Annotated in this window: 56 protein-coding genes and 1 pseudogene (1 of these 57 running past the window's edge); 34 read left to right on the top strand and 23 right to left on the bottom strand. The window is 65.4% G+C overall.

Annotation, left to right across the window (positions count from 1 at the left end):
• From HAPAU_RS01160 to HAPAU_RS01175, 4 genes are all read right to left on the bottom strand, one after another.
• Window positions 1-138, bottom strand: partial view of a universal stress protein gene (locus HAPAU_RS01160; protein WP_066378508.1) — the start only. 282 nt of this gene lie to the left of the window's left edge; the window shows 138 of its 420 coding nt (coding positions 1-138); its start codon is at window positions 136-138; the stop codon falls past the left edge of the window.
• 202 nt (window positions 139-340) lie between these two features.
• Window positions 341-736 carry a hypothetical protein gene (locus HAPAU_RS01165; protein WP_245634003.1) on the bottom strand — a complete coding sequence of 132 codons (396 nt, stop codon included), beginning with the start codon at window positions 734-736 and terminating at the stop codon, window positions 341-343.
• 62 nt (window positions 737-798) lie between these two features.
• Complete coding sequence (locus HAPAU_RS01170) at window positions 799-2613, bottom strand: ribosome biogenesis/translation initiation ATPase RLI (RefSeq protein ID WP_066378510.1); 1815 nt, start codon at window positions 2611-2613, stop codon at window positions 799-801.
• A 2-nt stretch (window positions 2614-2615) separates the two neighbouring features.
• A complete protein-coding gene (locus tag HAPAU_RS01175) occupies window positions 2616-2915 on the bottom strand; it encodes an EMC6-like membrane protein (RefSeq protein ID WP_066378513.1) in 300 nt (99 codons plus the stop codon).
• Window positions 2916-3022: 107 nt separating this feature from the next.
• Here HAPAU_RS01175 and HAPAU_RS01180 point away from each other — a divergent pair, with 107 nt between their 5' ends.
• Complete coding sequence (locus tag HAPAU_RS01180) at window positions 3023-3301, top strand: winged helix-turn-helix domain-containing protein (protein ID WP_066379368.1); 279 nt, start codon at window positions 3023-3025, stop codon at window positions 3299-3301.
• 44 nt (window positions 3302-3345) lie between these two features.
• Here the strand turns inward: HAPAU_RS01180 and HAPAU_RS01185 are convergent, their stop codons facing one another.
• Entirely contained in the window at window positions 3346-5187 is a 1842-nt protein-coding gene (locus tag HAPAU_RS01185; protein ID WP_066379370.1) for a PINc/VapC family ATPase, read from the bottom strand.
• An 88-nt stretch (window positions 5188-5275) separates the two neighbouring features.
• Here HAPAU_RS01185 and HAPAU_RS19610 point away from each other — a divergent pair, with 88 nt between their 5' ends.
• The gene (locus HAPAU_RS19610) at window positions 5276-5524 is read left to right on the top strand and encodes a hypothetical protein (protein ID WP_245634004.1); all 249 of its coding nucleotides are present in this window, start codon (window positions 5276-5278) and stop codon (window positions 5522-5524) included.
• On the opposite strand, the gene HAPAU_RS01190 is transcribed toward HAPAU_RS19610, so the two are convergent.
• Entirely contained in the window at window positions 5463-5756 is a 294-nt protein-coding gene (locus tag HAPAU_RS01190) for a hypothetical protein (RefSeq protein ID WP_066378516.1), read from the bottom strand. The two genes, HAPAU_RS19610 and HAPAU_RS01190, sit on opposite strands and share 62 nt — an antisense overlap.
• Window positions 5757-5826: 70 nt before the next feature.
• Here HAPAU_RS01190 and HAPAU_RS01195 point away from each other — a divergent pair, with 70 nt between their 5' ends.
• The 4 genes from HAPAU_RS01195 (at window position 5827) to HAPAU_RS01210 (ending at window position 10278) form a co-directional block, all read left to right on the top strand.
• Entirely contained in the window at window positions 5827-6954 is a 1128-nt protein-coding gene (locus tag HAPAU_RS01195) for a M20 family metallopeptidase (protein WP_066378519.1), read from the top strand.
• A 61-nt stretch (window positions 6955-7015) separates the two neighbouring features.
• Window positions 7016-8440 (top strand): hypothetical protein, encoded by a 1425-nt coding sequence (locus HAPAU_RS01200; protein WP_084383649.1) that lies wholly within the window; start codon window positions 7016-7018, stop codon window positions 8438-8440.
• Window positions 8441-8491: 51 nt separating this feature from the next.
• Window positions 8492-10003, top strand: coding sequence for a carboxypeptidase M32 (locus HAPAU_RS01205; RefSeq protein ID WP_066378524.1), 1512 nt, complete (start codon window positions 8492-8494; stop codon window positions 10001-10003).
• 65 nt (window positions 10004-10068) lie between these two features.
• Window positions 10069-10278, top strand: coding sequence for a hypothetical protein (locus tag HAPAU_RS01210; protein ID WP_066378526.1), 210 nt, complete (start codon window positions 10069-10071; stop codon window positions 10276-10278).
• 22 nt (window positions 10279-10300) lie between these two features.
• Here the strand turns inward: HAPAU_RS01210 and HAPAU_RS01215 are convergent, their stop codons facing one another.
• Together HAPAU_RS01215 and HAPAU_RS01220 are read right to left on the bottom strand one after the other, a co-directional pair.
• Window positions 10301-10717 (bottom strand): EamA family transporter, encoded by a 417-nt coding sequence (locus tag HAPAU_RS01215; protein WP_066378528.1) that lies wholly within the window; start codon window positions 10715-10717, stop codon window positions 10301-10303.
• 65 nt (window positions 10718-10782) lie between these two features.
• Window positions 10783-11433, bottom strand: coding sequence for an alpha/beta hydrolase (locus tag HAPAU_RS01220; protein ID WP_066378531.1), 651 nt, complete (start codon window positions 11431-11433; stop codon window positions 10783-10785).
• Window positions 11434-11512: 79 nt separating this feature from the next.
• Here HAPAU_RS01220 and HAPAU_RS21475 point away from each other — a divergent pair, with 79 nt between their 5' ends.
• From HAPAU_RS21475 to HAPAU_RS01230, 4 genes are all read left to right on the top strand, one after another.
• Window positions 11513-11689, top strand: coding sequence for an HVO_0416 family zinc finger protein (locus HAPAU_RS21475; RefSeq protein WP_169802601.1), 177 nt, complete (start codon window positions 11513-11515; stop codon window positions 11687-11689).
• Between the two features lie 56 nt (window positions 11690-11745).
• Window positions 11746-11904, top strand: coding sequence for a DUF7563 family protein (locus HAPAU_RS21480; RefSeq protein WP_169802602.1), 159 nt, complete (start codon window positions 11746-11748; stop codon window positions 11902-11904).
• Between the two features lie 128 nt (window positions 11905-12032).
• Window positions 12033-13871 carry a UvrD-helicase domain-containing protein gene (locus HAPAU_RS01225; protein ID WP_066378534.1) on the top strand — a complete coding sequence of 613 codons (1839 nt, stop codon included), beginning with the start codon at window positions 12033-12035 and terminating at the stop codon, window positions 13869-13871.
• The gene (locus tag HAPAU_RS01230; protein WP_066378536.1) at window positions 13872-15005 is read left to right on the top strand and encodes a M24 family metallopeptidase; all 1134 of its coding nucleotides are present in this window, start codon (window positions 13872-13874) and stop codon (window positions 15003-15005) included.
• Here the strand turns inward: HAPAU_RS01230 and HAPAU_RS01235 are convergent.
• Genes HAPAU_RS01235 through HAPAU_RS01245 form a run of 3 tightly spaced genes read right to left on the bottom strand, consistent with a single transcriptional unit; the run spans window position 14986 to window position 16019 of the window.
• A complete protein-coding gene (locus HAPAU_RS01235; protein WP_084383641.1) occupies window positions 14986-15429 on the bottom strand; it encodes a pyridoxamine 5'-phosphate oxidase family protein in 444 nt (147 codons plus the stop codon). The two genes, HAPAU_RS01230 and HAPAU_RS01235, sit on opposite strands and share 20 nt — an antisense overlap.
• Window positions 15430-15472: 43 nt before the next feature.
• Window positions 15473-15703: a DUF7533 family protein gene (locus HAPAU_RS01240; RefSeq protein WP_066378539.1), complete on the bottom strand. Its 231-nt coding sequence runs from the start codon at window positions 15701-15703 to the stop codon at window positions 15473-15475.
• A gap of 52 nt (window positions 15704-15755) precedes the next feature.
• Window positions 15756-16019 carry a DUF7533 family protein gene (locus tag HAPAU_RS01245; RefSeq protein ID WP_066378542.1) on the bottom strand — a complete coding sequence of 88 codons (264 nt, stop codon included), beginning with the start codon at window positions 16017-16019 and terminating at the stop codon, window positions 15756-15758.
• 104 nt (window positions 16020-16123) lie between these two features.
• Between HAPAU_RS01245 and HAPAU_RS01250 the strand changes: the two genes are divergently transcribed.
• Window positions 16124-16726, top strand: coding sequence for a riboflavin synthase (locus tag HAPAU_RS01250; RefSeq protein ID WP_066378544.1), 603 nt, complete (start codon window positions 16124-16126; stop codon window positions 16724-16726).
• Here HAPAU_RS01250 and HAPAU_RS01255 read toward each other — a convergent pair.
• Window positions 16695-17714 carry a PrsW family intramembrane metalloprotease gene (locus HAPAU_RS01255; RefSeq protein WP_066378545.1) on the bottom strand — a complete coding sequence of 340 codons (1020 nt, stop codon included), beginning with the start codon at window positions 17712-17714 and terminating at the stop codon, window positions 16695-16697. The two genes, HAPAU_RS01250 and HAPAU_RS01255, sit on opposite strands and share 32 nt — an antisense overlap.
• A 262-nt stretch (window positions 17715-17976) precedes the next feature.
• On the opposite strand from HAPAU_RS01255, the gene HAPAU_RS01260 reads away from it, so the two are divergent.
• Both HAPAU_RS01260 and HAPAU_RS01265 read left to right on the top strand, forming a co-directional pair.
• Complete coding sequence (locus HAPAU_RS01260) at window positions 17977-18351, top strand: DUF7532 family protein (RefSeq protein WP_066378547.1); 375 nt, start codon at window positions 17977-17979, stop codon at window positions 18349-18351.
• A complete protein-coding gene (locus HAPAU_RS01265) occupies window positions 18348-19700 on the top strand; it encodes a DUF402 domain-containing protein (protein ID WP_066378549.1) in 1353 nt (450 codons plus the stop codon). Before HAPAU_RS01260 ends, HAPAU_RS01265 begins: the two co-directional genes overlap by 4 nt.
• Here the strand turns inward: HAPAU_RS01265 and HAPAU_RS01270 are convergent.
• Together HAPAU_RS01270 and HAPAU_RS01275 are read right to left on the bottom strand one after the other, a co-directional pair.
• Window positions 19697-20089: a DUF5611 family protein gene (locus tag HAPAU_RS01270; protein ID WP_066378552.1), complete on the bottom strand. Its 393-nt coding sequence runs from the start codon at window positions 20087-20089 to the stop codon at window positions 19697-19699. The two genes, HAPAU_RS01265 and HAPAU_RS01270, sit on opposite strands and share 4 nt — an antisense overlap.
• Window positions 20090-20129: 40 nt before the next feature.
• Window positions 20130-20939, bottom strand: a complete 810-nt coding sequence (locus HAPAU_RS01275; protein ID WP_066378553.1) for a DUF7093 family protein — start codon at window positions 20937-20939, stop codon at window positions 20130-20132.
• A gap of 116 nt (window positions 20940-21055) precedes the next feature.
• Between HAPAU_RS01275 and HAPAU_RS01280 the strand changes: the two genes are divergently transcribed.
• On the top strand, window positions 21056-21349 hold the full coding sequence (locus tag HAPAU_RS01280) for a DUF6432 family protein (protein WP_066378555.1): 294 nt from the start codon (window positions 21056-21058) through the stop codon (window positions 21347-21349).
• 63 nt (window positions 21350-21412) lie between these two features.
• Window positions 21413-22489 (top strand): CAF17-like 4Fe-4S cluster assembly/insertion protein YgfZ, encoded by a 1077-nt coding sequence (gene ygfZ / locus HAPAU_RS01285; RefSeq protein WP_066378557.1) that lies wholly within the window; start codon window positions 21413-21415, stop codon window positions 22487-22489.
• Here ygfZ and HAPAU_RS01290 read toward each other — a convergent pair.
• From HAPAU_RS01290 to uvrA, 3 genes are all read right to left on the bottom strand, one after another.
• A complete protein-coding gene (locus HAPAU_RS01290; protein WP_066378559.1) occupies window positions 22486-23571 on the bottom strand; it encodes a geranylgeranyl reductase family protein in 1086 nt (361 codons plus the stop codon). The genes ygfZ and HAPAU_RS01290 overlap by 4 nt on opposite strands.
• A gap of 186 nt (window positions 23572-23757) precedes the next feature.
• The gene (locus HAPAU_RS01295) at window positions 23758-24753 is read right to left on the bottom strand and encodes a WD40/YVTN/BNR-like repeat-containing protein (RefSeq protein ID WP_066378562.1); all 996 of its coding nucleotides are present in this window, start codon (window positions 24751-24753) and stop codon (window positions 23758-23760) included.
• Between the two features lie 55 nt (window positions 24754-24808).
• Window positions 24809-27754, bottom strand: a complete 2946-nt coding sequence (gene uvrA / locus HAPAU_RS01300) for an excinuclease ABC subunit UvrA (protein WP_066378564.1) — start codon at window positions 27752-27754, stop codon at window positions 24809-24811.
• Between the two features lie 65 nt (window positions 27755-27819).
• On the opposite strand from uvrA, the gene HAPAU_RS01305 reads away from it, so the two are divergent.
• Both HAPAU_RS01305 and HAPAU_RS01310 read left to right on the top strand, forming a co-directional pair.
• Window positions 27820-28020, top strand: coding sequence for a hypothetical protein (locus tag HAPAU_RS01305; RefSeq protein ID WP_066378566.1), 201 nt, complete (start codon window positions 27820-27822; stop codon window positions 28018-28020).
• 59 nt (window positions 28021-28079) lie between these two features.
• A pseudogene (locus tag HAPAU_RS01310) lies at window positions 28080-29194 on the top strand (MFS transporter).
• Window positions 29195-29256: 62 nt separating this feature from the next.
• On the opposite strand, the gene HAPAU_RS01315 reads toward HAPAU_RS01310, so the two are convergent.
• Window positions 29257-30162, bottom strand: coding sequence for a serine/threonine-protein kinase RIO2 (locus HAPAU_RS01315; protein WP_066378569.1), 906 nt, complete (start codon window positions 30160-30162; stop codon window positions 29257-29259).
• 143 nt (window positions 30163-30305) lie between these two features.
• On the opposite strand from HAPAU_RS01315, the gene HAPAU_RS01320 reads away from it, so the two are divergent.
• The 5 genes from HAPAU_RS01320 (at window position 30306) to ubaA (ending at window position 34199) form a co-directional block, all read left to right on the top strand.
• Window positions 30306-31115, top strand: coding sequence for an aldo/keto reductase (locus HAPAU_RS01320; protein WP_066378570.1), 810 nt, complete (start codon window positions 30306-30308; stop codon window positions 31113-31115).
• Between the two features lie 40 nt (window positions 31116-31155).
• On the top strand, window positions 31156-31770 hold the full coding sequence (locus HAPAU_RS01325) for a class I SAM-dependent methyltransferase (protein ID WP_066378573.1): 615 nt from the start codon (window positions 31156-31158) through the stop codon (window positions 31768-31770).
• A gap of 51 nt (window positions 31771-31821) precedes the next feature.
• Window positions 31822-32577: a TrmB family transcriptional regulator gene (locus HAPAU_RS01330; protein ID WP_066378577.1), complete on the top strand. Its 756-nt coding sequence runs from the start codon at window positions 31822-31824 to the stop codon at window positions 32575-32577.
• Window positions 32578-32743: 166 nt separating this feature from the next.
• Complete coding sequence (locus HAPAU_RS01335) at window positions 32744-33316, top strand: 50S ribosomal protein L15e (protein WP_066379375.1); 573 nt, start codon at window positions 32744-32746, stop codon at window positions 33314-33316.
• Between the two features lie 49 nt (window positions 33317-33365).
• A complete protein-coding gene (gene ubaA, locus HAPAU_RS01340; RefSeq protein ID WP_066378579.1) occupies window positions 33366-34199 on the top strand; it encodes an SAMP-activating enzyme E1 in 834 nt (277 codons plus the stop codon).
• 1 nt (window position 34200) lies between these two features.
• Here the strand turns inward: ubaA and HAPAU_RS01345 are convergent, their stop codons facing one another.
• Complete coding sequence (locus HAPAU_RS01345; protein WP_066378580.1) at window positions 34201-34989, bottom strand: DUF4350 domain-containing protein; 789 nt, start codon at window positions 34987-34989, stop codon at window positions 34201-34203.
• A gap of 116 nt (window positions 34990-35105) precedes the next feature.
• On the opposite strand from HAPAU_RS01345, the gene HAPAU_RS01350 reads away from it, so the two are divergent.
• The 3 genes from HAPAU_RS01350 to HAPAU_RS01360 are packed head-to-tail and all read left to right on the top strand — an operon-like array spanning window position 35106 to window position 37204.
• Window positions 35106-35915, top strand: a complete 810-nt coding sequence (locus tag HAPAU_RS01350) for a lipoate--protein ligase family protein (protein WP_066378583.1) — start codon at window positions 35106-35108, stop codon at window positions 35913-35915.
• Window positions 35916-35940: 25 nt separating this feature from the next.
• The gene (locus HAPAU_RS01355) at window positions 35941-36363 is read left to right on the top strand and encodes a DUF371 domain-containing protein (protein ID WP_066378587.1); all 423 of its coding nucleotides are present in this window, start codon (window positions 35941-35943) and stop codon (window positions 36361-36363) included.
• Window positions 36364-36400: 37 nt separating this feature from the next.
• Window positions 36401-37204, top strand: coding sequence for an endonuclease III domain-containing protein (locus HAPAU_RS01360; protein WP_066378589.1), 804 nt, complete (start codon window positions 36401-36403; stop codon window positions 37202-37204).
• Here the strand turns inward: HAPAU_RS01360 and HAPAU_RS01365 are convergent.
• The 3 genes from HAPAU_RS01365 to HAPAU_RS01375 all read right to left on the bottom strand — a co-directional run bounded on the left by HAPAU_RS01365 (window position 37201) and on the right by HAPAU_RS01375 (window position 40564).
• The gene (locus tag HAPAU_RS01365) at window positions 37201-37947 is read right to left on the bottom strand and encodes an alpha/beta hydrolase (RefSeq protein ID WP_066378593.1); all 747 of its coding nucleotides are present in this window, start codon (window positions 37945-37947) and stop codon (window positions 37201-37203) included. The two genes, HAPAU_RS01360 and HAPAU_RS01365, sit on opposite strands and share 4 nt — an antisense overlap.
• A 62-nt stretch (window positions 37948-38009) precedes the next feature.
• A complete protein-coding gene (locus HAPAU_RS01370) occupies window positions 38010-38414 on the bottom strand; it encodes a disulfide bond formation protein B (protein ID WP_066378597.1) in 405 nt (134 codons plus the stop codon).
• 233 nt (window positions 38415-38647) lie between these two features.
• Window positions 38648-40564 (bottom strand): beta-CASP ribonuclease aCPSF1, encoded by a 1917-nt coding sequence (locus HAPAU_RS01375; RefSeq protein WP_066378603.1) that lies wholly within the window; start codon window positions 40562-40564, stop codon window positions 38648-38650.
• 230 nt (window positions 40565-40794) lie between these two features.
• Between HAPAU_RS01375 and HAPAU_RS01380 the strand changes: the two genes are divergently transcribed.
• The 3 genes from HAPAU_RS01380 to HAPAU_RS01390 all read left to right on the top strand — a co-directional run bounded on the left by HAPAU_RS01380 (window position 40795) and on the right by HAPAU_RS01390 (window position 42923).
• Window positions 40795-41286 (top strand): hypothetical protein, encoded by a 492-nt coding sequence (locus HAPAU_RS01380; protein ID WP_066378606.1) that lies wholly within the window; start codon window positions 40795-40797, stop codon window positions 41284-41286.
• A gap of 298 nt (window positions 41287-41584) precedes the next feature.
• On the top strand, window positions 41585-42622 hold the full coding sequence (locus HAPAU_RS01385) for a DUF7282 domain-containing protein (protein ID WP_066378612.1): 1038 nt from the start codon (window positions 41585-41587) through the stop codon (window positions 42620-42622).
• An 82-nt stretch (window positions 42623-42704) separates the two neighbouring features.
• A complete protein-coding gene (locus HAPAU_RS01390; RefSeq protein ID WP_066378615.1) occupies window positions 42705-42923 on the top strand; it encodes a hypothetical protein in 219 nt (72 codons plus the stop codon).
• Window positions 42924-42964: 41 nt separating this feature from the next.
• Here HAPAU_RS01390 and HAPAU_RS01395 read toward each other — a convergent pair whose 3' ends face one another.
• Window positions 42965-44815: an asparagine synthase-related protein gene (locus tag HAPAU_RS01395; RefSeq protein WP_157078403.1), complete on the bottom strand. Its 1851-nt coding sequence runs from the start codon at window positions 44813-44815 to the stop codon at window positions 42965-42967.
• A gap of 142 nt (window positions 44816-44957) precedes the next feature.
• Between HAPAU_RS01395 and proS the strand changes: the two genes are divergently transcribed.
• From proS to HAPAU_RS01420, 6 genes are all read left to right on the top strand, one after another.
• The gene (gene proS / locus HAPAU_RS01400; RefSeq protein WP_066379377.1) at window positions 44958-46409 is read left to right on the top strand and encodes a proline--tRNA ligase; all 1452 of its coding nucleotides are present in this window, start codon (window positions 44958-44960) and stop codon (window positions 46407-46409) included.
• A 319-nt stretch (window positions 46410-46728) separates the two neighbouring features.
• Entirely contained in the window at window positions 46729-51285 is a 4557-nt protein-coding gene (gene gltB / locus HAPAU_RS01405; protein ID WP_066378624.1) for a glutamate synthase large subunit, read from the top strand.
• 57 nt (window positions 51286-51342) lie between these two features.
• Complete coding sequence (locus tag HAPAU_RS21485) at window positions 51343-51486, top strand: hypothetical protein (protein WP_169802603.1); 144 nt, start codon at window positions 51343-51345, stop codon at window positions 51484-51486.
• Window positions 51476-53188, top strand: coding sequence for a sodium/proline symporter (locus tag HAPAU_RS01410; protein ID WP_066378627.1), 1713 nt, complete (start codon window positions 51476-51478; stop codon window positions 53186-53188). The genes HAPAU_RS21485 and HAPAU_RS01410 overlap by 11 nt, the downstream gene beginning before the upstream one ends.
• A complete protein-coding gene (locus HAPAU_RS01415; protein WP_066378629.1) occupies window positions 53172-53666 on the top strand; it encodes a hypothetical protein in 495 nt (164 codons plus the stop codon). Before HAPAU_RS01410 ends, HAPAU_RS01415 begins: the two co-directional genes overlap by 17 nt.
• Window positions 53667-53807: 141 nt before the next feature.
• The gene (locus HAPAU_RS01420) at window positions 53808-54806 is read left to right on the top strand and encodes a DMT family transporter (RefSeq protein ID WP_066378631.1); all 999 of its coding nucleotides are present in this window, start codon (window positions 53808-53810) and stop codon (window positions 54804-54806) included.
• The last annotated feature ends 55 nt before the right edge of the window (window positions 54807-54861 follow it).

Raw genomic sequence — 54861 nt, forward strand, 5'->3', positions numbered from 1 at the left:
CTCGCCCATGAACCAACTCGGAACGCCGACGACCGAAAGCACCGTTATCTCGGCGTCTGGATGGGCCTCGACGGCGAATTCGAGCGCGCGCTCGGCCATCCTCGAACCGTCCATCGCGACGAGAACACGGGCGAGCATACTCACAGTACGCTGTTATCAGCGATAAATCCGTGTTCGATTCGGACTCGCTCGTTCCGGGCTCTAGACAGTCGTAGTACTGTGGGATCAATAGCGTTTGACAACGAGAGAGACCACTACCGACTGGTTCGGTTCAGTCACCGGGAGAGGAGCTGCCCGACAGTCATGAGCGCGCTCGTGGTCCCAGTCAGTCCGATCAGGCTCAGAAGCCGAGAAGATCGAGATCGTTCCCGATGAACGGGATCAGGGCGAACGCGCCGAACCCGACGACCGCGAAGAGGATGGCCAGAAACGGATCGTAGCGCTCGTCGTGGAGTTCGTCAAGGGCCTCTGACAGCCGAACCCACTCGTTTTCCTCGGGCGTGTCACCGACCTCGGTGAGCCTGCGCTCGATCCCCTTGTCGGTGCGAACCGCATAGAAGAGCCGCCGGTAGCCGACCAGCATGGTGCCGAACATCGCGCCGACGAGGAGGTTCTCACGTCCGCCCAGTACGAGGACCGCAAGACCGACGGCGAGCGTCGGGGCGAGAAAGAGCGCGAGGAACTCGCGGAGGTCGACGAAGGGCGCTCGCGTCCCTTCACGGCCGGCGGGTAACACTGTCGTTCGGGAGCTACTACAGCCGATTCGTATAAAATTCCGGTGGCCAGTTCGCGATCCGCTCAGGGCGCGTAGTAGTACTCGCCCTGTTTTTTCTGCTGGCGGTCGAGCTGGCTGTCGGGCTTGTTGATCCGCGGGCGGCTCGTGCGCTCGTCGCGGCGGAAGGTCACATCGAGGTTCGCGAGGAACTCGTTCATCCCCTCGCGCATCCCCTGTGGCTGGCTCGCGTGGCCGTGGTGGGCGGGCTCGCCCTCGAAGACCAGTAGGCGGTCGGCGAGCAGGTCCATCATGTAGATGTCGTGGTCGATCACCATGACCGTCGCGTCCTGGGTCTCGGCGTACCGGCGGATCGCACGCGTCGCGAGCACCCGCTGTTCGACGTCCAGATGGGCGGAGGGCTCGTCGAGCAGGAACAGGTCGGCCTCCTTCGAGAGACAGGCCGCGATGGCGACGCGCTGGCGCTCCCCGCCCGAGAGGTCGTCGAGGTTCTGCTCCATGATCCGGGAGAGCTGGAGGGGCTTTGCGATCTCGGTGTTCCAGTGTGAGGAGCCGAACTCATCAGTAATGGACGAGAGGAAGACGTCGACGCGCATGGGCTGGTCGATCTCGATGTACTGGGGCTTGTAGGCGACCTCCAGATCGGTCTCGAACTCGCCCTCGTCGGGCGCGAGCTTTCCGGCGACGAGCTTCGCGAAGGTGGATTTCCCGATGCCGTTGGGCCCGACGATCCCGAGCACTTCCTCCTCGCGGATCGTACCGCTTTCGACCTCCAAGGAGAAGGCGTCGTCGCCGTAGGATTTGGTCATCTTCGGGTACTCGATCAGCGGGTCGGCGTGGCTCACGGTCCGGGGGGCGTGCTGTTCGAACCCGATGGCCTCCGGACGGATCCGCATGTTCTCGTTGTCGAGGTAGCCCGCGAGATACTCGTTGATACCATTGCGAACCGACTTGGGCGAGGTGATGACACCGTAGGCGCCGGGTTCACCGTAGGCGACGTGGAGGTTGTCACAGAGCAGGTCCAGGATCGCGAGGTCGTGTTCGACCACGAGCATGGAGCGATCGCCCTCTTCTGCGAGCTCTCGAATGATCCGGGCGACGGTGACGCGCTGGCCGATGTCGAGGTAGGGAGTGATCTCGTCGAGGAAGTAGAAATCGGCATCGCGGGCCAGACAGGCGGCGATCGCTACCCGTTGAAGCTCCCCGCCGGAGAGTTCATCGATCCCCTGATCCATGACGGGGGAAATCGAGAGCCGCTCGACCAGTCCGTCGAGCGCGCCGCGTTCGTCGGTGTGTTCGAGGAGTTCGCGGGTGTTGCCGTCGAACTGCTTGGGGATCTGGTCGACGTACTGGGGCTTTCGCGCGACGCTGACCTCGCCGTCGCGCACCTCGCGGATGTAGTCCTGCAGTTCGGTCCCCCGGTAGGCGTCGAGGACGGCGTCCCACCCCGGCTCCTCCTCGTGCCGGCCGAGGTTCGGAACGAGCTCGCCCGAGAGGATGTTCACTGCCGTGGATTTCCCGATCCCGTTCGGGCCGAGAATACCGGTGACTTGGCCCTCGATGGGGATCGGCAGGCCGTAGAGCGAAAAGGCGTTTTCTCCATACCTGTGGACGGGATCGTCCTGCAGTTCCTGGGGCAGGTTGATGATCTCGATGGCGTCGAACGGGCACTTCTCGACGCAGATCCCGCAGGTCTCGCCCAGACAGATCTCCTCGGAGATGCGGATCTGGTCGGGGCCGCCCTCCTCTGCGTCCTCGCCCCGTTGGGTGATACACTCCTTGCCCGTCCTGTTGGGCGGACAGTAGTTCGCACACTCGTAGCTACAGCGGTCGGGCTGGCACCGATCGAGGTCGACCACTGCGATACTGTCGTCGGCCATCGTTAGAACGTGACCTCGGTGGTGAGCAGGATGCCCCAGGTGACGAACCAGAGACAGAAGCTCATGAAGCCGATGAACAGTTTGTCCTTCGTCGAGAACTCCTCGACGATCCCCGTGACTTTCAGCACGGGGAACTGAACCAGAACGAGCGCCCCGAGCACCACGAGTGCGATGGGGTCGCCGGCGTCGCTCGCGAGCGCGGCGGAGGCGATCCCCGCGCCGATGCCCGCAAGCGAGCAGACCGCGGTGACCGTCACCGCCCGGATGTGGGCCGAGCGCTGCTCGACCGCTTCGGTTGCCATGCGTGAGAATCGGCCGCCGGGGCTCAAAAGCCGTTCGCTTATCCCTTCGAGACGGTGTGAGACGGATGCTCAACCTTTATACCCGTGGCGCGTTTCGATTCGTAGTGATGACTGACTCAGAGACGGAAACCGTCGAGGACCTTCCTCCGAGCGCGAAACTCGTCTTCAAGGTCCTCGAGTACAACGGCTCACTCACCCAGAAGCAGATCGTCAACGAGTCGATGCTCTCGGCACGCACGGTGCGCTACGCCCTCGAACGCCTCGAAAACATCGATATCGTAGATGAGGATATCTACTTCGCTGACGCCCGACAGAACCTCTATACGCTCGACAGCGAGGCGGTCGTCGCTGACGGCGGCCCCGACGAAGTCTGTTGTGCCGAATAACCAGCGCGACCGTCCAACCCATCTCGATTTCTCGTACTGACCGATCAGGCACCGACCACGGTGATCTGCTGGCTCCTGTCGATCGCTCGTTCCAACTCTTCGGCGATAGCACTTCCTCGCGAGACCTGAATGTCGCCGCCCCGTCCCACCGTCGCCGTAAAGAGGTACTCCTCGCCGGCTTTCACCTCGACGGTCTGGCCTGTCTGGGCACCGTCGACGGTAAGCCGGATATGGCGGGAGGTGATCTCCGGGGTGACGACCTGCCCGCGCTCGGTTCCCGTCGCCTCACCGGAGCCCCCGGGGTTGGGGTTCTCGTCGTGGGTCCGCACGTCGATGTCGATCCCGAGCCGGTTCTCGACGTCGGTGATCCGGCCGCCGCCCTTGCCGATCACGCTGGAGATGTCGTCCTCCTCGACGTAGACGACTGCCTTGTTCGAACCCTGGAGTTCGACGTCGACGTAGCCACGGGCGATCGACCGGATCTCGCGTTCGATCTCCTGGCGGGCGATCCGGTCGACACCGCCCTCGCTTTCCTCCGCATCCTCGAGCGGGACGGTGACGACCTGGCGGTTGAACGTGTAGATCTCGTAGGCCGGCTCGCCGGTCTCGAAGTCCTCGATGACGATCACCGGCCGGGCGAGGTCCTCCTCGGTCAGCCCTGCGGGCACCTTCACCTCCGTCGTGACGTCGTAGACCGTGTGGACCTCCCCGGCCTCGATATACACGACCGTGTCGACGACCTGCGGGATCATGCCCAACTCGACCCTACCAACTAATCGCTGGAGGGCGTCGATCGCGCGGGTCGCGTGGACGACGCCGATCATGCCGACACCGGCGAGACGCATGTCCGCGAAGACCTCGAAGTCGTCGGTCTTCCTGACCTCGTCGTAGATGGTGTAGTCGGGCCGGACCATAAGCAAGGAATCGGCGGTCTTGGCCATCGAGCCCGCGAGTTCGGTGTACTGGGTGATCTCGGGGCCGACCTGCAGGTCGCGGGGTTTCTCCATCGTCTTCACCGAGTAACCCGAGTCGTTGAGGAACTCGGCCACTGCCTGCGCGAAGGTCGACTTCCCCGCGCCGGGCGAGCCCGAGATCAGGATGCCGCGCTGGCGTTCGAGCATCCGATCGCGCAGCTCGTCGGCCGACTCGTAGTCGTCGAGGTCGGTCTTGACCAGGGGGCGAACGGCCGTGATCTCGATTCCGTCCGAGAAGGGCGGGCGGGCGATGGCGATCCGGTAGTCGCGGAACTGGACGATCTTCATGCCCGGTTCCGAGAGCTCGATGAACCCGTCGGAGGACTGTTTCGCACCGTTTACGATCTCGCGGGCGATCTCCTCGATCTCCTCCTCGGTCTGGACCTCCTCGCGGACGCGCTCAAAGCGCATCTCGCCGACGTCGCCGCGTTTGGCCATCGGCGGGACGCCGGCCTTGAGGTGGACGCTCATCGTCGTCTCGTCGAAGTACCCCTCGACGTCGAGGGTGCCGACCTCCTCGACTTCGGGCGAAATGTACTCGACGGCCAGTCCCTTCGCCTCGGCGACCTCGCTCTGGACGATGTCGCTCGTGACGAACGTGGCCTCGTGGTCGGCCGCGAGGTCGCGGATGAGTGCGTCGATCTCGCCCTCGGCGGCTTGTCCCTTCTCGATCGAATCGGGCCTGCGGCCGACGTACTCCAGTTTGATCTCGCCGGCGTCGGCGAGTTCGGCAAGCGTCTTGAGTTCCTCCAAACCACTCCACCCGCTGTCGATGCCCTCGTTGGCCTGGTGTTCGAGTTCGCCGACGACCGCCTCGGGGACCAATACGGTCGCACCGGCGAACTCGCCGTCGCGGACCCGCGTGGAGACGCGCCCGTCGATGACGACGCTCGTGTCCGGGAGAACCTTCATACCGTCCATAGTAGCCGGGACGTTGATAAGGGTATTTCATCGGGAGGTCGGCCGGAAGCGATACCGGTCCGGAAAATGAGACGTACGTATGTCGAAAGACCGACCCGACCACGTCGTGACGCACCAGCACCTCTGGGCCGGCGTCCTCCTCGGGATCACGCCGGTCGTCGCGGCGTTCGAGGTGGCGGACGGCGGGTCGGTGCTGTACGGGGCGTTCCTCGGGTTGCTCGTCGCGCTACCGATCACGACCGTCCTCCTCTCGCCGCGAAGGCGAATCAGGTGCTGGTCTCCCGAGGACGACGGAACGTATAGGAGAGCTCCCCGCTCTCTGCGGTGATCGTTCCCTCGTTATGGTCGAACGCGAGGAACTCGACCCGGCTGTCGAACTCGTGAAGCGGCATGCTCCCCGTGAGTCGGCCGCTCGCGGTGATCTCGATGATCGCACCCCCGAGGGTGCAGCTCACCAGATCGCTCTCTGCGTGGCAGTGGCCGTCGGCACAGAAGCGCTCGATCTCGGCGACGACGCCCTCCCAGTCGGCGATCTCGACTTCTCTGGGTTCCCCGTCCATACCCGTCGTAGGCGAGGTGACGCGATAGCGTTTCGTGGCCACTTATGCTCCCGGCGGGCGGCGGAGTCGCATGGACGACGTACCCGAACTGACCCGCGAGCTCGTCTCGATCCCGAGCCACGAGGACGAAACCGCCGCGGGCGATTTCATCGAACGATGGCTCCGCGAGGAGACCGACGGCGAGGTGACCCGCGACGAGGCGGGCAGTGTGTTCGCACGAACGGGCGATCCGACGGGGCCGACGCTCGCGCTCGTGGGCCATCACGACGTGGTGCCGCCCGCCGAGGAGCAGACGAAAAGCGGCGAATACATCGTCGAGGAGCGCGATGGGCGCCTCTACGGCCGCGGGACTGCCGACATGAAAGGGGCGGTGGCGGCGGCGATGTGCGCGTTTCGGGATAGCGAGGTGCCACGCACCTCGGACTCTTCGAGCGGCTCTCGGCCGCGAGATGCTGCTCCGGCGGGCGAACTCGTCTTCGTCAGCTTCGTCGGTGAGGAAAGCGGGGGAATCGGCGCGCGCCACGCCATCGAGAGCGGCTTTGCCCCCGAGTACGCGGTCGTCTGTGAGGGCTCGACGAACTACTCGAAGCAGGGGGTGACCGACGTGGTGGTCGCCCACAAGGGTCGGCGGGGCAGTACGATCACCGCCCGGGGGACGGCGAGTCACGCGAGCGAACCCGAAGCGGGCGAGAACGCCATCTATCGGGCCAGTGAGGCGGTCGACATCGTGCGAGGGATCGACGCCCCGACGGCGACGGTGCTCGGAAACCATCTCTCGGGGTCGGTCGCGGTCACCGAGATCGAGGGCGGATCCGCGATGAACGTGATCCCGGATCGCTGTACGGTGACGGTCGACGAGCGCACCGTCCCGGGCGAGCGCGCGCCCATAGAACGAGTGACGGAATTGGAAGGCGTCGAATGGGCAGTCGATCAGGACCTCCCGCCGATGGCCTGTTCGAACGACGGGTTCGCAGAGCGAATGCTCGCTGCGGCTCGCGAGGCCCAAGACGGAGTCTCGGAACTCGTCTCGAAACCCCACGCGACGGACGCGGGCTGGCTCGCGGAGGCGGGCACCGCCTGTGTGGTCTGTGGCGCGTCCGAACCGGGCGAGGCCCACACGAGGAACGAGAGCGTCTCGCTTGCGGTGCTGGATCGGTGCTATCGGCTGTACCGCGAGGCCGGGGAAGGTTTCATCTGATCGATACGTCTCGCGGCGGAGGGACAGGTCTTTGCGTCTCGACGCGCAACCGGGGGGTGACGTGAGCCGCTCTCAGTCCCCCGGACCGCCGAGACCGAAATCGAAGCAGGACGCCGAGACGGAGACCACCGACTGGAAGCGCCCGCAGCAGATCCTGTTGGTGGCCGGAATCGGCCTGTTCGTGATCGGGTTGATCGCGACGCTCGGGCTGCCGTCGCTCGGATTGGGCCCGTTCGGAACCGACAGCCCCGGCGGCGACTCGCCGCCCGGCCTCGCGGACAACGGATCCGACCAGACCGGCGACACCGATGCCAACGGCTCCAACGGCGGGGACGACACTACGGACGACGGAGCAAGCGAGAGCGGTGGTGACGGAGGCGACGGCGGTGACGGAAGCGGCAGTGACGAAAGCGATAGCGGCGATAGCAGCGATGGCGATGCCGCCGGTTCATCCGACGACGGTGGCGACACGGACACTGACGACTCGACGGACGGCGCCTCGGACGAGGGAAGCGCCGATTCGACGGATGACTCGAACGACGACGGCGGAAACGCCGATGAGGGCGACGGCTCGAACGCTGACGACGGGAGCGGAGACGACGGGAGCGGAGACGACGCGAACGCCGGCGACGGGGACGGAGGGAACGACGGCGGCCTCCCGGTCTTCGGCGGCGGTGACGATGGCGGCGATGACAACGCTGGGGACTCGAACGATGATACCGGTGCGGACGAGCAAAACGGCGGGGACGACGGCGATAACGAAAACAGCGAGGACGAACAGACCGACAGCTCCACGGACGAGAGCGCCGACGACGCACCCGCAGATGAGGACAACTCGTCGGATGACGCCGATGGAGACGACGGCGCACCCGACGAGGAGCAGAACACCAGCGAGGAGGAGGACAGCGGCGATGAAGCGCCAGCGGACGAATCAGAGCCGTCCTCAGGAACCGGGGACGACTCGAGCGAGGACACCCCAAGTGACGGCGGAAACGGATCCGGCGAGCCATCCTCGGCCGATTCGGGAAATGACGACGGCGGTGTGAGCGACAGCCAAGGCGGTGAGAGTGCCGACGACGGAACGAACCAGACCGAGGCTGGTTCGGGAAATGAAACCGGCGGTGCGAGCGACGGCCAAACCGATGCCGACGGGAACACCACCGAAGCGAGCGATCCCGTAGCGAGCGACACCGAGGAGGCCGGTTCGGGAAATGAGAGCGGCGGTTCGGGCGACGATACGAACCAAGCCAACGGTTCCGACGGCGGTGAGACGGGAAATGACGACGGCGGTGTGAGCGACAGCCAAAACGGCACCGACACTGCCACGGAGCCGGACGAATCCGTGACGGCCAACGAAACCGAACCACAGGACGACCCCGAGGCGAACGGGACCGAGGACGCGAACGGAACCGGGAACCAGTCCGAGGGCAGTTCGGCGGACGGGAACGGTACCGACGCGGGCGGTCTCCTCGGCATCGTCGGCTGAGCCACTCGCCGCGACCAGCGAATTCTTGACGAGGCGTTTCGAATCGTAGGTATGGCACAGTCAACCGCCGAGACCGACGCGAACACCTACGAACAGTTCCTCGAGAAAGTCAGGCGCATCGAGAACCTCGGCGCCGGCGCGGGCGTTCTGCAGTGGGACCAGGAGGTCAAAATGCCCGACGAGGGGATCGAAGCGCGCTCCCAGCAGCTTTCTACCCTGTCGGCGGTCATCCACGAGGAGTTCACCGACGAGGAGATGGGCGCGTACCTGAACGAACTCGAATCGACCGATCTCGACGACGAGCAGGCGGCGGTCGTCCGCGAGATCCGCCGCCAGTACGATCGAAAGACCCGCGTCCCCACCGAGTTGGTCGAGGAGATCTCGCGGACGACCTCCAAGGCCCTGCCCAAGTGGAAGGAGGCCAAAGCCGAGGACGACTTCTCGATCTTCGCGCCGATCCTCGAAGAACTGATCGAACTCAAAAAGGAGTACGCCGAACACATCGACCCCGACGCCGACCCCTACGAGGTCCTCTTTGCCGACTACGAGCCCTACATCGAGTTAGAGAAAGCCGAGGAGATGCTCGCGCGACTGCGCGAGGAACTCGTCCCACTGATCGATTCGGTCTCGGACTCCGACGCGGAACTGGCGACCGACGCCTTCGCCGGCGAGTTCGACCCCGACACCCAGGAAAAGCTGGCCCGTGACGCGCTCGATGTCTTGGGCTACGACTGGGATCGCGGGCGGCTCGACACCGCGCCCCACCCCTTCTCGACGGGCAACCAGTTCGACGCCCGCGTCACCACGCGATTCGACGAGACGGACCTGCTGGGCGGGCTTACGAGTACGATCCACGAGTTCGGTCACGCCACCTATACCTTAGGACTGCCCGACGAGCACTACGGCACCCCATTGGGCGACTCGCGCGACCTCACCGTCCACGAGTCCCAATCGAGACTCTGGGAGAATCATGTGGGTAGGTCCCGGGCGTTCTGGGAACTGTTCCACCCGCGAGTCGAGGAGCGCTTTCCCGATGTCGAGGCAAGCGGCGAGGACGCCTACGAGGCCGCAAACCAGGTCCACGACGACAACCTCATTCGCGTGGAGGCGGACGAACTGACCTACCACATGCACATCGTCCTCCGGTTCGAGATCGAGCGCGAACTCATCGAGGGCGACCTCTCGGTCGAGGAGATCCCCGAGACGTGGAACGAGAAGATGGAGGAGTTCCTCGGGATCAGGCCCGACACCGACGCCGAAGGCTGTCTACAGGACATTCACTGGAGCCACGGCTCCTTCGGCTACTTCCCGACCTACTCGCTGGGGAGCGTACTCGCCGCCCAGCTGTATGCGAACGCCGACGAGGAGATCGACGACCTCGACGGGAAGATCCGAGAGGGGGAGTTCGACCCGCTTCGCGAGTGGCTCGTCGAGAACGTCCACCGCCACGGCGCGCGCTACACCACGCCCGAGTTGATCGAGGAGGCCACCGACGAGGCCTTCACCGCCGATTACTTCCTCGAGTACGTCACCGAGAAGTACGGCGAGCTGTACGATCTCTGAGACGACGGCGGGTGAAGCACTCGCCTGCACAGGCGTTACCCGGCCGGGAGCCGTAAGGGACCGACATGGTGGACATCGGCAACCCGTTTGGCGTCGATCTGGCGACCACGATCTTCGGCGCGGGACTCTCGTTGGGACTCTCGGCGGCGGTCATGGAGTACGGCTACCGGATCCCGGAGTACAGTAATGCGGAACTGTTGGGCGGTGTGGGGGTCGGTCTCGTCGGAGTCGGCGCGTTCTTGGGTGTCGTTATGGTGCTTCGCGGGCTTCGCTGATCGGACGGACTCGACCACTGGGTTACTCGACGGCAATGAGATAGATCGCGAGCGCGGCGAAGGCGATTCCGAGGAGTTTGCGGGCGGTGAGAGGTTCCTCGAGGAGGACGATCCCCAGCAGCGAACTCGTCACGACGAACATCCCGAAGACGGGGACGACCACGCTAACGGGACCGACCGACAGCGCGTAGTAGTACGCGAGCAGTCCCACGGTCAGCGCGATCCCGGCGGCGTACATGTACTTCGCGTCGCCCGAGAGGAGGTACGGCACCACGCGTTCGCCCCGGTAGACGACGACGCCTGCCGCACCCAGCGTGAACGCCGAGGCCGCGACCAGCGTCACGACCGCGCTCGGGACGGTCCGGGTCGCGAGGTTCACGAGCGGCGGGAAAACGGTGTACGCGAGCAACGCGAGGACAGTCCAGCCGATGTAGTTCACACCGAAGCCGTCGGGAGCGCAGAACAGAAGCGTTGTGAAAGCAGCGGTGTCGACTGCAAGACACCTCAGAGCCGCTCGGCCACCCACGCCGAGACCGCGCGGATCTCCTCGGGATGCGTGCCGTGGCCCACGGGATAGGCCTCGAAGCGCACGTCCACGCCGGCCTCTTCGAGGAGTTCCGCGGCCCGCTCGGCGCGCTCGACGGGGATGATCTGATCGCTCTCGCCGGCACCGATGAAGACCGGCTTGCCGGTGGCGTTCTCGACGCGTTCCTCGTGTGACTCGGGAAGGTAGCCGTTGAGCGCGACGACCCAGTCGTAGCTTTCCGGGTGTTCACACAGCGCCGCGAGGCTCGTGATCGAGCCCTGACTGAACCCCAGCAGGCCGACCCGCTCGGGGTCGAGGTCGTACTCTCCGACCGCCCACTCGACGAACTCGTAGACGAGATCGAGGCTCCGGCGGAACTCCTCGGGGTGGGGCTGGCTCGCGTGGAGGCCGCCCGCCGAGAGGTCGAGTTCGTACCAGGTGTAGCCGCCCTGTAGCGGGTCGGGCGCGCGGACGCTCAGGACGTGCAGTTCGTCGGGAAGCCGTCCTGCGATCGGGAGCAGATCGCGCTCGTTCGTCCCGCGGCCGTGGATCAACACGACCGCGGGGGCGGGGCCGTCGGTCGAGGTCTCGGGTGCGTTACTGACGTGTTCGAGCGGGGAATCGGTCATACCCCCAGTATGCACCCCCGGTATAAACCGTCTGGCCGGCCCGAAACGTTATATGCTGTCGTGGTATAGCGTACCATGTATGGCTACCGCACCCAACGGCGACGACATGTTCGACCAGTTCCTGTCCGAGCGCGGACACGAGACGGAACCGGTAGGGTGGGACACCGACTATAACAAGAAGCAGTGTCCCGACTGCGGTGGCCTTCACGATCAGGCCGCGTCTGACTGTACGGTCTGTGGGTGGGCACCTCGGTAGTCGGGGGTTCGGCGAACGGAACGATTTATTGGGTACCACACCCGAGAACGAATCAAATGCCCGAGTGTCAGAACTGTGGTTCGTTCGTGACTGAGGCCTACGTCCGGGTGTTCACGCCGACGGACATCGACGCGCCGCGGGTCTGTCCGGAGTGTGAGGACATGATCCGCGACGGCGCGGAGATCCGGGAGGCGCGTTCCTCGCGGGGCGGGTGAGACGGTACGGCCGGGTCGTAACTGTTCGTACGTTGGCCACCAGAACGGTCGGTGACCGGCGTACGCCGACGTACGACCGACAGTAGAATCCACGGGGCTTATCACGGACAGGCCCGTGAGTTCGTGCAATGGCTGATACACAGGTCACCCGACTGTTCGGTGGGCCGGGCAGCGGGAAGACGACGGCGCTCCTCGACCGGGTCGAGGAGATCCTCGAAAGCGGCGAGGTCGCCGTCAACGACGTGCTGGTCGTCTCCTACACCCGGGCGGCCGCCGCGGAGATCCGCGACCGACTGGCCGAACGGCTCGGCATCTCGCCGCGCTCGCTGCAGGGTAACGTCTGTACGATGCACGCGAAGGCCTACGAACTGCTCGACCTCTCGCGTGGCGACGTCGTCGGCGAGAAACAAAAAAAGGAGTTCTGCGAGGATTACGGGCTGGAGTTCGAGGACGAGTACAGCGGTGCCGGACGACGGACCGCCCGCTCAACCACGCTCGGCAACAAGATCATCGCCACGAGCCAGTGGCTCCAGCGAACCAACAGGGAGGTGAGTGACTGGTACGACGTGCCCTTCCAGTGGAACGACGAGGAGGTCCGCCTGCCCCCGGAGATCGACGAGAACTCACTGTCGGGCAACAAGTACACCCCGACGTGGCCCTCCGACGACGATCGGATCGACATCCCCGAGGCGATCCGTGCGTGGCGCGCGTTCAAGGGTGAAAAGGGGCTGATCGGGTTCGCCGATATGTTGGAGCGGGTCGAACAGCGCTCGCTCGTCCCGAACGTCGAGTACCTCGTGATCGACGAGTTCCAGGACATCACCACGCTGCAGTACGCCGTCTACGAGGAGTGGAAACCCCACATGAAGGGCGTGTTGATCGCGGGCGACGACGACCAGGTCGTCTACGCCTGGCAGGGCGCGGACCCGAACCTCCTGCTCGACGCCGAGGTCGACGAGGACAACGTCCTCCCGAACTCCTACCGACTCCCCTCCCGAATCCTCGACGTGGTCAATCGGGAGGTACGCCACATCGAAAAACGCCAAGAGAAGGACCTCAACCCGCGGAAAGAGGGCGGGAAGGTCGAGGCCGTCGAGAGCCCCTCGATGCTGGATCTGGTGCGAAACGTCCGGGCAACAGTAGCAGAGACGCCCGACGAGACCGTGATGGTGCTGTTTCGGGCGCGCTATCAGATGTTCCAGTTCCTCGATGAGTTCATCTCGGAGGGGATGCCCTTCCGGGTGCTGACCGATCAGCGGATGTGGACCGACCGCCTCCAGCAGTTCATCTCCGCAGTCGAGAAGATCGACGCCGGCGAGGAGATCACCGGATTGGAGGCGCGCCGACTCGCGGACATGCTCGCGGATTCGGCCTTCAGCACCAACGACCGGGACGATCTCTTTTCCGAGATCGACGAGCGAAAGGAGGCCGCGGGCGCCGACAACGCCGCCGAGATCAGTATCGATCCCGCGACGATCCGCGAGTACGCCCCGTTCGTGCCCGATCCCGTCTCGGCGGCGGACATGTCGAGAAAGATCACGAGCTTCCAGCGAAAGAGCGTCAAGGCCTACTTCGCGACGGGCACCTACGAGGGCGCTGACCCCGAACGCGTGCGGATCGGAACGATCCACTCGGCGAAGGGACGGGAGGCCGATCACGTCTTCGTCGCGACCGATTTGACTGAAAAAGTCGTCGAGCAGATGGCCGCGACGATCGAACAGGAGCAGGTCCCCATTGAGGGGGAGTTCACCCGGACGACCAGTCCCGTACCGATGCTGACCGACAACGAACGCCGGGTCTTCTACGTCGGCATGAGCCGGGCTCGCGAACGGCTCGTCCTGTTGGAGAACCTCGTCAACGGCGCACCGACCCTGCCGCTCGACGTACTGCTCTGTAACGAGCCCCGCGAGGAACCCATCGAGGAGCTGATCGCGGAGGCCGACGCCCCCGAGGCCGAAGTCCACTAAATGGACTACGGGGCGCTCGACGCCGAACTCCGGGATCGAAACGCCGACGGCGTCGTCCACGTCGGCGACCGCTTCGACGACGACCTCAGATATCTCACCGGGTTTTCCGGCCCGGACCGCGAGTACGCGTTCGTCTACGACGGCGAGGGTGGCGAGGCGATATTGTGTGCCCCCCAACTGTTCGAGGAGCAGGCCCAACGGGAGTTCTCCGGAACCGTCGTGAGCGCTGCCGAGCAAGAGGCGACGACCGCGGGCGAACGCGCCGCCGATCTCGTCTCCGGGACCGTGCTGGTCCCCCAGTCGATCCCCCACGATACGGCCCTCTGGCTCGAACGCGCGGGCTGTGACCTCGAATCGACCGCCGTCGTCGAGCGCATGCGGTCACGGAAGACGGAGGCCGAGATCGAGCGAATTCGAACCGTCCAGGAGGCCGCCCAAACCGGAATGGCCCGCGCGGAGACGGTGCTCGCATCGACAGAGGTCGAGGGGGACCCCCTGATATGGGAGGAGAGGGTGCTCACGACCGAGCGCCTGCGCCGCGAAGCGAACGCTGCGATGGCTCTCGAGGGCGTGAACCCGGTAGGTAACACCGTCATCGGCGCGGGCGAGCGCTGTGCGGACCTGCATTTCACCGGCGACATCCCGATAAAACGCGGTGAGACCGTCCTGCTTGACCTCTCGCCGCGCGGCCCGGAGGGGTACTACGGCGACCTCTCCAGAACGTTTGTCGTCGATCTAGAGGGGGGGTGGGAGCGCCGGGCGTACGTGGCCGTCGAGCGCGCACAGGAGGCCGCTTTCGACGCCCTGTCGGAGGGTGCGGGAACGCTCGCGAGTACGGTTCACGAGGAGACCGCCGCCGAGATCAGTGCATATGGATTTCGGCCCGACGGGACGCCGGGATTCACCCACGGCACGGGCCACGGCGTCGGGATGAGCCTCCACGAAGCGCCGTCGCTCCGTTCGGACACCGAGTTGGAGGCGGGGATGGTGCTGACGGTCGAACCCGGCGTCTACGACCCCCAGGAGGGGGGCGTTCGGATTGAGGACCTCGTGGTCGTGCGCGAGGAAGGGTTCGAGAACCTCACGGAGTATCCCCGGTCGCTCGTTCCCGAGGTCAGGTCGTCCGGCCAGTAACGGTTTCGACGTCGAGCTCGTAGACCGTCGGCTCGACGGCCTCGATCGCCTCGTCGAACACTCTGAGCGGGGTGAACAGCGCGTTGATCGCCGCATCGTCGAGCTCCCGGTCGGCGGGGCCGATCGGTCCCCGGAGGACGACGCTCCAGGAGTCGTCCGGCGGCTCGGTGTCGTAGACGACGAGCGCCGCCCGCGCGGTCGACTCGAGGTAGGCGGCCTTCTCGCTGCCCTCGTGGATCGCCAGCCGGAAATAGACCCGATCGTCCTCGCGGTGAAAGGCCACTGGGATCGCGTAGGCGTCGTCGCCCGCGGCGAGCGCGAGCACGCCCGTCTCGGCGTCCGTCAACCGCCTCGCGACCGCCTCGTCGTCCATCCCCCGCGTGTAGGTGTACTCGATCTCACCCATCCCCGAGCGTTTTCCCATACTCCCACTACTCCGAGTCGCCGGATACGTGTTGTGCCCCTCGTCAGTCGCCGCGACGGAAGGGGAGCAGGCCGAGAACCCAGTCGCGGGGACTCCCGACCCGGCGGACGATGTACTCGGGCAGGAGGAGCATCGCGGCGGCGACGAGCAGGAATCCGACACCGAAGACCGTGCGGCCCGCGGTGAGGAACTCGAAGCCGATCAGCCCAAGCGGGATAGCGAAGATCAGCCCCGATCCCATCTGGATCATGCTCAGGATGCCGGGGAGTTTCATGCCCCGCGTTGATCGCCGGCGGCCAAAAATCCTGCCGACCGACCCATCGTGATCACTCCGAGCGGTCGGGTTCGTCTGTTTCCTCGGGCGTTTTAGCGACCTTTCCGACGGCGGCTCCGGCGAGGTCCGCGGGGAGGTCCATCGGCGTCGTGAGCTTCTGGGGAAGCCACACCATCGCCACCGCGACGACGATCAGCCCGCCGCCCAGTATCGTCTGGCCGTCGAGAAGCCGGTTCAGTCCGAACACGCCGACCGGAAGGGCGAACACGAGCGAGGCCGCCAGCCCGATCATATCCAGAATCCCCAGATGCGCCATCGAGCGGCCGTAAACGCCCGGCGGATATAACGTATCCGGCCGTCCAATCGATTCCGGCGAACCCCTGACGGAACCCTTTCGTGTCGATCCCCCCAAGCCGGGGTATGTTCACCGGGATAATCGAGGCGACGGGCGAGATCCGCTCGCGGACCGGAACCGACGACGGCCTGCGCCTGCGGGTCGCCTGTCCGTTCGCGGGCGAACTCGAGGGGGGCCAGAGCGTGAGCGTCAACGGGGCGTGTCTGACCGTCGAACAGAGCGATCGCGGAAGCTTCGAGGTCTTCCTCGCCGCAGAAACCGTCTCGCGGACCTACCTCGGGGAGCTCCGGGAGGACGATCGGGTCAACCTCGAACGCGCGATGCCCGCCGACGGGCGCTTCGACGGTCACGTCGTACAGGGCCACGTCGACGGCGTCGGCGAAGTCCGGGCGATCGAGGAGGTGGGCGAGGACTGGCGGTTCACGTTCTCTCTGCCCGAGGAACTCGAAACGTACGTCGTCGAGAAGGGGTCCGTTACAGTGGACGGCATCAGCCTCACCGTCGCGGGCCTCTCCGAGGAGGCGTTTTCGGTCGCGATCATCCCGACTACGTACGAGGAGACGACGCTTTCTGCGAAATCCGTGGGCGATCCCGTGCATCTGGAGGCGGACGTGATCGCGAAATACGTCGAGCGGGTCAGTGCTCCGTATCGGGATCGAACTCCGTGAGTTCGGGCGTCGGTTCGCGGTCACCGTCACGGATCCCGACGTCGGCGTACACCCGCCGGTAGGCCGAGAGTTTCCGGTAGAGGAAGTACGCGACGATACCGTCGTAGAGGACGATGAAGCCGATCAGGGCGATAGCAGGGGTGATCCACGTCGCGGCACTCACGAGCACTCCCGGAACGATCCCCGAGAGCGTGTTGTACAGCCCGTGGAAGAAGGCGGCGATCAACACCCCCTTGATGACGATCGGGCCGGCGTTCTCGCGGTTGAACTTCGCCAACCCGAGGTAGTAGCCCGCGATCGACGAATAGAGGACGTGGCCCGGCCCCGCGAGCGCGCGGGTCGCGGCGGTACCGCCGGCCGCGCCGACCACCTCGATCCCGCCGAGGCCGGCCTCTAGACCCCGCGTGATGTAGATGGCGTTCTCGATGGTCGCAAAGCCGAGTCCGGCGGCCGCGCCGTAGACCGCCCCGTCGATGACGGCGTTGAATCGCGGATCGCGGTAGGCAAAGAGGCGCACTGCGAGCAGTTTGACCGTCTCCTCGACCGGGCCGACCACGAGGAAGAAAAACAGCGGTAGGCCGATCAACGACGGCAGCGAGCCGAACGCCGGTTGGAGGAAGGAGTTGACGATGGCGGCGAACATCGCAAAGAGGACCGCAAGTAGGAAGGTGGCGACCAGCAGCGAGAGGGGTTCGCCCGTCGTCACGTCGCTGCGCCAGATGTAGGCGGCGATCGCGAAGGCGGGCACAACCGAGAGGATCACCAGGACGCCGACCACGGGGTCCGAAACCGCACCCAGCCCCCCGAGGACGAACTGTGCGATCAGGAAGGCCAGCGCGAGAAGGACGATGAATGCCTTCGTTCCCGCGACGCCGAACCGATAGAGCCACGCCGCGAACCTATCGACCGCCGACCGGCGCTCCCACGTCGAGATGTCGTAGAGATCGCGTGAACCACGTGTCTCGCGATCGATCGGATCCCGTTGCATACGTCCCCTACAGAAGCGTCCTCCCTAATCCTTGTGACCCTAGTACGTGACTAGACACAGTAGTCAGTATTAGGGGAGTGGTTACCTATCATGAATCGTGAGAACGTAGCACTGTGTTCAGCACCAGTCGCGGAATCCTGTACAGTGCCCCGCCGGGAGAGGAGAACCGGAACGAATCGACGCGGTCCGAGGCCAACGCGCCGACCCCCCCACCCGCCGACGACTAGTCAGACTAAAACAGCCCCGCATCCGAAAGCCGGGTATGCACTTCGATCAGCGCATCCAGCAGGCGCTTCGTGAGGCCGGTCTCGACCGGGAGACGATCGTCGAGGCCTCGGATCGAGTGGCCGAACTCGTCTCCGAGGACGCCGCCCGACTGGAGGCGTTCTTCGAGGCCCACGACACCGTCTACTCGGACATGGACCTCGCACACAGTCGCGAGGAGTTCCCCGAACACACCGTCGAGTACTGCGATCTGTTTACCCACGGTGCCGACATCCGCGGATACCTGCGATTCGACTCGTGGGGCGTCCCCGTCGAGGGCGGGCGGGTGCTCGATGAAGATCTCGTGGAACTCTCCTTGGGTCCGACGGTCGACTCCAGAGTGCGGTTCGCGGCCTCGCGCGACGCGTTATGAGGGTCGCGATCCGGGGAATCTACACGACCGCGCTGACCCGGCTGTTTTCGGAGGCGGGCCACGAGGTGGTTCAGGCGACCGGACCGATCGAGAAGCGCTTCGAGGGCGAGTTCGCCGACGGCCCCGCGGACCTCGCGTGCGAGACGGGCCGCGACAGACAGGGCGTCTCGCTCTCGGGCACGGACGAGGCTGTCAGGGTGGGTCGGGAACTGCTCGCAGTCGGACGCGACACGTTCGTCTGGAACGACCCCACGCCGCTGGGATCGGTCTTCGAAGGGCGCGTCGAGGGGACTCGCGGCGGCGGGGCGGTCGTCTCGCTCGAAGGGGGCGAGGGCTACCTGCCCTTCGACGAGACCGAAGAATACGTCGAGGAGGGCGATAGCCTCCGCGTGCAGGTCACAGAACCGACCCCGCCGTGGAGCGACGACGACCCGCGAGTGTCGACGACGATCCGCGCGCGGACGCCCGGCGGATTGGCGGCGCTCGAAGAGGACGGATCGGGGATCGACGCGCCCGACGCAGAGACGGCGAGACTGGTCGACCTGCTCTCGGTCGAACTCCCCGAGGGCTGGGGCGTCTCGCTCGGGCGGCGTGCGCGGGAGGCGAGCCTCGCGGATCTCGAAGCGGGGCTCTCGCGGGCGGCGGACCTCGCCGCGGCGTTCGAGGGACGCGACACCGCCGAACCCTACGCGACCGCGTGGTGCTGGTTCGGCCGCGAGAGCCGGTTTTCGCTCGATGAACTTCGAAGAGAAGTGACGACCACGATGGCGGGCCACCACCGGATCAAGGCGGGCTCGAACCGGGCGAGCGACGCCGTGGACTTCGCGGAGGCGCTCTGTGAACCCGAAGAGTTTCCCTTCGACGCCGTCGCGAGCCAGTTCGGGCCCCAAGCGGGCGATACGCTCGCGATAGAACACGGCAAGCCCGACGGGCGGGTGATCACGCTGGGACGCGGCGAGGTAATCGAGTACGACCCCGAGGGCTCGATCACCCTGCGTCGCGAGATGACCGCCGGCGGGAGCTACGACGCACTGGGAACCCCTCGCGAGTCGGGCGACGTCGCGATCACCACCCTGAAGGAGGGTCGGTGGTGGTATCCGACGACCTACCGGGACACGGACGGCGAGAGGAAGGGGACCTACATCAACGTCTGTACGCCCGTCGAACTGTTCCCGAAAAGCGCGAGATACGTCGACCTCCACGTCGACGTGATCAAACACCCCGACGGGCGTGTCGAGCGCGTCGACGACGACGAACTGGACGAGGCGGTCGATTCGGGCCTCGTGAGCGACGAGTTGGCCGAGAAGGCCCGCGAGGTCGCGGCGGCGATCGAGCGCGCGCTCGCTTAGGCGTCGGGGACGTCCGCGTCCTTGTCCTCGACGTCGCGTTTCATCGACTCGCGCCGAGATTTGGCGTCCCTGCCCGTGGCTTCGAGCAGGAAGTCGTTTTTCGCGCTCACGGCGTCGGCGGCGGCGTCGGCGTTGCCCTCGGCGATGACATCCTCTGCGGGCCGTTCCTCGAAGTGGACCGCGAGTTTGTCCTTCTTGCCGCTGTAGGCGACCGCCCCGGCGACGATCCGCTCGAAGACGGGGTTGTCGGGGTCGTCGACCACGTAGAGATCGCTGCCGTTGAACTCCTCGGTGTCGGTGATCGAGCCGAAGTACTCCTCGATGGTCCCCTCCATGTCGGGGATGCGCTCTTCGAGGTGTTCGCCGCGTCGCATCTTGTATTCGCGCATTGGAGCCTCGTTCGATAGCGGCGGATTTACGGGTTTCGTCTCAGCGCTCGCGTTCGGCCAGATAGCCCCGGTGACACTCCGGGCAGATGTCGCCCGCGCGCAACGAGTCGCGCTCTTCGAGCCCGGCCGTCCCGCAGTTCGGACAGTAAAGCGTCGTCTCGCCGCCCGAGTCGGCCAGTCGGTCCGGGGCGGGCCGCGGTCCCGCGCTGACGAACGTGGGCTCCGAGTCGCCGTCGTCCGTGTTCGATCCGTCGGACGACTCGATGATCTCCGCGCCCTGATCCGCCTGCGGGGTCAGCCTACCGCCGAAGTCGAGGTCCGTCCTCCCGTCGGGGGTCCTCGCGTCGAACCCCTCGTCCTCGCCGTCGGGTTCGGGCCACGCGTTCGGGGATTCCCCGCGTCCCTCGTGGTCCTCGACGTCGGGCCAGTCCCCCGAGTTGCGGTCCTCGACCGCCGGGTCGTCCTCGATGATCTCCGTGTCCTCGTCGCGTGGGTCGGCCTCGAAGCCCATCTCGGCCTCGGATCGGGGTTCGATTCCGGAACCGCGTCCCGGATCGGAACCGGCGTCGGGGCGCGGTCGGATACCGGGCCCTGTCGATCGGGAATCGGCGTCGGACCGCGTCTCGAACCCCGTCGTTTCCGATTCGGCCGGGTTCGTTTCGGACGACGACCGCGGTTGCGAGAGCTGGGTGACCTCCGTGTTCTCGCTGATCGTTCGCGTCTTCTCACAGCGCGTACAGCGTTCGAGTTCGACGACGCTGATGACGACCTCGTTGCCGCGTTCTTCGCGGTCGCGTTCGATCTCGCTTTCCCCGTACTCGTGGCCGAGGAGGGAACACCGGAGGCTCATGGCAGTACCTACCGGGTCAGGGCTAAAAGAGTACTGCTCCGATTGGGGTCGCGAGGGGGTCACGCCCGTGTCGGGCCGGGCCACAGTATAAATCCCTGCCCGACGGAGTGGACGGTATGGGGGCAAAGCGGGCGTACCGGAACCGGACGGACAGCGAGGTCGCCGTCCTCGACGCGCTGATCGAGCGACCCGAGGGCGGAATGACGGTCCTCGAACTGCGGACCCGTACCGACGTGACCATCGACGAACTCGAGACCGCACTCGGGAACCTGAAGCGCGCGGACCTGATCTCGGTCGAGAAGAACGGCGACAGGACCGTCATCCTGCCGGACGAGTCGGTCGTTCCCGACCCCGAGCGCAAGGAGGAGCCGTCGATCATCGAGCGGATTCGGGATCGGCTGCCGTTCTAAGCGCCACCCTTTAGCGGCGCGACGCCCGATCCGGGATATGAACGGGACAGCGAGGGGACGGCGATGACCGTCCTCGAAGCCTTCCACGCGAACCACGGCGCGACATTCGAGGAGCGCGGCGGACGGCGACTCGTGCGCCACTATGGCCGCCCCGAACGCACCCACCAGGCCGTCAGAAACGGCGTCGGAATCATCGAAATGGCTTACGGTGTCCTGACGATCACCGGCGACGACAGGGTGGAATACGTCGACAACGTCGTCTCGAACCGCGTGCCCGGGAGCGACGGCGAGGGCTGTTATGCGCTGTTGTGTGACCCGCAGGGCCGGATCGAACTCGATCTCTATATTTATAACGCCGGCGAGCGCCTCCTCCTGTTTACCCCGCCCGGACGGGCCCAAGCGCTGGCCGAGGAGTGGCGCGAGAAGGTGTTCATCCAGGACGTCGGGATCGAGGTCGCGAGCGACGACCTCGCGGTGTTCGGGGTTCACGGGCCGAAAGCCACCGAGAAGGTCGCGAGCGTCCTCAACAAGATCGGCGTCCCGGACGGCTCGCTGGTGTTCGACCGCGGGACGATCCACGACGTCGGCGTCACGGTGATCGCGGGCGACGACCTCACGGGCGAGGACGGCTACGAGATCGTCTGTGGCGTCGACGAGGCCGAGACAGTGCTCGATACGCTAGTCAACTACGGGATGGGTGCGGTCCCGTTCGGCACACGGACGTGGGAAACGCTGACGCTCGAGGCGGGCACCCCGCTCTTTGCGAGCGAGTTGGAGGGACGAATCCCGAACGTGCTGGGACTTCGCAACGCCGTCGACTTCGAGAAGGGCTGTTTCGTCGGTCAGGAGGTGATCAGCCGCGTCGAGAACAGGGGAGAGCCCAGCAAGCGCCTCGTGGGGCTGCGCTGTGAGACCGTTCCCGAGGCGGGTGCGACGGTTTCGGCCGACGGTGAGGAGGTCGGACAGGTGACTCGCGCGGCACAGAGCCCGTCGCTCGACGAACCGATCGCGCTCGCACTCGTGGAGTACGGACTGGAGAGCGAGGAACTGGCGGTCGGGAACGAGGCAGTGCCCGCAACCGTGAGCGAACTGCCGTTCATCGAGGGCAGCGGGCGCTCGGCACGGTGTCCGATCGACTAGGATCGCGAGAACAGTGCCTTGAACTGCGCGCGCGAAAAGAGGGAACTCGGGCGATCCATGTGGACCCCGATCTCGCCCGAGAGCGCGTTCAATCCCGCGGATTGGACGGGTTCGGGAAGCGAGTACGCCCGGCGGAGCCAGTGGCCCATCCGTATTTCGCGGGCGAGATCCGAGCGCCACGCCTTCTCGTAGTTCTTCAGCGTCTTCGGGTCGTCGGGGTCGATGGTGTCGGCGGCATGGTCGGCCGCGGTCATCCCGTAGAGGATGCCCCCGCCGGTGAATGGTTTTGTCTGGGCGGCGGCGTCCCCGATCAGGAAGCCCCGATCGCTGGTGATCCGTTCGGGGGGGCCGATCGGGATCATCCCCGAGCAGACGTTCGTGGTTTCGACCCCGTAGTCCGCAGTGAAGTCCTCGAACAGTCCTCGTACTTCGCGCCCGGGGGGAGCGGCGAGCCCGTACTCGACGCCGGCTTCCCCTCGGGGAATCCGCCACGCGAAGAACCGGGGGACAGTGAGGTGAACGTCGACGAAATCCCCGTGGTCGGGCTCGTCGGTGAATCCGAGTACGCCGTGGAGCAGTTCGTCGGGCTCCTCGATGCCGAGATCGCGACGGGTACGGGAGACGGGGCCGTCACAGCCCGCGACCATGTGCGCTCGGAACTGCGCGCTTCCATCCGGTGTGCTCGCCGCGACGACGACGTGGTCGTCCTCCTCGCGGACCTCGGTGACGGTGTGGTTCTCCCGGAGGTCCGCGCCGGCCCCACGGGCGGCTTCGCCGAGGTGGCGATCGAGTCCGACCCGGTCGATCACGTTCGAGATCGGGGCCTCCCGATAGAAGGGATGGGCCTCGCTTCCGGGGTCGCCGGGGTGGAATCGAGCGCCCGTGATCTCGTTCTGGAGGAGGTCCGCGCGTGCGCCGTCGGTCGTGTACTCCCAGACGTCGGTGCTGACGTGGCCCGAGCAGGCGAGGGGCTCTCCGATGGAGCCTTGCTCCAGCGCGAGCACGTCGAAGCCCTCCTCGGCGGCACGACGGGCGAAACGCGACCCGGCGGGACCGGCCCCGACCACGACGAAGTCGTACATCGGTCGTCTCTACCGGATCGGCGGCTAAATACCTTCGCGGTTTCCCGACCGGCGGGGTGGAAACGGGACCCACCCACGGACGTTCTCAAAGGATGGGACGATCAGCCACACTGATACGGCTCAGCGGACAACGATCAGTCGGGTTCGTTCGGATTCAGGTGCCTCTGGTCCGATCGACTCCCTTCTTTAGACGACCGCGAGTCCGCGTGGGGCCTGTCGCTCGAACGCCTCCGACCAGTCGACCGAGAGGCGTTCCCACGAACTGCCCGTGTCGGCCGACCGAAAGAGCCCGCGGTTGTTCGCGGCGTAGAACTCGCCCTCGTGGGTCGCGAGGGTCGCCCGCACGACACCCTCGCCCATCGGAAGTCCGCGGTCGTCGAGGCTCTCCCATACTCCCCCACGACGGCGGTAGACGTATGACTCGGCTGAGTCGACCGAATGGGCAGTACGCGCCCCGCTCGCGCTCGAAACGAGGACGGTATCGGGATCGCTCGGATCGGGCCGGACGCTCCAGCAGTAGCGATGCCCGAGCCCCTCTTGGGGGTGGGTCCACGACTCGCCGCTATCGGTACTCTCGGCGTAGCCGTCGCCCGCCGCGGAGTAGACCCGTCCAGGAGCGTCGGGATGGGTCGCAAGCGAGTGGTTGTCCCGACGCGACCCCTGGGGACGCTCACCCCACGTCTCGCCGGCGTCATCACTGAGCAGCAGCGCCCCGAGTTCGATCCCGACGTACACCCGTCGAGAGTCGTTCGGGTTGAGTTCGATCCACCGGACGTGATGGGTGTCGGGTCTGGGCGGGAAGTACCACTCCGGTTCGGAGGACTGGTCGACGATCCCCCCGACGCGCTTCCAGTTGTCACCGGCGTCCCGCGAGCGGTAGACGGCGCTCGGTTCGGTGCCGACCCAGACCTCGGCGGGGTCGTGGGGACTGACGGTTACGCTCATCACCCGATCCGAGTCGAAAATGTCGGCGCCGACCCGCTCGAAGGACTCGCCGCTGTCAGTGCTCCGTAGCAGGCCGTTTTCGAAGGTGCCGACGAACACCCTCTCGGGTGCCGCCGGCGAGGCGGCGAGACACTGGAGGTCGTACTCGCCAAGTCGGTACTCGACGGTCCACTCGCCGTCGCGCTTCTCGCGGGCGACGAGCAGGGTGTTTCGCATGGCCGCGTAGACGGTGGTCATACCCGATTTACGGGATGCAGGGAAAAGAAGGCGCGGGCGGCCGGGCTTCCACGAATCAGTCGTCGTCGGCGATCGCTGGCCGGCGCTCGTCGGCGCGCGGCCCCTCGATGTCGACCGCCGGAAGCAGGTCCCGGAGATACCGACCCGTATGCGAGGCCTCGATCTCGGCGATCTCCTCGGGCGTTCCCTCGGCGACGACCTCGCCGCCGTTCTCGCCGCCTTCCGGGCCCAAGTCGACGATATGGTCGGCGTTCTTCACGAGGTCGAGTTCGTGCTCGACGACGACCACCGAGTTGCCGCTGTCGACCAGTCGTTGAAGCACGCTGATGAGCTTTCGCTCGTCCTCGCTGTGCAGTCCCGTGGTCGGCTCGTCGAGCAGGTAGAGCGTGTCGCCGGTGTTTCGCTTCCCGAGTTCCTCGGCGAGTTTGATGCGCTGGGCCTCACCTCCCGACAGCGTCGTCGAGGGCTGGCCCAGTCGCATGTAATCGAGACCCACGTCGGAAAGGAGTTGGAGGCGGGTCTTGAGCCGCGTGTCGTGATCGAAAAACTCCAGGGCCTCCTCGACGCTCATGTCGAGGACGTCCGCGATCGTTTCCCCCTTGTACTCGACGTCGAGCGTCGCGTCGTTGTACCGCGAGCCCCCACAGGCCTCGCAGGGCACGTAGACGTCCGAGAGGAAGTTCATCTCGATTTTCACCGTGCCCTGCCCGCCACACTCCTCACAGCGCCCGCCCTTGACATTGAAGGAGAACCGTCCCTTCTCGTAGCCCCGCTGTTTCGCGAGGCTCGTTTCGGCGAACAGTTCGCGGACGTAATCGAAGACGCCGGTATAGGTCGCGGGGTTCGATCTGGGAGTACGCCCGATGGGCGACTGGTCGATCAGGCGGACCTTCTCGATGTTCTCGATACCCCGCACGTCGTCGTGCTCGCCGGGGTCCACACTCGTATTGTCGTTCATCCGGCGGGCCAGCGCCTTGTAGAGGACCTCGAACATCAGGGTGGACTTGCCCGACCCCGAGACGCCCGTGATCGCGGTAAAGGCCCCCACGGGGATCTCGACGTCTACGTCCTTCAGGTTGTGCTGGCGGGCTCCCTCGATCGTCAGCGTCGAGTCGAATCCGCGGCGCTCGTCGGGCACCGGGATCGCCTTGCGCCCCGAGAGGTAGTCGCCGGTGATGGAGTCCTCGGAGTTACAGATCTCGTCGAAATCGCCCTGGGCGACGACCTCGCCGCCGCGCTTGCCGGGACCGGGCCCCATGTCGACGATGGTGTCGGCCCGTCGCATCGTCGCCTCGTCGTGTTCGACGACGATCAGGGTGTTGCCCAGATCCCGCAACCCTTCGAGGGTGTCGAGCAGGCGGTCGTTGTCGCGCTGGTGCAGTCCGATAGACGGCTCGTCGAGCACGTAGAGCACGCCCACCAGTCCCGATCCCACTTGGGTTGCGAGCCGGATGCGCTGGCTCTCCCCGCCGGAGAGGGTCGCGGCCTCCCGGTCGAGGGTGAGATATTCGAGGCCGACTTCCTCCATGAACCCGAGCCGCGCGCGGATCTCCTTCAAGATCTCCTCGGCAATGGTGAGCTCGCGCTCGGAGAGGTTCGCCTCCATTCCCTCGAAGTGCGCGAGGGCGTCGCCAATGGACATCCGGTTGACCTCGGTGATCGCGGTGCCGTCGACGAGGACGTGGCGGGACTGCTCTTTCAGCCGGGTGCCCTCGCAGGCGGGACACTCGGTGACGGCCATGTACTTCTCGATGTGCTCGCGCGTCGAGTCGGAATCCGTCTCGACGTGCCGGCGCTGGAGGTTCGGGATCACACCCTCGAAGCGTTTTTCCTTTCTCCTGGTTCCGTTTCGCGTCGAGCGCTTGAACACCACTTGCGAGTTCGTCCCGTAAAGGAACTGTTCCTGAATGTCCTCATCGAGATCCTCGAACGGGGTCGACGGGCTCACGCCGAAGTGCTCGGCCACGGCGTCGATCCTCGTTCTGTAGTACGAGCGCTTGTAGCTCCAGGGCTCGAAGACGTGTTTCAAGGATTTCGAAGGGTCCCGAACCACGAGCGACTCGTCGACTTCCTTCGTTTTCCCGAGCCCTTCACACTCCGGACAGGCCCCGTAGGGACTGTTAAAGGAGAACGAGCGCGTTTCGATCTCGGAGAACCGGAAGTCGCTGTTCGGATTTCCGAGTTCCTCGGAGAACTCGATGGTGACCCGGTCGTCGCCCTCGCCACCGAGCGACCCCGTCGAGCGGGTGTTCGATCCCAGGTCCATCCCTTCGGGCGGGTCGGGGACGATGAGTTTGAGGACGCCGTCGGCCTCCTCGAGGGCGGTTTCGACGCTGTCGGCGATCCGCGAGCGTGCGTCGGGAACGATCTCGATCCGGTCGACGATCACGTCGATCGTGTGGTCGTAGTTCTTGTCCAGATCGGGCCGGTCGAGCGTGAGGTCGTATCCCTCTCCGTCGACCTCGACCCGCGAGTAGCCCTCGCTGACGAGTTCGTCGAAGAGGTCCTCGAAGGCGCCCTTCCGGTCGCGGGCGACCGGCGCGGCGATCATCGCCCGCGTGCCCTCCGGCAGCGAGAGGATCTGGTTCACCATGTCCTGGGCGCTCTGCTCGCCGACCTCTTCGCCCGTGATCGGGTCGTATTGGGTGCCGACCCGCGCGTACAGCAGGCGGAGGTAGTCGTGGAGTTCCGTGACGGTACCGACCGTCGAACGGGGGTTGTTGGCGGCGTTCTTCTGGTCGATCGAGATCGCGGGTGAGAGCCCCTCGACCGACTCGACCTGTGGCTTGTCCATCTGGCCGAGGAAGTTCCGGGCGTAGGCCGACAGCGATTCGATGTAGCGGCGCTGGCCCTCGGCGTAGATCGTCTCGAAGGCGAGCGAGGACTTGCCCGAACCCGACAGCCCGGTGACGACGGTGAACTCCTCACGTGGGATCGACACGTCGAGGTCCTTGAGATTATGTTCCTCTGCTCCCCGGACCTCAATAAAATCCCGACTCATTGGGAATTCCCTATGGGTGCGAGGGGGGTATACCCATCGGTTTCAACGGCAAGCACTGGGAACGGATGACACGGTATAGGCCAGTACACGGGCGTCGGAAACTGCTCTACCTCACCGAGGCGGGCGAGGCGCTCCGCCCCGAGATCGAGTCCTTGAAAGGGCGGATCGACCGGGAGCTCACGGCGGGGTTCTCCGAATCGGAAGTCGACGCGCTGTCCAAGTCGCTCGAACGGGTCTGTCGAAACCTGACACAGGGCGAGCGGTGATGGACCGTTCCGCGGATCGGGCACTCTGGGTGATCGTCGCCTCGGCGACGCTGACCGTGATGGCCGGCGCGATACTCGGCCCGATCACCAACGAGATCCGGATCGCGCTCGACGTCTCGCCGTCGCTCGCGGGCCTCATCATCACGACCCACGGCCTCTTCATCGTCCTCTGTAGCCCCTTCGTCGGCGCGCTGATCGACCGGATCGGCCCCCGCATCCCCTACATCGCCGGCCTCTTCCTCTACGCGCTCGCGGGCGGGGCGGGGCTGGTGATCGAGTCGTTCGTCCCGCTCCTGCTCTCGCGGTCGGGGTCGCGCTGATCTACACCTCGATCACGGTGTTGATCTACGGCCTCTATACCGACTCGCGAAAGGACCGCGTGATGGGGCTTCGGGGAAGCGCCAACAGCGTCGGCGCGGCGGTCTGGCCGCTTTTGGGCGGCGCGCTCGGGACGCTCGCGTGGCAGCTCCCGTTCGGGGTCTACCTGCTTGGACTTCCCCTGGGAATCCTCGCGGCGCTCACCGTTCCCGACGTGTCTCCGGCAGGTAGCGGGACGACATCGGGACCGGCCGACGAGCGGTCGGTCACCGGAATCCTCCGTTCGACGCCGCTGCTGGTCGCGGTCTACGGGCTGATGTTCCTCACGAACCTGCTGCTCTATGCGAACGTCGTCTACTACCCGCCGCTCTTGGAGGGGTTCGGGATCGAGACACCCGTCGTGATCAGCCTCTATCTATCGGTGCTCGGCCTCTCGGGTGGGGTGAGCGCCGCGCTGTACGATCGGATCCGAAAGCGCTTCGCGTACCAGGAACTCGCGGGGATCGCCTTCGGGCTCTGGACGGTCGCGTTCGTGCTCGCTACCGTTGCTTCCTCGGCGCTGCTGGCGGTCGTTCCAATGGTGCTGTACGGCCTCGGACAGGGGCTGGTCTTCCCGACGGTCCTGTTGTGGGTTGAGGAGCTCGTTCCCCAGAGCTATCAGGGCCGATTCAGTTCCTACGTCGCGATGGCGGGTTATATCGGCCAGTTCCTCTCACCGGTTCTCTTCGGCCCGATCGTCGCCGGCTTCGGAATACGAGGGGTCTTCGCGAGCGCCGCGGTGGCTGTGGGCGCTGGCCTGCTCGTGGTCGTCGGAGCGAGCCGTCGTCGCTCACGTCCCACGGAGAGGCGGGGCTGACCGGAGTCGTTGGGGGGAACGAGGAGGGATGATCACCGCGAATTCGTATCGTCGTATGAAGTTTATTCGAGTTCAGCGAGGTGCTCGAACGAGCCTTCACGAACGGCGGCGACGAGTTCACTCTCGTCGATTTCGGGGACTTTTCCCGGGTATTTCCGTTCGAAGTAGCCGAACAGGTTGCGGACGTCACGCCCGAGGAACTCCTCTGCGTTCTCGTGGTCGGCGGGGACCGCCTGTGGCCAGTCGAAGATCGTGATACCCTCCTCGCTCACGAAGACGTTGTACTGGCTCATGTCGGCGTGGACGTAGCCCAGTTCGTACGCCCGTGTGAGTTCCCGGAGGATCATCTTGAGGATCGGTCGGACCTGCTCGGGTTTGAGCCTCGTGCGCGAGAGTTCGACGCCGTCGATCTTCTCCATGACCAGCGCGTGGCGGTTCTGATCCTCGGGTCGTGGGACCGAGACGTCGGGATAGAGCGCTTCTAGAGCCTCGTATTCGCGTTCGGCGGCCTTTCGAGCGGTGTAGAACCACGAGAGGTGTTCCTTCTCGGCGGTGTAATCACGCTCGCGGCGGACCTCCCGGAAGTTCGTATAGCCCTCGCGGTGGAACTTCAGGGCCATCGGGCGATAGGACTGGACCTCGTAGACGTCGCTTTCCTTGCCGACGCCCAGTGGAACACCGAAGCCCTCGATGGTACCGCGCTCGGCGAACGTACGAAGCGCGAGGACGTCGTAGCCGTCCATCCGCAGTCGAACCCCCTCGTACTGGATGGTCTTCCGTTCGACGAGTTTGCGATCCAGACAGCGACTCAGGCGAAAATCGACCTCCTCGGGCGTGAGCCGTGAGAACTGTGGGAGTTTCTCGCGGTTCACCCACTCGCTGAAGCGCATCCCGTGTTCGACACCCGAGAGGAGATGAAAATCTTCGGGCGCGAGCTCCTGCATGACGCTCGCGACGTTTCGTGCCATTGCCACGGGTAGGAGCGACGTGCCTAAAAGTCCCGCGAGGCCATTCGATAAATTCTATGCGACGATATAAAATCGAATCGCCGTCAGTTCCACGGCTGGATCGCCGTCGGTAGCTTGATTGTGCCGCTGGAGGTGTGTGAGGTATGGCTGGAGACCTCCCACGAGTCGGGTTGGGAACCTATTCGGATACGAACCGCGAGCAGTGGGCCGAATGTGTCGAGACGGCCCTCGAGATGGGGTATCGCCACATCGACACGGCCCAGGTCTACGGAAACGAGGAGTACGTCGGCCAGGGGATCGAGCGGGCGAGCGTCGATCGCCAAGAGGTGTTCCTCGCGACCAAGACGGTCCACGTCGACGTGCCCGGCCCCGAGCGGTCGGCGATCATCGACTCCGTCGAGGAGAGCCTCGGAAAGATCCGGACCGACTACCTCGACCTGTTGTATGTCCACTGGCCCGCGGGCTGTTACGACCCCGAGACGACGCTCGGTGCGTTCGAGGAGCTTTACGAGGAGGGTCTGATCCGCAACATCGGGGTTTCGAACTTCGAACCCGAACAGCTCGACGAGGCGCACGAAATCCTCGACGCCCCGATCTTCGCCAATCAGGTCGAGTGCCACCCGTTCCTCCAACAGGAGGAACTGCGCGAGTACGCCGTCGAACACGACCACTGGCTGGTCGCGTACTGCCCGCTCGCACGCGGAGAGATCTTCGAAGACCCCGTCCTCGGGTCGATCGCCAAGGCCCACGGGACAAGCGAAGCGCAGGTGGCCCTCGCGTGGCTCCTCTCGAAGGAGAACGTCACGGCGGTCCCACGCTCGATGAGCGAATCACACATCCGCGAGAACTTCGCGGCCCGCGACCTCGATCTGGGCGACGAGGAGGTCGAGAGGATCGACGGAATCGAGCGCGAACACCGGCTCATCGACCGCGACTACGCGCCGTGGAACTGATCCCGGTATCGTGAAGCGACTTCGGATCGAATCCAGGAGTATGAACGACGCCCACCCGATCTTCGCGGCGCTGTACGACCCGCTGACGAGGGTGGCGGAACGACGGCTTCGACCGGAGCGCGAGTGGCTCACGGAGGGGCTCTCCAGGCGCGTTCTCGATCTCGGGGCCGGAACCGGCGCGACCTTTCCCTACCTCTGCGATCGGGGCCTCGACCTCCACGCCGTCGAACCGGACCCGCACATGCGAAACCGGGCGGAACGTTGGGCCGCTGAACTCGAGTGTTCGATTCGCATCCGGGAGGGGGCTGCCGAGTCGTTACCGTATCCCGATGCCTCGTTCGACACGGTCGTGGTCTCGCTCGTGCTCTGTTCGGTGTCGGACGTCGAGGCGAGCGTCGACGAGATCGCCCGCGTCCTGAAAACGGGCGGCGAGTGTCGGTTCCTCGAGCACGTCCGTGCGACAGGGCGACAGGCCCGCCTTCAGGAGGCGTTGACGCCCTGGTGGCGCCACGTCGCGGGTGGCTGTCGGCTCGACCGGGACACCCCCGCGTCGTTCGTCTCTCATTCCGACTTCAGGGTCGAGACGCTCCAGCGCGTGTCCAGTGGTTTCCCTCCGGTCGCGCCGATCCTCCGGGGTCGGGCCGTCCGTCGGTAATCGGAATACCCTTCTACGTCCGTCGTGTGCGTAGAGGAAACGGGCGATGTTATGACGACCGATGAAACGGCGGCAGTCGACGCGTTAGAGCGCCTCGGACTCTCGAACTACGAGGCGAAAGTATTCATTGCCTTACAGACGCTTGGCACGGGAACCGCACGCGACGTCTATCGCGTTTCGGAGATCCCGCGCTCGCAGGTGTATGGCGCGGCCGAAAACCTCGCCGAACGGGGATTAGTCGAAGTCCAACACTCGACGCCGATGCAGTACCGGCCCGTGAGCCTCGAGGAGGCGGAGCGACTCCTCGAAGAACGGTTCGAACAGGAGCGCACGCAGGCGTTCGACTACCTCACGGAGGTTCGAGACCACCACGAACCGGACGGCGAGGAGCGCGAGGACATCTGGTCGGTAAACGGGGCCGAGCACGTCGGCGACCGCATCGAGCATATGGTTCGGGACGCCGAACGGCGGGTCGTCTTCGGGGCCCGAGCCACCAATCTCGTGAGTACGTCGCTTCGGGAGGCCCTCACCGACGCCGCGAACGCGGGGATCGACGTGGTGATCGTCAGCGAGGACGCCGAGGTCAGAGCGCTGTTCGAGGACGACCCGTTGGCGGTCCACGCACCGCCCGAGAACCTGCGAAACGAGCGGGCCGCCAGAATGCTCGTGATCGACGACCGGGCGGTGTTGTTGAGCGTTCGCGGGGACGAGGACGACCGTGAGGCGGCGTTCTGGAGCGATTCGAGCGGGTTTGCCACCGTCCTGGTCGAGATCCTCACCGGGTGGATCGAGACGAGCGTCAGGTGATCCGAAGGGCTTAACCGTGATTCGAGGGTAGACCCTACCACTCGCTGGGAAACGGGCACCAGCAGGCACCTGTGGTCGCGGCCGGCATCGGCGCCGACGTTCCACAGGCAGGGATGTGGTCCGCTCGAATCGCGGACTGAACCACCCAACGCCCGTGGTGAACACGATGGCACGAAGCTTCTACTCACACATCCGAGACGCATGGAAGAACCCCAAGGAAGGGGCACTGGGCGAACTCCAGTGGCAGCGAAAACAGGAGTGGCGCGAACAGGGCGCCATCGAGCGCATCGAGCGCCCGACCCGCCTCGACCGCGCGCGCGACCTGGGCTATAAAGCCAAACAGGGCGTCGTCCTCGCACGCGTCAGCGTCCGCAAGGGCACCGCCCGAAAGCAGCGCCACAAGGCCGGACGACGCTCGAAGCGCCAGGGCGTCACCCGCGTCACGCGCGATAAGAACCTTCAACGGGTGGCCGAGGAACGGGCGACCCGGAAGTTCCGCAACCTGCGGGTCTTGAACTCCTACACAGTAGGCCAGGACGGCTCCCAGAAGTGGTTCGAAGTGATCCTCGTCGATCCCGAGCATCCCGCGATCGAGAACGACGACGATCTGGGTTGGATCTGTGGTGACAGCCACCAGAACCGCTCGCTGCGCGGACTGACGAGCGCCGGCAAACAGAACCGCGGGCTCGGCACGAAGGGCAAGGGTACCGAACACACCCGTCCGAGCCGCGACCGCTAAACCCCCGTTTCTGCCGCGCGCTTATTAGCCGCCACGCCCGACTAGCCGTATGGCCGATCTCTCGCTCGACCCCACGCAGTTGGATCGCTACTCGCGACACATCATCATGGACGAGATCGGGCCGGAGGGCCAAGCGAAGATGCTCGATTCTCGCGTGCTCGTGATCGGCGCGGGCGGGCTGGGCGCGCCGATCATCCAGTATCTCGCGGCGGCGGGAATCGGAACCCTCGGAATCGCCGACGACGACGTCGTCGAGCGCTCGAACCTCCAACGGCAGATCGTCCACGGCGACGCCGACGTCGGCGAGCCGAAGGTCGAATCGGCTCGAAGATACGTCGAGCGGCTCAACCCCGACATCTCGGTCGAAACCCACGAGATCCGGGTCGAGCCCGAGAACGTCGAGGACCTCATTTCCGAGTACGACGTGGTCGTCGACGGCTCGGACAACTTCCGGACACGCTATCTCGTCAACGACGCTTGTACGCTCTCGAATACGCCCTTCTCCCACGGTGCGATCTACAAGTTCGAGGGGCAGGCGATCACGTTTCCGGGGGGGAAGGGCGAGGATCGGGGGCCCTGTTATCGGTGTCTGTTCCCCGAGGCCCCGCCCGAGGACGCGGTCGCGGACTGTGCGACCACCGGGGTCTTGGGTGTGTTGCCCGGCACGGTCGGGTGCATTCAAGCCACCGAGGCGATGAAGCTCGTGCTCGGCTTCGGCGAGCCCTTAGCGGGACGGCTGCTCGTCTACGACGCCGCCGACATGACGTTCGACGAGGTCCCCGTCGAGCGCAACCCCGACTGTCCGATCTGCGGCGAGGACCCGATCGACTCCATCGAAAGAGTCGAGTACGCCGCGGAGGGCTGTCGGGTGAGCGCGGACTGACTCAGACTCCAAAGAGGTCGGGGTCGTAGGCGGTCGTGAGCACGTCGAACGAAGCGCCGGCGTTCGAGGCGTCGTCAGTGACTTCGTCAGCGTTGAACCGGAAGGCAATATCGAGGCGTTCGGCGATGGCGTTCAGGTTGTCGGTCTCATCGAGCCCGTGGAAGTTCGCCTGATCGTGAAGGAAGAGCGCACCCCCATCGTCGACGAACGCCGCGATCGCGTCGAGTTCTTCGGGATCGAACGTTCGTGGCGGTGTCGTGACCACGAGACCCGATACGTCGGCGAGACGTCCATCGTCGATCACATCGATCGAGTCGATCGTGTAGCCCTCGCGCTCGGCGCGGGATCGAAAGCGCCCGAACGCGTCGAGGGTCCAGTACTGGTCGTGGGAGGCGTCCCAGCCGACGTGCTCGCCATTGAGGAGCGCGTTCCACAGCGAGAGTAGCGCCCGAGCGTTCGAGCGAGCGGAGGTCGTGTGCCCGCCCTGCCGGCCGGGATCGGCGACGAGCATCGAACCGATCCCGGCAACGCGGTCGTCGACCGAGATCAGCGGGATCCGCCCGTCGTAGCTGACGGGGTCGCCCCGGCTGGCGTCGCGGTTGGAGGCGGTCGGTTCGGCCCACGCCGCGACGACCGACTCGTCGGCCAACGGAGTACCGTCGGCGGCGAGCTGGCTGGCCGGCGAGTACAGCCGAAGTGAGGGGCGATCATCGGGAAAGGCACCACTAGTGACCCCGGTCGAGAGCCCGAAAGCCACTCCGGCAGTCGCGAGGAACGTCCGTCTGTCCATATCGCCCAAAACCCCGAATCGGGTAAATACTTTCAGGTAATTCTAGACAAAAATTTATATTGGATTCGAGGTCGAGCGGTCGGAACCGCTTTGACTCAATCGGGGGAATCAGTGGTATGGAGCGCACGGAGGACGGCTGGCGACTCGTCCGCGAGGAGTCACACGAGGGGGCGACGAACATGGCGCTGGACGAGGTGGCGGCCGAGACGGCCGCCGCGGGTGGCCCGCGAACCCTACGGGTGTATCGCTGGGAACCAAGTACCCTCTCGTTGGGGTATCATCAAGACCCTACGAGTGTGGACTGGGAGTTCTGCGAGCGCGAGGGGATCTCAGTCACACGCCGGCCGACCGGCGGCGGCGGCATCTATCACGACTCGTGGGGCGATATCTCCTACTCGATCGTCGCGCCCGCCGACGAACTCCCAGGGAACCTGATGGAGACGTACGAACTGCTGTGTGAGCCGATCTTCGACGCGTTCGACCGGCTGGGAGTCGAGGCCGGGTTCGCGACGGAGTCCAAGCCCGTGATCCACCAGCCCGCCTGCTACCTGCGGGAACTCAACCCGGCCCACGACGTGGTCGCTGGTGGGCGGAAACTGAGCGGGAACGCCCAGTACAGGCGGAGGGACGCGATCATCCAGCACGGCTCGATCACCTTCGACTCGCTTCCCGAGCGTCATCTCTCGGCCTTTGCGAACCCCGAAACGACCCCCGAGGAGTTCGCGGGCCGTGTGACGAGCCTGCGAGAACACGGGGTCGACGACCGGGAACGGGCGGTCGAAGCCCTCGAAGAGGCCCTGCGAGACTGGGCCGGCGCCGAAGAAGGAGCGTGGGGCGACGACGAACTCGCGGCCGCCCGCGAGCGCGCCGACCGGAAGTTCGCAAGCGAGGCGTGGAACCGGGATGGAGAGGATCCGCTCGCCTGAAGTGTCGGGAGCGGGGAGGGATGGTATGGAAGAAGTCGTCCGCGCGAGGGGCCACGAGAACGTCAGTGCCGAGCACGCGAGCACCTTCGAGGTCACGACCGACGACTGGCTCACGCCCGCCGGGGACTGCATCCTCGCCGTGGAAGCCGACCGCGCGCCCGCCGACTTCGACCCCGCGTTCGTCGCGGCCTGCCGCGAGGAGGACTCGCGAATCACCGTCCGGTTCGAGGCCGACGGCCACGTCGAGGAAGTCACGGGGCAGGGCCATCCCGATCTGACGTTCGAGAGCGAGCGCAGCATGGTCGGGCGCACCAGCGAGTACGTCGACGAGCGGACGTTCCTGATTGGTGCGGGCAAGGCGGCGGCGGGGTTCGACCACGACCTGGTCGAGGCGCTTTCGGCGGGCGCGGAGCTGACGGTCACCGTGACCGTCGAGCCCGCCGGGTAGACGACGGTTTTTGTACGGCGAGGGACCAACGAGGGGTATGAGCGACGATACGGAACCTACCGAGAACATCAGCGGCGGCCCCGGCGGTGGCGGGATCACGACCGAGTTCGAGCCGAGCGAGGCCGACACCCGAGTCGAGGCGGTCGTCGACGTGTTGGGTAAACGCTACTGGCAGAAGACCTATGGCGGACAGGACGCCTTCGAGTGTCTCGTTCGCACGATCCTGAGCCAGAACACGAGCGACAAAGCGAGCCAGCCGACCCACGAGTCGTTGATGGACCGGTATGACGGTGGCGATCTCGTCGAAGCCCTTGCCGAAGCCCATCAGGACGAACTCGCCGAGACGATCAGTTCGGCGGGGCTCTACAACCAGAAATCGGAGGTGATGATCGCCGCGGCCGAGGAGATCCGCGAGGAGTTCGGTTCGGAGACCGGGTTCGACGCGTTCGTGCGCGAGGGCGAACCCGAGACGGTGCGCTCGCGCCTGTTGGAGATCAACGGCGTCGGGCCCAAAACCGCCGATTGTGTGCTTCTCTTCTCGGGTGGCCGGGGCGGCGTCTTCCCGGTCGACACCCACGTCCACCGGATCTACCGGCGCATGGGGATCGCGCCGCCCGAGGCCGACCACGAGGAAGTCCGCGAGATCTTAGAGGAGCAGGTACCCGCCGAGAAGTGCGGGTTCGGCCACACCGCGAGCATCCAGTTCGGCCGGGAGTTCTGTTCGGCGCGAAAGCCCGCGTGTCTCGACGGTCCGGAGGCCTGCCCGCTGTACGACCTCTGTGAGCGGGTCGGTGTCGACGAGATCGATGAGACGGTCGTGGACCCGGCCGAAGCCGATTAGCGCGGCGCGGTCACGGGCTCGAACCACTCGAGTAGAACCGCTGAAAGGCGTTCTCTGGCCTCCCTGTCGGAGATTCCGGGGTTGCTATCGCCTCGTTGGGGACCGTACGCGCCGAACTGGGCGTGGTTCATCCCCTCTATCTCGACGATCTCAGTATCGGGCGGGAGGTTCGCGCGCGAGTCGCGTTCGCGCTCGGCGTCGATCACGCCGTCCATGCTACCGAGAACGCTCAGCCCGCGGAGATCCGAGTCGGTCAGGTCGCTCGCGCAGTAGGACGCGAAGAGGACGAGTCCCTCGACCCGCTCGCCGTCGACGTACTCGCAGGCCATCGCCCCGCCCAGCGAGTGCCCGCCGATGTACCATCGCTCGATGTCGGGCTGAGAAGCCATTACCTCGTCGGCGGCGTCGATATCGAAGACCGCGAAGTTGAGCGGCATCTCCGGGACGATCACGACAGCGTTTCGTTCAGCAACGAGCGGGGCGAGGTGCGGGAGGTAGCTCTCGGGGGCGACCCGCGCGCCGGGGTAGAACACGACTCCGACGGTATCGTCGGTGACAGAGCCATCGGAGAGGAGATAGCCCGCGTCGGTCCGGGTGACCGAAACGCTAGGTGCGAGGTCCGCGGGAGCCTCGTCGGGTCCGTAGGGCGTCTCGGCGTAGACGAGGCCGACGAGCGCCGCGGCGACCAGCAGCATGGCGAGGGTGACGACCGTGGCGCGGGCGATCCCGCGAATCGAAGCCATACGCGGGAAGCGCGCCGCGAGGCGATAAAGGGCGCCGAGAACGGATCGAAGCGGACGAGGGATCAGATGGGGGATCGACCGGCAGCGAACATCGTGATCGCGACGAGGACGAACGCGAGAAGCGCCATGTTGGGGATCGAGAGGCCGAGCAGTTCGTACTGGATCGAGGTACAGCCGCCACCGACGGTGCAGGCACCCGTTCCAACCCGCTGGATGGCCGAGTGGTAGGCGGCGATCATGGCACCGGGGATCGCGAACGCGAGCGCGGTCGGAGCGATCTCGGGTCGGTCTTCGAACGCCGCGATCCCGAGGACCAGCACCAAGGGGTACATGAAGACCCGCTGGTACCAGCAGAGATCGCAGGGAACGAGTCCGAGGATTTCGCTGAAATAGAGACTGCCGGCGGTGGCGATCGCCGCAACGAGGGTTCCGATGGCGAGCCACTCCCGCGAGCCGAGTCTGCGCATCGGCCGAGTTTCGCACCCCAGCGTGAGAACGGTTACTGTTCGTCGATCCGGGATCGGGATGCGGTGCGGTGGCCGGCGTGGACGGAGCCGTCACTCCCGACGGCTCCGTGAGCGGGGCGGGGAAGGGCGGGTACCCGAAAGTGCCGTCCGATCGGACGGCACGGCTCGGGGGGCCTCGGAGGACATGCAAAGGGCGAGGAACGCACGCCAGTGCGTTCTGAGGGCTTTCGCTTTTATTTAAAGCGGAAGGTCTCGAGGTTCTTCGGGGCGAAGGTGCGCATGTTGTAGTTGTGATACAGCGCCGAAGAGAGGTCCTGGACGGAGCGCTCGTCGCCGTGGACACAGAGCACCTTCTCGGGGCGCGGGTTCATCGTCTTGACGAAGTTCTCCAGTCCCTGACGGTCGGCGTGACCGGAGAAGCCGTCGACGGTCTCGACGTCGAGTTTCAGACTGAGGCGGTTCGAACGCCCGTGGCTGTCGTTCATCGGGATCTCGTCCCAGCCGCTCTGGATCCGTCGTCCCATCGTGCCCTGTGCTTGGTAGCCGACGAAGACCATGGTGTTGTCCGGGTCGGGACCGAGGTGTTCGAGCCAGGACATGATCGGGCCGCCGGTGACCATCCCGGACGTCGAGAGGACGATGCAGGGCTCGCCGTCGGCGACCTCCTGGCGTTCGTCCTCGCCGCGGTCGATGTGGTTGAAGTAGTCGGCGAGGAAGGGGTTCTGGTCGTCGTGGAAGATCCGGTCTCGAACGTCGTCGTTGAGGTACTCGGGGTAGGTAGTGTGAATCGCCGTCGCCTCCCAGATCATCCCGTCGAGGTGGATCGGCATCTCGGGGATCTTGCCCTTTCGCATCGCCTCCTCTAAGACGAGCATGATCTCCTGGGAGCGCCCGACCGCGAAGGCGGGGATGACGATCTTTCCGCCCCGGTCGTACGCCTCGTTGATCGTTTCGACGAGGTTTCGTTCGGAGTCGCTCTGGTCGGTCTGGTAGTCGTTTCGACCGCCGTAGGTGGATTCGAGGACGAGCGTCTCGACGCGCGGGAAGTCGTTGACCGCGCCGTTGAGCAGGCGCGTCTCGTCGTAGTGAATGTCGCCCGAAAAGGCGACGTTGTAGAGGCCGTTACCGATGTGGAAGTGACAGACCGAACTCCCGAGGATGTGGCCCGCGTTGTGCATCGTCAGCTTCACGTCGGGCGCGATGTCCGTGACGTCGCCGTACTCGATCGGGATGGTGTGTTTGATCGTCTCCCTGACCATCTCCGAGGCGTACGGCGGCGTTCGGCCCTCCTTTGCGGCGACGTCCAGGTAGTCGAGCTGGAGCAGCCCCATCAGGTCCCGTGTCGGTTCGGTGGTGTAGATCGGGCCGTCGTACCCGTATTTGAACAGCAGGGGAAGCAGCGCCGAGTGATCGAGGTGGGCGTGGGTCAACACGACGGCATCGATCGAGTTGGCCCCGGAGCCGAGCGCTTCGGGTACCTGCAGATAGGGGACGTCATCGGAGCCGGGCTTGTCACCGCAGTCGATCAGGATTCGGGTGTCGGCCGTCGAGAGGACGAACGCGGCCCGCCCGACCTCGCGACAGCACCCGAGCGTGGTGATCCGAACCCACTGCTCGTCGGAGAGCTGCTCGCGGTGGATCTGGCGGCCGACCCGTTCGAGGATGTCCCGTCGCTCGTCGCGTTCCTGTTTGAGGAAGTTCCGGACGTTCGAGACCGTCGGCGACTCGATCGGCGGGGTGCGGACCACCTCAGGCGTCCAACCGACCTGCTTGGTGATCTCCCGGAGCGTCGATCCGTGACGCCCGATCACCATTCCCGGTTTCTGGGCCTCGATCACGACCTCACCGGTGTCGGCGTGGAAGTCCAGATCGGTCACGCCCGCGTCGTCGGGGATGACCGATTCGATCTGCTCGCGGGCCTTCGCGGGCGGCGCGAGCACGTCGGGATCGGGCCGGACGGTGATGCGCTTTCTGAGTTTGCTCGCGAGCTGCCGAACGAGGTCACCCTGCTGGGCGAACTTCTTGGGTTCGCGCGTGTAGATGACCAGCTCCGGCCCCTCGTAGGTGACGTCGGAGACGGAGATATCGGCCGGGATCTCGTCTTTGATCGTTTTCAGTGCGTCGTCGAGTTTCTGATCTACCGTGCTCATAGGTGAGACTGAAGTTGCGGGTGCGTCGCCACGCCGGAGGAACATCGGTGAGCGACCCGGTCGCTCGCAACGATCGACCCGTTCGAACGTGGCATTGGAGACATCGTGAGTGGACGCGATACAGCTACCAGTGGTGAAACCGGTCTGGACCCCGGACAGTGCCGAGGAAAACCCGCTTGTTCGACGGTATGACGTCGGGATTATAAAATCCCTTCGGCCCAACGCACGCCATGCAGCTCTCAGCGACCATCGTCGCAGAACAGTTCGACTGGGTCCACGACCGCCATGCCGTGGTCGTCCCGCTCGTAAACGCCGTTCGAGCGGACCTCGGCGAAGCGTTCGGGATCGAGGTCGACCCGATCTCGACCGAGGGGTATCACACCGCGATCGACGCGGTGGGATCGGAGGGCGATCTGGCAGTTAACGTCGCGGCGCTCGTCGCGATCCTCCGTGACCTCGACGTCGAGGAGGACTACCCCGGCTTCGTGGTCGACGAGCTACTCGGGCGGGAACTCGCGGCGATGATCGCGGGCAACCAGCCCCTGCGAGTGCTCGCGGAGGCCACCTTTCACTACGCGGACATCCATCACCATACGGAGGAGGCGGCCGGTGCGGACGACCTCGATGCGGGGCTCGCCGCCGGCGTCCAGACGCGACTGCCAGGTTGGGGGTGGACCGACACCGAGAGCCCGTTCGATGTCGATCCGAAATCAAGTCAGTGACCGGTGATATCGAAATGACCGGTAACGGGTCAGTGCAGTAACCGGATCGTCGGACCGATTTCGATTCCAGTCGCAATTCTGACTGACTCGAATCGGTAGCAGGGACGGAGACGGGTCACGATGAGTTGGGTAGTCAGGATATGAGATCGTACGAGCCGATGAGATAGTTATATCAACTCTATTTCCAGTACGGACTGAACGACCCAGAGACGAACCACTACATATCATACACGAACTCCTTTCTGGGGCAGAATTATAGACCAATAGATACATCTCCGAAACCGGCGCCTCCAGCAGTGTGGATCGAACCAATCGAATCAGAACCGACGTATCGCGACGAACCGTTATTCGGGCGGGGACGGCCGGCTTGCTCGCGTTCGGCGGGATCGGGACCGCCGCCGCCGACGAGGGAGACGAGAACGATGACGAAGCGCCACCGACCGCGAACGTCAGCTTCCCGGATCAGACGGTCGCCAACAACGACAGCGGGCCGACCGTGACGGTCGATCGCCTCGAACTGAACGAGGGGGGCTATCAGTCGATTCACCAGTACAGCCGCTTCCAGTTCGCCGAGGGGGAAGACCCCGATGAGTACGACGTCCCGATCCCCGACGAACTGGACAACCCTATCTGTGAGTCGCTGATCGGCATCACGGAGTACCTCGAACCCGGCGTCTACGAGGACCTCGAGGTCCCGCTGTTCCGTTCGGATTCGCCCGCCGTCGAACTCGGGGCAGCCGATGTGGGACCGCTCGACGAGAGTCAGGTCATGATCGCCATCCCACACCACAACACGACCGACGAGGACACGTTCAACTGTCCCGACGACCCCTCGACGCCGGACCTCTTCGAGGAACCCGAGAAGGTCGACGGGGCGTTCCAGAACGGGAACCGCGACGTCGAGGACATCGGCGTCTCTCACGACCTCGCGACGGTCCTCGTCGACGCGGACGACGAGGATCAGAAGGAGGTCGCCGAGCGACAAACGGAGTTGATCAGAGAGGGCGTCCTCGTCCCACAGCCGATCGGCCCCGACGGCGAGGACGAGGAGGCAGAAGAAGAGAACGAGGACGAAAAGCAGGACAACGAGGGCGAGGGCGAGGGCGACGAGAACGGAGACGAGGACGAAAAAGAACAGGAGAACGGTGAAGACGGGAAAGAGGAGGACGAGGAGGGGAGCGAGGACGAGAAAGAGCGAGAGGACGATGACGAGAAGGACGACGACGAAGAGGACAGGGACGAAGACGAAGACGACAAAGACGACGAGGACACCGAGGACCGGAAGGGCGACCGGGAAAAGGACGGGAAAGACGAGAAGGACGACGAGGACGACTGATCCTCCGAGGTTCGGACGGAGCGACCGCCCCGAGCGGCCCGCAGCGAGGGGTTGAAACGCGTCGGGCGTGTAGCGCCGAGCGATGCGGAGGCTCTATGCGCTCGCGGTCGTGGGTGTCGTCGGGACGCTCGTCCTGTCGGCCGCGATCCCCACGCTCGACCCACGGGTGCCGATCCCGCTGGTCGCCCTCTACAACCTCTGGTTGCTCGCGACCGTTACGGTCGTCGTCGCGGCGGGGATCCTCCTCTGTGTCCGGTTCTTTTCGTTCATCACGAGCGGCCGGGGCGGACCGGGGAGATAGCCGCTTCGAGGGCCGCTCCGCGGGACGGACGCCCCCGCGAATTATCGACCGGCGAGTTCCTCGAAGACGGGCATTTCGAGGACCGTAAACAGGGTGTATAGCTCCGTGGTGTTATCCGCGCCCGCCATGTGGGCATCGTAACACGCGTACGCGGCCTCGCGGTCGAGAAACGGGAGGGCGTCGAGCAGGGCGTCGTTGCGGTCGAGTACCTCCCGTCCGAAATCGCGCTCACGGAGAACGACCCCTCGGTCGCGCCACGGCCCCCGCGAGTAGTACGGTTTCGGCGACCGCTCGTCGACTGCGTGTTTGCGCCAGAACAGTGACCCGTACTTCTTGGCGAGATCGAACGGGAACTGGCTCGTCGGTCGGACGCCGGTCTCCGCATGTGGGATGTTCGCGAGCGTCGGCGAGAGCGCGCTGAGTGCGGCGTTGACGACGTCACGCCGGAGGTGATACCGGATCGGCATCGAACACGCCAGATCGATGAACCGGTTGTCGAGAAATGGCGTCCACTGGTGGGCCATCTGGGTGAGTCCGAAGTAGTGGTAGTCGCTGTCATTCGAGAGCGGGTAGTACGAGCCGAACAGTGCGAGGTCGTAGAGAGAGGCGTACTCGATCCCGCCGAACGCAACCGATCCCCCCGCGCGCTCGTTGAGGGTCGCACGGAGGACCGACTCGATCAACGGCGGGGTTTCGACGAAGGACGGAAGCGACCCGCCGAGTGCGTCGAGATACCCGTCGATCGAGTCGACCTCGCGGGCGATCGGCGTCGAAACCGAACCGATCGGGCCGAGATCGAGATCGAAGGCGGGTACGAGCCCGCCTTTGAAAAACGAATCGCCGTACAGGCCGGTGACGAGGACGTCACACTCCTCGCGGATGCGGGCGTCGAACCCGTGGAGGTGCGCCTGATCGAACCGTCCGTTGAAGTTCATGTGTCGAGGGACATGTTCGAGCATCCGCTCTACGTGGTCGTCAGGCCGCTTCAGGAGTCGGAAATCCGCACCTGCGAGGAGGGCGATCCGTTCTGCGGTGCGGGCCTCGCGGCTCATCCAGTCGGCGAGGTGATACGCGACAGGGATCCCTTCCGCCGCCGCGAGCAGCAGTCGAGAGTCGCTGCCGCCCGAAAGCAGGATCCCGTAGCGACGGTCGTCGTCGGCCCGTTCCGCGAACACGCGTTGGAGGAGTTCGACGAATCGATCGACGAAGTACGAAAAGGAGCGGTCCAGCGGGTCGTACTCGAGTCGCCAATAGCGTTCGACGTCGAGATCGCCGGTCGGGAGGTCGATCGTCGTGATCGAGCCCGGCGGCAGGGTACTGACGCCCTCGAACGGGGTGTCGACGCCCGGGACGCGATTGAACGCGAGATACGAGTACAGCCCGTCAGTGTCGATCGCGGGATCGACGTCAGGATGGCCCAACAGCGTCTGGACGCTAGTCGAGAAGACGACCCCTTCGGGGATCTCGGCGTAGTAGACGGGGTGTGTGCCGAGGCGGTCGGTGACGACCACCAGTCGATCGCGTTCGCGCTGGTGGAGCACGACGCTCGCGGTGGCGTTCATACCCCGGGCGAAATCGAGCCCGTGTTCCCGATAGAGTTCCGCGGTGTACTCCGAGTCGGTGTAACAACCGTCGTATCGGTTCTCGTACCTCTCGCCCTCGAAGCCGTGGATCTCCCCGAACGTCCAGATCGCGTCGTGGCCGTCGGTGCGAACGGGATCGTCGGTCGGGCCGTGAGTGGCCGTCAGGACCAGTAGCTCGTCGCCGACCGTCGTTTCGACGGTCTCGTCCTCGTCCCAGCGGAGCGGGTCGAGCAACGCCGCTGTCGGTCGTTCTACCGCGCCCGTCACACCCAACACACCGACCATGTAGAATTGTAGTGTGTCGAACACGAATAGTTACCGACAGGCTAAGCGAAGACACGGTGTCGTTACCCACAGCCTACGAAACGGTCGGCGGGAGCGGACGTCACATCACCACACCGGTGTGGCCGAATACCGCGGGTTTAAGCGCGTCGTCGGGAACAGGGAGGACATGAGCAACGGTGAGCAGGAACTCGGCATCACCGAGTCGAAGGAGCACAGCCCCGGCGAGTGGTACGCCGAGGTCGTCAGGAAGGCGAAACTCGCGGATTACGCACCGATGGGCGGCTTTATCGTTACCCGGCCACGCGGATACGCCCTCTGGGAGGTGATCCAGTCCTACCTCGACGGGCGGTTCAAGGAGACGGGGGTTCAGAACGCGTACTTTCCCCTCTTCATCCCCGAGAGCTATTTAGAGCGCGAAAAGGACGTCGTCGAGGGGTTCGACCCCGAAGTGGCGTGGGTCACGCAGGGGGGCCACGAGGAGCTAGAGGAGCGCCTCGCCGTACGGCCGACCAGCGAGTCGATCATCGCGCCGTTCCTGAGCCAGTGGATCCGCAGCCACCGGGACCTCCCCATGCGAGTCAACCAGTGGTGTTCAGTAGTCCGGTGGGAGGCGACCGAGACGAAACCGTTCTTCCGGACCAAGGAGTTCCTCTGGCAGGAGGGCCACACCGCCCACAGGGACCACGACGACGCGTGGGACGAGACGATGACCCGCCTGAAGCAGTACGAGGAGGTCTACGAGGACGTGCTCGCGATTCCGGTGATGCGCGGGCGCAAACCCGAACACGACAAGTTCCCCGGTGCAGACACGACGACGACGGTGGAGGCACTCATGCCCGACGGCAAGAGTGTTCAGGGCGGCACCAGCCACCACCTCGGCCAGTCGTTCGCCGAGGCGTTCGACATCACCTTCGTCGACGAGGACGAGGAGGAGACCGTCGCCCACACCACCTCGTGGGGCCTCTCGTGGCGAGCGATCGGCGCGCTGATCATGACCCACTCGGACGATCAGGGGCTCGTCCTGCCGCCCACCGTGGCGCCCGAACAGGTCGTGATCGTCCCGATCTGGCAGGAGGAGAACCGCGAGGAGGTCCTCGAGTACAGCGAGGGGATCGCTGACGACCTCGAAGAGGCGGGTTTCAGAGTTGAACTCGACGACCGCGATGAACGAAACCCCGGCTTCAAGTTCAACGAGTGGGAACTACTGGGGACCCCTCTCCGTCTGGAGATCGGGCCCCACGAGGTCGAGGACGGCGAGGTGACGGCGGTCCATCGCCCCGACGGGGAGAACCACGTCGAGAAGCGAGACGGGATCGTCGCGACAGTCGAGGAACATCTCGATACGGTCTACGCGAAACTCTATGCCGCCGCCGAGGAGAACCTCGAGGAGAACGTTCGCGAGGCCGACAGCCGCGAGGAGATCCTCGGGACGATCGGCCAGTTCGGTGGGTACGTCCGAGCGCCGTGGTGCGGCGATGAGGACTGCGAGACGGCGATCAAGGACGAGATCGCCGCCGAGATCGTGATGGTGCCGATGGAGGGCGAGGAACCCGACGACGACTGTGCGGTCTGTGGGGAGGACGCGGAGGAGACGGCCTACTTCGCGAAGTCGTATTGATTCCGTCGACGACCGCCACGACGCGCGCGGGTCGAGTTCGGTCCGCCAGGTCGGTGCCCCGGACCTCCAGCGATGTTGTTGGTCATGGGATGACAGGACCACGAACGAACGTGACGAGACAGAATCTCGACTCTAAAGCCGACGAACGTTCGAGGGATAGGGGAGAACCTATCGGAATCTCCCACTACTTTGGGCTCCGATTAACAGATGTTAATATATCCTGTTTGTTCATGAGTGACATAAGGATCATAATATGGCATTAACAGACCCTTAGTCCTTCAGGGGTACGTTAATAAGGTCGAAATACCCCTGTGACTGTATGACCAACCACGCTAGCGGGACGACTACCCAGCGGGGGCTTGCGGACCCGACCGACGAGCGATCGAACTGCGGCGTCGGCGTTGTGATGGATCTCGATGGGGGGGCCGACAACGGGGTCGTCGCCGATGGGCTGGAACTGCTTTCGAACCTCGAACATCGGGGGACGACGGGCGCCGAGGAGAACACCGGCGACGGGGCGGGGATCCTGCTACAGCGACCCGATGAGTTCTTCGCCGAGGTTCTCGACTGCGAGCTTCCCGAGACGTACGCCGTCGGCTCGTTTTTCCTCCCGCAGGACGAGACCGCCCGCGAGGAGCTTCAGGAACTCGTCGCCGAGACGCTTTCCGATGACGGACTCGAGGTGGTCGCGTGGCGGGACGTCCCGACGGACAACACCGAGATCGGCCAGACCGCACTCGATTCGGAACCCGATGTCCGGCAGTGTTTTGTAAAACCCCGAGATCTCTCGGACGAGGAGTTCGACCGGGCGCTCTACGTCGGCCGCCGGGCGGTCGAAAACCGGGTCAAGGAGGCGGAAAACGAGGAGTGGAGCCGGTTTTACGTCTGTTCGCTGGATCGGAAAACGGTCGTCTACAAGGGACTGCTGAAGGGCGAGCAGGTCCCCGATTACTACCCCGAATTGACCGACGAGCGAATGAAATCGACGTTCGTGATGGTCCACGAGCGGTTTTCGACGAACACGCTCGGCGCATGGCATCTCGCACACCCCTACCGCAACATCATTCACAACGGCGAGATCAACACGATCCAAGGCAACATCAACTGGATGCGCGCCCGTGAGACGGACATCGCCCACGAGGAACTCGACACCGAGGCGATCAAGCCGATCATCGACGACCTCGAACAGTCCGACACCGCGAGCGTCGATAACGCACTGGAACTCCTGTTGCAGGGCGGTCGGGACCTGCCCCACGCGCTGCGCATGCTGATCCCCGAGGCGTGGCGCGACGAGGCAAACGACCTCCCCGAGGACCGGAAAGCCTGGTACGACTTTCACGCCAATCTGATCGAACCGTGGGACGGCCCCGCGCTGGTGGCGGCGACGGACGGCGACCGGGTCGGCGCGGTGCTCGACCGCAACGGCTTCCGGCCGTGTCGCTACGACATCACCACCGACAACACGCTGATCATGGCGAGCGAGGCCGGTGCGGTCGACAAAGACCCCAGCGAGATCGAGGAGCGCGGCCGGCTCCAGCCCGGTCAACTGTTCCTCGCGGATCCCGAGGAGGGACGGGTCATCCCCGACGAGGAGGTCTTCGATGGGTTGACCGACGAAAAATACGAACACTGGGTCGCCGAAAATCAAGTGAACGTCAACGATCTCGCGAACGACCTGACGAATCAGGGCTCGACCGACGACCTGCCCCGCCCGGACGATCTCACCCTCGCGGAGCTCGACGGCGAGCTCCGGGGACTGCAGGCCGCGTTCGGCTACACCCACGACGAACTCGACAACCTGCTCGAGCCGATGGCCAAAAAGGGCAAGGACCCTGTCGGGTCGATGGGCGACGACACGCCCCTCTCGGTACTCTCGGACTTCAACCGCCCGCTCTTCTCCTATTTCAAACAGCTGTTCGCGCAGGTGACGAACCCGCCGCTCGATTACATCCGCGAAGAACTCGTCACCTCGATGGAGAGCCGGCTGGGCTTCCAGCGTAACCTCCTCGACGAGTCGCCCGAGCACGCCCGCCAGCTCGTGGCGGACTCGCCGATCCTCTCAGACCGTCAGACGGCAGAGGTCAAGGCCCTCGACCGAGACGGGCTCTCCTCGAGCGTGGTCGACATCACCTATGACCCCGAGACGGATCTGGAGCGCGCGGTCGAGAGGGTACGAGGAGAAGCCGTCGAGGCGATCGAAGCCGGTGCGGAGATCATCGTTCTCTCGGATCGGGAGACGAGTTCCGAGCGAGTGGCGATCCCGAGCCTGCTCGCGACGGGCGCAGTCCATCACCACCTCGTGCGAAACGGGCTCCGAAACCACGCCGGACTCGTCGTCGAGTCGGGCGACCCCCGAACGGTGCATCAGGTCGCCACCCTCGTGGGCTACGGTGCGGGCGCGGTCAACCCCTACCTGGCCTACCGGACCATCGCGGACCTCGTGGCGGGGCCGGACGGCGCACGCGAGGCCAACGCGATCGCGGGCTACATCGGCGCCTTGGAGGACGGCCTGCTCAAGGTAATGTCGAAGATGGGCATCTCGACGGTCGAGAGTTACCAGGGCGCACAGATCTTCGAGGCAGTAGGATTGGATTCCGATTTCGTCGCCGAGTACTTCGAGGGGACCGAGGCCCGAACGGAGGGGATCGGCCTCACTGAGATCGAGGAGGACCTGCTTGCACGCCACGCGGTGGGCTTCGGCGAAGACCCCGACATCGAGCGTCAGGGCGAGTTCGAGAACAGATCAGGAGGAATTCACCACCAGTGGAACCCCGAGACGGTGGGGATCCTCCAGCAGGCGGTGCGGGCGGGCGACTACGAGCGCTACGGGGAGTTCGCCGAACTCATCAACGACCAGCATGGGGAGCTACAGACCCTGCGGGGACTGTTGGAGTTCGACTCCGAAGGAAGGGAGTCGATCCCGATCGAGGAGGTCGAGCCGGTCGAGGAGATCGTCAAACGGTTCTCGACGGCGGCGATGAGTCTCGGGAGCCTTTCCCCCGAAGCCCACGAGAACAACTCGATCGCGATGAACCGGATCGGCGGGAAGTCCAACACCGGCGAGGGCGGCGAGCCCCCGGAACGCTTCGGCACCGAAAGGGCGTGTAACGTCAAGCAGGTCGCCTCCGGGCGATTCGGCGTCACCAGCGAGTACCTCACCTCCGCCGAGGAGATCCAGATCAAGATGGCCCAAGGGTCGAAGCCGGGCGAGGGCGGTCACCTCCCCGGCGAGAAGGTCAACGAGATGATCGCGCACGTCCGGTACGCGACCCCCGGTGTGGGCCTCATCTCGCCGCCGCCGCTGCACGACATCTACTCGATTGAGGACCTCAAACAGCTGATCCACGACCTGAAGGCCGCGAACCCCGAGGCCGACATCAACGTCAAGCTCGTCTCCGAGGCCGGGATCGGCACCATCGCCGCGGGCGTCGCAAAGGCCAACGCCGACGTGGTCCACATCTCGGGCCATTCAGGAGGTACCGGCGCTTCGCCCCGAACCTCGATCAAACACGCGGGCCTGCCGTGGGAGCTCGGGCTCGCGGAGGCCAATCAGATGCTCCACGCGACCGGCCTGCGATCGCGGATCCGCGTCACGGCCGACGGCGGGATGAAAACCGGGCGGGACGTCGCGGTCGCCGCCCTGCTCGGTGCCGAGGAGTACGTCTTCGGGACCGCCTCGCTGGTCACCTCGGGCTGTGTGATGGCACGGCAGTGTCACAACAACACCTGTCCGGTGGGCGTCGCCACGCAGGCGATGAAGCTGCGCGAACGCTTCCCCGGCGAGCCCGAACACGTCATCAACTACATGACGTTCATCGCCGAGGAACTGCGCGAGATCATGGCCGAACTGGGCTTCGAGACGGTCGAGGAGATGATCGGACGGCCGGAACACCTCGAACAGCGCGAGGACGTCTCCCAGCCAAAGGCGAAGAAACTCGATCTTTCAACTGTTCTCGCCCCACTGGCAGGCGACGAGCACACCAAGACGAGGGAACAGACCCACGAGATCGACGAGCAGCTCGATCACGACCTCATCGCGGAGGCCGAACCCGCGCTCGCCGACGAGGAACCCGTCGCGATCGAGACCCCCATCACCAACGTGGATCGGGCGGTGGGCGCGATGCTCTCGAACCGCGTTTCGCGCGAGTACGGGGGCGAGGGGCTGGCCGACGACACGATCTCGGTCGGGCTTTCGGGAACGGCGGGCCAGAGCTTCGGGGCGTTCCTCGCCTCGGGGGTCTCGATGCACCTGACGGGAACCGCGAACGACTACGTCGGCAAGGGCCTCTCGGGCGGGAAGATCGTCGTCAGGACCCCCGAAAACGCGGCATACACCGCCGAGGAGAACATCGCGATCGGCAACGTCGCGCTCTACGGTGCGACGAGCGGCGAACTCTACGTCAACGGTCAAGCGGGGGAACGCTTCGGCGTCCGGAACTCGGGCGTGAAGGCGGTCGTCGAGGGCGTCGGCGACCACGGCTGTGAGTACATGACCGGCGGCGTGGTCGCCGTCCTCGGGGAGACGGGCAAGAACTTCGCCGCCGGGATGAGCGGCGGGGTCGCCTACGTCCTCGACGAACCCGGCGACTTCGAGGAGCGAGCTAACACGGGCATGGTGACGCTCTCGCGGGACCTCTCGGAGCGTGACGAGCACATGCTCCGACGGCTGATCGAGAACCACGCGGCCTACACCAACAGCGAGCGTGCCCGTGAGATCCTCGCAGAGTGGGACGAGTACAGAGAGCGGTTCGTGAAGGTCATGCCCGACGCCTACAACGAGGTGCTCCAGCAGGGCGCAGACGACGTCCGGGATTCCCCACCCGCTCGCGCCGAATCGGTCGAGACGGTCACGACCGGCGGCGTCAGCGCCGACTGATCGCCCGAGGGACGGGTGATCGGTGGGTATAAATCCACGACCCGGCATGGATGGTGTATGCCACCACTGAGCGCACTCGACTGGATCGGGCTGGTCATCCCGTTCGTCGTGTTCTTCGTCATGCTGATCGTCTACTACGTCTGGGAGGGCCGTCGCGAGCGACGCCTCCGCGAGGAGTACGGGATCGAGAATGTGGAGTGAACTCCCCCTCCAGACGGGCGGGATCGCCGGCGGGGCCGGCGTCTGGGTGCTCGCCACTTTCGGGACCTATCTCCTCGTCCTGATCGGGATCGGGCTGTACGCCTCGCGGCTGACCGACTCGGTCGGCGACTACGTCATCGGCGGCCGGCAGATCGGTCCGGTGGTGACGGGCTTTTCCGAACGCGCCTCCGAGATGAGCGGCTGGCTCACCCTCGGGGTGCCCGGCGACGCCTACAACACCGGGATCATGGCCTTCTACAACGGGCTCGGGATGATCCCCGCGGATCTGCTGGCGTGGGCAGGTATCGCCAAACGGCTGCGCAAATACACCGAGATCGTCCGGGCGGTGACGCTGCCGACGTTCTTCGAGACGCGTCTGGGCGACGATTCGGGGCTGGTCAAGGCGACCTCGGCGGTCGTTCTGCTGGTCTTCGAGGGCGGGTACGTCGGCGCGCAGATCGTCGCCGCGGGCGTCCTCCTCGAGGTGCTGACCGGCGTCGCCCCCTGGATCGGGATCGTCGTCGGCGGGATCATCGTCGTCGGCTACACGATGCTCGGGGGTTACTTCGCCGTGGCGTGGTCCGACTACTTCCAGGGTGCGATCATCCTCGCGGCGTTCATCGCGCTGCCGGTGTTGGCCTTCGGGGCCTACGGCCTGCCCTTCGAGCAGATCGCAGCGACCGGGGGCGACGCGATGGTGAGCATCACCGCCGGGGCGAGCGGCTGGGCGGCGGTCTTCGGGATCATCAGCTACGCCGCGATCGGGCTGGGGATCCCCGGCAATCCCCACGTCATGGTCCGGTTCATGGGGATCGACCGGGTCAAGAACATCCGGCTGGCGGCGGTGGTCGCCCAGCTGTTCATGTTCGTCGCCTACATCGGCGCCGCGCTGGTGGGGCTGTACGCCTTCGCCGTCTTCGGCGGGGGCGTCGCCGGCGACGACGTGATGCCGCGGCTCACCCTCGAACTCTTCCCCGGCGTGATCGCGGGGATCATCCTCGCGGCCGCGCTGGCGGCGATGATGTCGAGCGCCGATTCACAACTCCTGGTCGCGACAAGTGCCGTCGTCGAGGACGTCTATCACGGCTTTCTCGACCGCGAGGCGACCGAGGCCCAGTTGGTGAGATACTCCCGGATCACGACGCTCGCGCTCGGGGCCGCGAGCATTGCCTTCGCCTTCCTCGCCCAGAACACCCCCGTCTACACGCTGGTGCTCGATTACGCGTGGGGTGGACTGGGCGCGGCCATCGGCCCGACGCTGATCGCGGCACTGTGGTGGAAGGGCGTCACCGCGGAGGGCTCGGTCACGAGCATGGTCGTCGGCACCACCACGATGATCCTCTGGACCCAACTGCCGACCGTCCTCGGGGCGTTGGGTGCGATGCCCGCGGAGTCCTCGGCGTTTCTCTACGGGTTGGTCACCGTCTACGGGCTGTTCCCGGCCTTTATCCTCTCGACGCTGACCTTGATCGCCGTCTCGCTTCTCACGACCCCGCCCGATGGCGTCGACGAGCAGTTCGAGGTCTTCGACAAGCCCCTGTCGGCGATCACCTCCAGGGGGAGCGCCGGCGGCACTCCCGACTACGTGACCGACGGCGGGACGCGGCCGAAGGCCGTCACCGAGGCCGACACCGTCCGCGCACACGTCCGGGCGTCGGGGTACTGGGACGACCACGAACACGACGATGAGCGGGCCAACTGAGCGGCTCGTCGGCGAGCGTCGCGAGCGCGCCGACCTGTCAGTGATCCCGCCGTCGATCGCCCGAGAGGAGGTCGACTCGACCGGGGCCGTCGGCGCGGTCGCGTACCCCTACCGGATCTACGAGGTGGCTGTCACGGTCCCGCGGCGTTTTTTCGGGGATCGACGCGAGGAGTACGTCGTGAGCGTCGACCGTGCCAGACGGCTCGCGGTCCGTGCCGATACCCTCCCCGAACCCGAACCGCGAGCCGTCGAGGACGTGCTGGTCGTTCCCACGGAGCTCTCGGCCGAACAGGCCGACGAGAAGGCCCGAGAGGCGGTGTTCGGGTGGTGTCTCCGGCGGTTCTCGATGGGCGATTCTCCCGACATCGCGATCGAGCGCGCTGTCGACGTCCACAAACTGTTCTGGCTCGCCGCCCGCCCCGACGGCGACGCCATCGTCGACAGCGTTCGGGGCTCCGCCGAACCGCTCGTCGAGTGACGGAATCCGGATGAACAATTACTATACAAATCCTGACTAGATACCTCCGTGAGAGCGCGTCATATGGTAGCATTTCTTCGGCAAGCTTCATGTCTACGAGCGATCTACGGCGGATATAGAGGAGATTTCAACCGATACCAAATGCAGCTCGAAAACATCTACAAATTCAGAAACGTTGGGTTGTTCGCGGTGGTTGCGCTCGTCTGGGGTGCGTCGTTTCCCGCGATCAACATCGGTCTCGAGTCGCTTCCGCCCGTCCTGTTTGCGGCGTTTCGCTACGACATCGCGGCGCTGTTGCTGTTCGGCTACGTCGCCTACACGGGGGCCGCCTGGCGGCCGACCACCTACGACGACTGGCTGTTGATCGGCCTCGGCGGCGTGTTGCTCGTCGGCGCGCACTTCGCGTTGCTGTTTACGGGCCAGCAGTACGTCACCGGCGGCGTGGCCTCGATCGTCCTGAGCCTGACGCCCGTGATGACGCCCGTGTTCGCGCTCGCGCTGTTGCCGAACCAGCGTCTGGGCCTCACCGGCGTTGCCGGGCTCGCGCTCGGCCTCCTCGGTGTGGGAATCATCGCCCAGCCGAGCCCCGAGGCGCTGGCGGGCGGTCAGCTTTACGGGGTCGGCCTGCTCGTGTTGAGCGCGACGAGCTTCGCGCTCGGCGCGGTGCTTACGGTCCGGATGCGGACGACCCTGCCGATGCTCTCGCTGCAGGCGTGGATGATGGGCGTCGGGGCGCTGTCGCTGCACCTCACGAGCGCGCTCCACCCCGCCGAGTCGTTCGGGGCCATCGAGTGGACCGCCACGGGGGTCGGGGCCGTGCTCTTCCTCGCGGTCTTCGCGAGCGCGATCGGCTATCTGGCGTACTTCGACCTCCAGGAGCGCGTCGGCCCGATCGAGACCAGCCTCGTCAGCTACGCGACCCCCGTGGTGGCGACCGCGAGCGGCTGGGCGCTGCTGGGCGAGCCCGTCACCGACGCGACGCTGCTCGGCTTCGCCGTGATCGCCTTCGGCTTCTGGCTCTGCAAGTGGTCGACGTTCACTTGGAAGGTCACCGGACTGACCGGTCGCATACGCCACCGCCGGGCGTCCCGCTCGCCCGATCTGGTGGTCGTCGGTACGAGCGTCTACTACCGGGACTGAAAACGGTCTATCGGCGCTTTTGCGCACCACCTGCCACACCGACGCGCCCCTAAGT

The organism is Halalkalicoccus paucihalophilus (assembly GCF_001593955.1).
Classification (GTDB): Archaea; Halobacteriota; Halobacteria; order Halobacteriales; family Halalkalicoccaceae; genus Halalkalicoccus; species Halalkalicoccus paucihalophilus.

What these genes read in the sequence shown, in the direction of transcription:
- HAPAU_RS01240 (WP_066378539.1), bottom strand. Translation starts at nt 15,703, where the DNA reads ATGAAACTCCCCGGCATCCTGAGCATGATCCAGATGGGATCGGGGCTG.
- gltB (WP_066378624.1), top strand. Translation starts at nt 46,729, where the DNA reads ATGACCAACCACGCTAGCGGGACGACTACCCAGCGGGGGCTTGCGGAC.
- ygfZ (WP_066378557.1), top strand. Translation starts at nt 21,413, where the DNA reads ATGACCGTCCTCGAAGCCTTCCACGCGAACCACGGCGCGACATTCGAG.
- HAPAU_RS21485 (WP_169802603.1), top strand. Translation starts at nt 51,343, where the DNA reads ATGCCACCACTGAGCGCACTCGACTGGATCGGGCTGGTCATCCCGTTC.
- HAPAU_RS01220 (WP_066378531.1), bottom strand. Translation starts at nt 11,433, where the DNA reads ATGACCGATTCCCCGCTCGAACACGTCAGTAACGCACCCGAGACCTCG.
- HAPAU_RS01315 (WP_066378569.1), bottom strand. Translation starts at nt 30,162, where the DNA reads ATGGCACGAAACGTCGCGAGCGTCATGCAGGAGCTCGCGCCCGAAGAT.
- HAPAU_RS01390 (WP_066378615.1), top strand. Translation starts at nt 42,705, where the DNA reads ATGCGGAGGCTCTATGCGCTCGCGGTCGTGGGTGTCGTCGGGACGCTC.
- HAPAU_RS01170 (WP_066378510.1), bottom strand. Translation starts at nt 2,613, where the DNA reads ATGGCCGACGACAGTATCGCAGTGGTCGACCTCGATCGGTGCCAGCCC.
- HAPAU_RS01175 (WP_066378513.1), bottom strand. Translation starts at nt 2,915, where the DNA reads ATGGCAACCGAAGCGGTCGAGCAGCGCTCGGCCCACATCCGGGCGGTG.
- HAPAU_RS01305 (WP_066378566.1), top strand. Translation starts at nt 27,820, where the DNA reads ATGACACGGTATAGGCCAGTACACGGGCGTCGGAAACTGCTCTACCTC.
- uvrA (WP_066378564.1), bottom strand. Translation starts at nt 27,754, where the DNA reads ATGAGTCGGGATTTTATTGAGGTCCGGGGAGCAGAGGAACATAATCTC.
- HAPAU_RS01360 (WP_066378589.1), top strand. Translation starts at nt 36,401, where the DNA reads ATGAGCGACGATACGGAACCTACCGAGAACATCAGCGGCGGCCCCGGC.
- HAPAU_RS01270 (WP_066378552.1), bottom strand. Translation starts at nt 20,089, where the DNA reads ATGCGCGAATACAAGATGCGACGCGGCGAACACCTCGAAGAGCGCATC.
- HAPAU_RS01180 (WP_066379368.1), top strand. Translation starts at nt 3,023, where the DNA reads ATGACTGACTCAGAGACGGAAACCGTCGAGGACCTTCCTCCGAGCGCG.
- HAPAU_RS01280 (WP_066378555.1), top strand. Translation starts at nt 21,056, where the DNA reads ATGGGGGCAAAGCGGGCGTACCGGAACCGGACGGACAGCGAGGTCGCC.
- HAPAU_RS01185 (WP_066379370.1), bottom strand. Translation starts at nt 5,187, where the DNA reads ATGAAGGTTCTCCCGGACACGAGCGTCGTCATCGACGGGCGCGTCTCC.
- HAPAU_RS01295 (WP_066378562.1), bottom strand. Translation starts at nt 24,753, where the DNA reads ATGACCACCGTCTACGCGGCCATGCGAAACACCCTGCTCGTCGCCCGC.
- HAPAU_RS01375 (WP_066378603.1), bottom strand. Translation starts at nt 40,564, where the DNA reads ATGAGCACGGTAGATCAGAAACTCGACGACGCACTGAAAACGATCAAA.
- HAPAU_RS01335 (WP_066379375.1), top strand. Translation starts at nt 32,744, where the DNA reads ATGGCACGAAGCTTCTACTCACACATCCGAGACGCATGGAAGAACCCC.
- HAPAU_RS01380 (WP_066378606.1), top strand. Translation starts at nt 40,795, where the DNA reads ATGCAGCTCTCAGCGACCATCGTCGCAGAACAGTTCGACTGGGTCCAC.
- HAPAU_RS01365 (WP_066378593.1), bottom strand. Translation starts at nt 37,947, where the DNA reads ATGGCTTCGATTCGCGGGATCGCCCGCGCCACGGTCGTCACCCTCGCC.
- HAPAU_RS01275 (WP_066378553.1), bottom strand. Translation starts at nt 20,939, where the DNA reads ATGAGCCTCCGGTGTTCCCTCCTCGGCCACGAGTACGGGGAAAGCGAG.
- HAPAU_RS01420 (WP_066378631.1), top strand. Translation starts at nt 53,808, where the DNA reads ATGCAGCTCGAAAACATCTACAAATTCAGAAACGTTGGGTTGTTCGCG.
- HAPAU_RS21475 (WP_169802601.1), top strand. Translation starts at nt 11,513, where the DNA reads ATGGCTACCGCACCCAACGGCGACGACATGTTCGACCAGTTCCTGTCC.
- HAPAU_RS21480 (WP_169802602.1), top strand. Translation starts at nt 11,746, where the DNA reads ATGCCCGAGTGTCAGAACTGTGGTTCGTTCGTGACTGAGGCCTACGTC.
- HAPAU_RS01260 (WP_066378547.1), top strand. Translation starts at nt 17,977, where the DNA reads ATGCACTTCGATCAGCGCATCCAGCAGGCGCTTCGTGAGGCCGGTCTC.
- HAPAU_RS01345 (WP_066378580.1), bottom strand. Translation starts at nt 34,989, where the DNA reads ATGGACAGACGGACGTTCCTCGCGACTGCCGGAGTGGCTTTCGGGCTC.
- HAPAU_RS01230 (WP_066378536.1), top strand. Translation starts at nt 13,872, where the DNA reads ATGGACTACGGGGCGCTCGACGCCGAACTCCGGGATCGAAACGCCGAC.
- HAPAU_RS01245 (WP_066378542.1), bottom strand. Translation starts at nt 16,019, where the DNA reads ATGGCGCATCTGGGGATTCTGGATATGATCGGGCTGGCGGCCTCGCTC.
- HAPAU_RS01190 (WP_066378516.1), bottom strand. Translation starts at nt 5,756, where the DNA reads ATGGACGGGGAACCCAGAGAAGTCGAGATCGCCGACTGGGAGGGCGTC.
- ubaA (WP_066378579.1), top strand. Translation starts at nt 33,366, where the DNA reads ATGGCCGATCTCTCGCTCGACCCCACGCAGTTGGATCGCTACTCGCGA.
- HAPAU_RS01290 (WP_066378559.1), bottom strand. Translation starts at nt 23,571, where the DNA reads ATGTACGACTTCGTCGTGGTCGGGGCCGGTCCCGCCGGGTCGCGTTTC.
- HAPAU_RS01355 (WP_066378587.1), top strand. Translation starts at nt 35,941, where the DNA reads ATGGAAGAAGTCGTCCGCGCGAGGGGCCACGAGAACGTCAGTGCCGAG.
- HAPAU_RS01255 (WP_066378545.1), bottom strand. Translation starts at nt 17,714, where the DNA reads ATGCAACGGGATCCGATCGATCGCGAGACACGTGGTTCACGCGATCTC.
- HAPAU_RS01235 (WP_084383641.1), bottom strand. Translation starts at nt 15,429, where the DNA reads ATGGGAAAACGCTCGGGGATGGGTGAGATCGAGTACACCTACACGCGG.
- HAPAU_RS01265 (WP_066378549.1), top strand. Translation starts at nt 18,348, where the DNA reads ATGAGGGTCGCGATCCGGGGAATCTACACGACCGCGCTGACCCGGCTG.
- proS (WP_066379377.1), top strand. Translation starts at nt 44,958, where the DNA reads ATGAGCAACGGTGAGCAGGAACTCGGCATCACCGAGTCGAAGGAGCAC.
- HAPAU_RS01325 (WP_066378573.1), top strand. Translation starts at nt 31,156, where the DNA reads ATGAACGACGCCCACCCGATCTTCGCGGCGCTGTACGACCCGCTGACG.
- HAPAU_RS01415 (WP_066378629.1), top strand. Translation starts at nt 53,172, where the DNA reads ATGAGCGGGCCAACTGAGCGGCTCGTCGGCGAGCGTCGCGAGCGCGCC.
- HAPAU_RS01210 (WP_066378526.1), top strand. Translation starts at nt 10,069, where the DNA reads ATGGTGGACATCGGCAACCCGTTTGGCGTCGATCTGGCGACCACGATC.
- HAPAU_RS01350 (WP_066378583.1), top strand. Translation starts at nt 35,106, where the DNA reads ATGGAGCGCACGGAGGACGGCTGGCGACTCGTCCGCGAGGAGTCACAC.
- HAPAU_RS01195 (WP_066378519.1), top strand. Translation starts at nt 5,827, where the DNA reads ATGGACGACGTACCCGAACTGACCCGCGAGCTCGTCTCGATCCCGAGC.
- HAPAU_RS01410 (WP_066378627.1), top strand. Translation starts at nt 51,476, where the DNA reads ATGTGGAGTGAACTCCCCCTCCAGACGGGCGGGATCGCCGGCGGGGCC.
- HAPAU_RS01250 (WP_066378544.1), top strand. Translation starts at nt 16,124, where the DNA reads ATGTTCACCGGGATAATCGAGGCGACGGGCGAGATCCGCTCGCGGACC.
- HAPAU_RS01205 (WP_066378524.1), top strand. Translation starts at nt 8,492, where the DNA reads ATGGCACAGTCAACCGCCGAGACCGACGCGAACACCTACGAACAGTTC.
- HAPAU_RS01370 (WP_066378597.1), bottom strand. Translation starts at nt 38,414, where the DNA reads ATGCGCAGACTCGGCTCGCGGGAGTGGCTCGCCATCGGAACCCTCGTT.
- HAPAU_RS19610 (WP_245634004.1), top strand. Translation starts at nt 5,276, where the DNA reads ATGTCGAAAGACCGACCCGACCACGTCGTGACGCACCAGCACCTCTGG.
- HAPAU_RS01225 (WP_066378534.1), top strand. Translation starts at nt 12,033, where the DNA reads ATGGCTGATACACAGGTCACCCGACTGTTCGGTGGGCCGGGCAGCGGG.
- HAPAU_RS01330 (WP_066378577.1), top strand. Translation starts at nt 31,822, where the DNA reads ATGACGACCGATGAAACGGCGGCAGTCGACGCGTTAGAGCGCCTCGGA.
- HAPAU_RS01320 (WP_066378570.1), top strand. Translation starts at nt 30,306, where the DNA reads ATGGCTGGAGACCTCCCACGAGTCGGGTTGGGAACCTATTCGGATACG.